The sequence below is a fragment of the Mycobacterium sp. PTI7 genome (assembly GCF_056679845.1).
This window is the reverse complement of sequence record NZ_CM155252.1, coordinates 1,647,993-1,705,663: the sequence shown is the minus strand read 5'-3', so window position 1 is coordinate 1,705,663 and position 57,671 is coordinate 1,647,993. Positions and strand designations below refer to the sequence as shown.

Here is a 57,671-nt window from a genome sequence, read left to right as displayed (position 1 = left end):
GAAGGTGATCCTGGGTCGGAAGGTGGAGCGCCGGCCGCTGTCGGTGCTGGACCGCTAGGCGCGGCCACACCGAGGTCGTCGCGCACCGTCGACAGCGCGAACAGCGCGTAGACCAGTGCCGCCACCCCGGCGGGGAAGACGATCGTGAGGGCGATCTCCAGCGGGGCGTGCCCGAAGAACACCGCGGGCGCCTCGGTGACGTAGTACACCCGACGCTCCGGGGTGACCGGCGCCGACGCGATGTCGAGCGCGCCGTAGCGCCAGAGTGCCAGTGCCGCACCGACTCCCGCGGCGGCTCCGGCGGCGGTCATCGAGCCGATCGACAGGGCGACCACGGCCAGCGGGCCGCGGTGCTCCTGCCCCCGCCACGCCCACACCGCACCGGCCAGTGCCACCACCGACACCAGGCCGACGAGCAGGAACGCTCCGAGGAACAGGTGGTCGGCGCCGTCGCCGACGTAGCCGTGCACGCGCTCGCCCGAGCGGTTGAGTCCGATCGCCGCCGAGATCGGCGGGGCCAGCCCCGCCCACGCGGCGCCGGCGACCGCACCCGCGAGGGTCAGCGCCAGCACGGTTCGCACGGCCGCGCGGCCGTGCGAGGTGCCGGACGTGGCGGGCGGTGCCGACGGGACGACCACCGGTTCGGCGGCGTGGGTCATCGCTTCTCCAGATCCTTGGAGTCCACGGCACCGTGCCGCGAGCACCGTGCCGACCAGCCGTCCGGCCGGACCTGCACGATCATCCGGCGTGCGCACTCGGCGCAGTACCGCGGGGGTTCCAGACCGAGCATCGCCGCGGCCGGCGTGTCGCCGCCCTCGGGCTCGCCGGTGTAGACGTTGTACCTCTGCGCCGTCACGGATGTCACAGCGTGGCGTTGAGGGCCTTGATCGGCATCTGCAGATCCTCGAGGAGTTCGAGGTCCGCCTCGGCGGGGCGGCCGAGCGTCGTCAGGTAGTTGCCGACGATGACGGCGTTGATGCCGCCGAGGATGCCCTGCTTGGCGCCGAGGTCACCGAGGGTGATCTCGCGGCCGCCCGCGAAGCGCAGCATGGTGCGCGGCAGCGCGAGGCGGAAGGCCGCGACGGCCTTGAGCGCCTCCGACGCGGGCAGCACCTCAAGGTCGCCGAACGGCGTGCCCGGGCGCGGGTTGAGGAAGTTCAGCGGCACCTCGTGCGGGTTGAGTTCGGCGAGGTTCGCGGCGAACTCCGCCCGCTGCTCGAGGGTCTCGCCCATGCCGAGGATGCCGCCGCAGCAGACTTCCATGCCGGCCTCGCGGACCATTTCGAGGGTGCCCCAGCGCTCCTCCCAGGAGTGCGTGGTGACGACGTTCGGGAAGTGCGACCGCGCCGTCTCCAGGTTGTGGTTGTAGCGGTGGACGCCCATCGCCACGAGCCGGTCGACCTGCTCCTGGGTGAGCATGCCCAGCGAGCACGCGATCTGGATGTCGACCTCGTTGCGGATCGCCTCGATGCCCGCGGCCACCTGTGCCAGCAGCCGCTCGTCGGGTCCGCGGACGGCAGCGACGATGCAGAACTCGGTGGCACCCGACTTCGCGGTCTGCTTGGCGGCCTCGACCAGGTTGGGGATGTCGAGCCAGGCGCTGCGCACCGGCGACGCGAACAGACCCGACTGCGAGCAGAAGTGGCAGTCCTCGGGGCAGCCGCCGGTCTTGAGGCTGATGATGCCCTCGACCTCGACCTCGGGTCCGCACCACTTCATCCGGACGTCGTGCGCGAGTGCCAGCAGTTCCTCGAGGTGGTCGTCGGCGAGTTGGAGCACCTCGAGCACCTGCTCCTGACCGAGGCCCTCACCCCGCTCGAGCACCTGCTCCCGCGCCATTCCCAGTACGTCCGTCGCCGCTCGCGTCACCCGGCACTCCATCTCTTCGTCCGTCGCCAACATCCCACCTGAACGGTGTTTAGGATACAGGCGTGGAACCGCACCGCCGCTACGGCCGGTCCGAAGTCGTGGACCGTGCTGCGCACCTGCTCGACGAGTACGGCATCGCCGACCTGACGATGCGCCGGCTGGCCCGGGAACTGGGCCTCACGCCCGGCGCCCTCTACTGGCACTTCGCCGACAAGCAGGAACTCCTCGGCGCCGTCGCCGACCGCATCCTCGAGCCGGCCGACCGCCCGGTGGCCGACGCCGCCTGGGACCGTCGCATCCTCGGGATCGGCGCCGCACTGCGCGACGCGCTGCTGTCCTCCACCGACGGTGCGGAACTGGTGTCCGCGACGTTCGCCTCCGGCCGGTCGCAGGCGCTCGTCCGGATCGTCGCGCGGCTGGTCGAGGCCGCGGCCGACGCGGGCTTCGAGACCGTCAACGCCGAGCAGGCCGCACGCACCGTCGTCTACTACGTGCTGGGCTTCACCGCCGACGAGCAGTCCCGCCTGCAGTGGGACGCGGCGGGCGCGCTGAGCGAGTCGCAGTCGGTGTGGGCGTCGAATGCCAACGGCCGCTTTGCGTTCGGGCTGGGCCTGCTGGTCGACGGGATGTCGGCGCAGCGGGGCTCAGGGCCCCAGGACGGTGTCGACGCGAGCGTCACCATCCCAACGACGTAACCGGTCGAAGACGCCCACCAGGTCGTCGCGGCCCAGGACGGCCAGCGCGGCGGGCAGATCCGACGGCGCGAGCCGCCGACACAGCGTCACGTGCGGCGTCCACCGGCCGGGCACCGAGTGCGGGAACGGCCCCGGCGTCAGGTGCGGTGCGCACGCCACCGAGACGCGGTCCTGGAATCCGAGCAGCGCCGCCGACGGCACCACCAGCCGGGCCAGCGTCAGACTGCGCCCACCGAACACCACCGGTGCGCCGAGGCGGCACCCGAGCGGCAGCTCCCCGACGACCTCGCGCAGCAGCGGGTCGACGTCGGGCGAGATGTGATCGGACACCGCGACCGTGACGTGGGGCCGGTTGGACGGCGATCGGTAGTTGGCCTGGCTCGGCAGTCCGGCGTCGGCCAGCGCGGTCCACTCGAGGCGGACCGCCGCATCGGTGGCGTCGTCGACGAGCAGTTCGAGCGAGTGGGCCACTAGAGCAGACTCCGCACCCAACCGGGTTCGAACACCGACGCGCTGAGGTCGGCGAACGCCGCGGGGTCCAGCGCGCCCGCGCCCTCGGGCAGCACCGCGCGCACCGGCGCGATCGTGGCCAGCGCCGTGCGGTTGGACTCCTCGGCCGGTCCGGGCCTGGCCGGGAACGACCCCACCACCACGCCGGCGCAGCGCACGCCGGTGCGGACGAGTGCCTCGACGGTCAGTGCGGTGTGGTTCAGCGTCCCGAGCCCGGCGGCCGCCACCACGACGACCGGGGCCCCCGCGTCCGCGGCGACGTCGCGCAGCGTCACCCCGTCCGCGCCGATCTCGACCAGGACGCCGCCGGCGCCCTCGACGATCACCAGGCGTCCCGGCTCGTCGGCGGCCGAGATCGACTCGCGCAGTTGGGTGCGCGTCGGCAGCGGAGTGCCCGCCAGTTCGGCGGCGGCGACCGGCGCCAGCGGCTTCGGATACCGCCAGCCGCGCACCAGCGTGTCGATGCCGGCCAGGCGGGCCACCTCGGCAAGGTCGTCGTCACCCTCGGTCAGCGTGGGGCCCGATCCGGTCTGCACCGGCTTGCACACGGTCACGGGGATGCCGGCCAGCCGCGCATGGCAGGCCAGTGCGGCGGTGGCGACGGTCTTGCCGACGCCGGTGTCGGTGCCGGTGACGACGACGACGCTCACCGGCGTGCGCCCGCGAGGACCTCGCCGAGCACGCGACCGGCCAGCGCCAGCTCATCGGCGTCCAGCGACGCCCGCGCGGTGAGCCGCAGCCGCGACGTGCCCACGGGCACCGTCGGCGGGCGGAAGCAGCCGACCCGGACGCCCCGATCCAGGCAGGCGGCGGCCGCGGCGAACGCGACGTCCGGCTCACCGAGGATCACCGACACCACCGCCGACCCCGGCACGTCCGGTACGCCACACGCCTCGGCGAGTGCGGCCGCGTGGCGCAGGACGGCGTCGGCGCGGCCCGGTTCGGCCCGCAGCACCGTCAGCGCCGCCCATGCCGCGCCCACGGCGGCGGGCGCCAGGCCGGTGTCGAAGATGAACGGCCGGGCGGTGTCGATCAGGTGGGCGCGGACCGCGGCGGGTCCGAGCACCACGCCGCCCTGGCTGCCGAGCGCCTTGGACAGCGTGGTCGTCATCACGACGTCGGGCGCACCCGCCAGACCCACCTCGTGCAGCAGACCCCGGCCGCCGCTCCCCCGGACGCCGAGACCGTGCGCTTCGTCGACGATCAGGAGCGCGCCGTGGCGCCGGCAGACGTCGTGCACGTCGCGCAGCGGTGCCATCGCCCCGTCGGCGCTGAACACCGAGTCGGTCAGCACGACGGCACGTTCCTCGGTCCGTGCGCCGAGCGCGGCGTCGATTGCGCCGACGTCGCGGTGCGGGGTCACCACCACCCGGGACCGCGACAGCCGGCAGGCGTCGACCAGGGACGCGTGGGTGTGGGCGTCGGACACCACGACCGCACCGGGCCCCGAGAGTGCAACCACCGCACCGAGATTCGCGGTGTATCCGGACGAGAACACCAGTGCCGACTCGGCGCCGACGAAGTCCGCCAGATCCTCCTCGAAGCCCTCGTGCAGTTCGGTGTTGCCCGTCACCAGACGCGAGCCGGTGGCGCCGGCGCCCCACGTGCGCAGCGCCTCGACGCCGCCCTCGAGCACGGCGGGATGGGTCGACAGTCCGAGGTAGTCGTTGGAGGCGAGGTCCAGGTCGACCCCGACGGGCGGCCGGGTGCGCAGCGACCGCCGCAGGCCCGCGGCGCGGCGTCGGACCTCGACGTCCTCGAGCCAGGCGAGCGGGGACGGCGCCGCCGACACGGCGTGCGACGGATGTGGGCGCGTCACCTGGTGCTCCTCCGGCCGAGACCTCTACCTGAACACCGTTCAGGTTAGTGCACGGGCGACCGCCACCATCCCGGCCCCGATCGTGGCCACCTCGTCCGGCGTGCAGACGAACGGCGGCATCGCGTACACCAGGTTCCGGAACGGACGCAGCCACAGCCCGTGGTCCAGCGCCGCTGCGGTCGCGACGCGCATGTCCACGGGCCGGGCCATCTCGACGACGCCGATGGCCCCGAGCACCCGCACGTCGGCCACGTTCGGCAACGCGCCCGCCGGGGCCAGCCCCTCGCGCAGCCCCGACTCGATGTCGCGCACCCGGGACTGCCAGTCCTGGCCGATCAGCAGCTCCACCGACGCCACCGACACCGCGCACGCCAGTGCGTTCGCCATGAACGTCGGACCGTGCATGAGCGCCCCGGCCGCGCTGGTGCTGATGGTCTCTGCGACCTCGCCGGTGCACAGCGTCGCGGCCAGCGTCAGGTAGCCGCCCGTCAGCGCCTTGCCCACGCACATGACGTCGGGCGTCACCCCGGCCAGGTCCGCGGCGAACAGGGCGCCGGTCCGGCCGAACCCCGTGGCGATCTCGTCGAAGATCAGCAGCACGTCGTGGCTCGAGCACGCCGCCCGCAGATCGGCCAGGTACCGCGGGTCGTGGAAGCGCATGCCGCCGGCGCCCTGCACGACGGGCTCGACGATCACCGCGGCGACGTCGTCGGCCCGGTCGGCGAGCTGCCGGGCGAACGCGCGGGCGTACTCCGGGTCGTACTCCGAGGGCACCTGGGGGGCGAACACCTGCGGCGCCAGCACGCCCGCCCACAGCGAGTGCATGCCGCCGTCCGGATCGCACACGCTCATCGGCGTGAACGTGTCGCCGTGGTAGCCACCCCGCCACGTCATCAGCCGGTGGCGTCCCGGCCGGCCGCGGGCGATCTGGTACTGCAGTGCCATCTTGGCGGCGACCTCGACCGCCACCGACCCCGAGTCGCTGAAGAAGACGGTGTCCAGGCCCGCCGGGGTGACCTCCACGAGCAGCTGCGCGAGCCGGGCCGCGGGCTCGTGGGTCAGCCCGCCGAACATCACGTGGTTCAGGGTCGCCAGCTGGTCGGTGATGGCGGCGTCGAGCACCGGGTGGCCGTGCCCGTGGATCGCCGTCCACCACGAACTCATCGCGTCGATGACCTCGACCGGGCCGCCGTCGCGCACGACCGTCACGCCCGTCCCCTTCGCGGCCACCGCGACCACGGGCGGCACCGCCTCGACGCCGATGGTGCTGTACGGATGCCACACGTGGGCGGCGTCGATCGCAGTGATCTGGGCGGGCGTCAACGCGGGCACGGGCTCATCCTTCTCCAGTCGTGGGCGGCGCTGTTCGAGATGAGCGCTCTCGTGCCCGCACGGTAGATTGTCCGACGACCATGCTGACCCTCGCCCCACCCCGGACGGCGCCGCGTACCGATTCCGGGTCCCCCGCCGCTGCCTCGATGGGCACCAGGGCGTCCGGGTTCTACCGTCACGATCTCGACGGCCTGCGCGGCATCGCCATCGCACTGGTCGCGGTGTTCCACGTGTGGTTCGGCCGGGTCTCCGGCGGCGTCGACGTCTTCCTCGCGCTGTCCGGCTTCTTCTTCGGCGGCAGACTGCTGCGCGCGGCCCTCACCCCGACCGCGTCCCTGGCGCCCCTCCCCGAGGTGCGTCGCCTGGTCCGCCGCCTGCTGCCCGCTCTCGTGGTGGTGCTCGCCGCGTCCGCGGTGCTGACGATCCTGGTGCAGCCCGAAACCCGGTGGGAGACGTTCGCCGACCAGAGCCTCGCGAGCCTCGGCTACTACCAGAACTGGGAACTGGCGAACACGGCCTCGGACTACCTGCGCGCCGGCGAGGCGGTCAGCCCGCTGCAGCACATCTGGTCGATGTCGGTGCAGGGCCAGTTCTACATCGCGTTCCTGGCGCTGGTCTTCGGTCTGGCCCTGCTGCTGCGTCGGCTCCTCGGCAGGCACCTGCGGATCGTGCTGATCGTCGTCCTGTCCGCGCTGACCATCGCCTCCTTCGTCTTCGCCATCGGCGCGCACCAGGCCGACCAGGCCACCGCGTACTACAACAGCTTCGCCCGCGCCTGGGAGCTGCTCCTGGGTGCGCTCGCGGGCGCACTGGTGCAGCACGTCCGGTGGCCGATGTGGCTGCGGACCATCGTCTCGGTGATCGCGCTGGCCGCGATCCTGTCGTGCGGCGCGTTCATCGACGGCGTCGCGGAGTTCCCCGGACCGTGGGCGCTGGTGCCGGTCGGGGCGACCATCCTGTTCATCCTCAGCGCCGCCAACCGCGCCGCCGATCCGCACCTCGCCGGCGCCGACGGCCGGATGCCGCTGCCCAATCGCCTCCTCGCCACCGCGCCGTTCGTCTCGCTCGGCGCCATGGCGTACTCGCTGTACCTCTGGCACTGGCCGCTGCTGATCTTCTGGCTCGCCTACAGCGGCCACACCCAGGCCAACCTGCTCGAGGGCGCGGTCGTCCTGCTGCTCTCCGGCGTGCTGGCGTGGCTGACCACACGCTTCGTCGAGGACCCGCTGCGGTTGCGCGCCTCCAGTGCGCAGAAGGTCAAGTCGGCCGTGCCGCTGCGCAGGAGGTTGCGCAGGCCCACCATCGTGCTCGGCTCGATCGTGACCCTGCTGGGCGTGGCCCTGACCGCGACGTCGTTCACCTGGCGCGAGCACATGACCATCCAGCGCGCCAACGGCAAGGAACTCTCCGGGCTGTCGTCGCGCGACTACCCCGGCGCACGGGCCCTGATCAACAACGCCAAGGTGCCCAAGCTGCCGATGCGACCGACGGTCCTCGAGGCCAAGGACGACCTGCCGCAGAGCACCACCGACGGGTGCATCGGCGACTTCGACGACGTCGACGTCATCAGCTGCGCCTACGGCGACGAGTCGGCGAGCCGCACCATCGCGCTGGCCGGCGGCTCGCACGCCGAACACTGGCTCACCGCGCTCGACCTGCTCGGCCGCAAGCACGGCTTCAAGATCGTCACCTACCTGAAGATGGGCTGTCCGCTGACCACCGAGGAGATGCCGCTCGTCATGGGCGACAACCGGAAGTACCCGGCGTGCCACGAGTGGAACGAGAAGGTGATGCCGCGGCTGATCGCCGACCACCCGGACTACGTGTTCACGACGTCGACCCGGCCGTGGAACGTCAAGGACGGCGACGTCATGCCCGGCTCGTACGTCGGCATCTGGCAGGCCCTGTCGGACGCCGGCATCCCGGTGCTCGCGATGCGCGACACACCGTGGAACGTCCGCGACGGCGACCCCTTCTTCCCGGCGGACTGCCTGGCCAAGGGCGGCGACGCCATCTCGTGCGGCATCAAGCGCTCCGAGGTACTGTCCGACCGCAACCCCACTCTGGATTACGTCGCGCAGTTCCCACTGCTGAAGCCGCTCGACATGAGTGACGCGGTGTGCCGTGAGGACCAGTGTCGAGCCGTGGAGGGAAACGTGTTGATCTATCACGACTCTCATCACTTCACCACCACGTACATGCGGACCATGACCCCCGAGCTGGGCCGTCAGATCGCCGCCATCACCGGCTGGTGGTGACGGGTGGTCTCCGCCATCTGGCCGGGCTCGGCCTACCCGCTGGGCGCCACCTACGACGGCGCGGGCACCAACTTCTCGGTGTTCTCCGAGGTCGCCGACCGCGTCGACCTGTGCCTGATCGCCCCCGACGGCACCGAGGAACGGGTCCCGTTCGACGAGTGTGACGGATTCGTCTGGCACTGCTACCTGCCGAGCGTCGCCCCCGGCCAGCGGTACGGCTTCCGCGTGCACGGGCCGTGGGATCCGGCCGCCGGACACCGGTGCGATCCCAGCAAGCTGCTGCTGGACCCGTACGGGAAGTCGTTCCACGGCGAGTTCGAGTTCACCCAGGCCCTGTTCTCCTACGACCTCGCCGCCGACGACCTCGCGACGGGCGGCACGCCGCCGGAGGTCGACTCGCTGGGCCACACCATGACCAGCGTCGTGATCAACCCGTACTTCAACTGGCAGTCCGACCGCGCCCCCAACACGCCGTACCACGAGACCGTCATCTACGAGGCGCACGTCAAGGGGATGACGCAGACCCACCCCGCGATCCCCGAGGAGCAGCGCGGCACCTACGCCGGCCTGGCGCACCCGGTGATCGTCGACCACCTCCGGGCGCTGAACGTCACGGCCATCGAGCTGATGCCGGTGCACCAGTTCCTGCACGATCACCGGCTGGTCGACCTCGGGCTGCGGAACTACTGGGGCTACAACACGTTCGGCTTCTTCGCGCCCCACCACCAGTACGCGTCCAACCAGAGCGCCGGCGGCGCGGTCGCCGAGTTCAAGACCATGGTCCGGTCGTTCCACGAGGCGGGCATCGAGGTGATCCTCGACGTGGTCTACAACCACACCGCCGAGGGCAACCACCTCGGGCCCACCATCAACTTCCGCGGGATCGACAACGCCGCCTACTACCGGCTGCTCGACGGCGACCCCAAGTACTACAAGGACTTCACCGGGACCGGCAACAGCCTCAACGTGCGCCACCCGCACACCCTGCAGCTGATCATGGACTCGCTGCGCTACTGGGTGCTCGAGATGCACGTCGACGGCTTCCGGTTCGACCTCGCCTCGACGCTGGCCCGCGAGTTCTACGACGTCGACCGGCTCTCCGCGTTCTTCGACCTGGTGCAACAGGACCCCGTCATCAGTCAGGTCAAGCTGATCGCCGAGCCCTGGGACCTCGGCGAGGGCGGCTATCAGGTCGGCAATTTTCCGGGTTTGTGGACCGAGTGGAATGGGAAGTATCGCGACACCGTTCGTGACTACTGGCGAGGAGAACCCGCATCCCTTGGCGAATTCGCATCTCGACTCACGGGGTCCTCGGACCTCTATGAGGCGACCGGCCGGCGCCCCAGCGCCAGCATCAACTTCGTCACCGCCCACGACGGTTTCACGCTGGCGGACCTGGTGTCCTACAACGAGAAGCACAACGAGGCCAACGGCGAGGACAACCGGGACGGCGAGAGCCACAACCGGTCGTGGAACTGCGGCGTCGAAGGCCCGACCGACGACCCGGAGATCCTCGCCCTGCGCGCCCGTCAGCAGCGCAACGTGATGGCCACCCTGCTGGTGAGCCAGGGCACGCCGATGATCAGCCACGGCGACGAGTTCGGGCGAACCCAGCACGGCAACAACAACGTGTACTGCCAGGACTCCGAGATCTCCTGGATGGACTGGTCGATGTGCGAGACCAACGCCGACCTCATGACGTTCTCGCGCCGCGTGACCACGCTGCGCAAGGAACACCCCGTGTTCCGGCGGCGCCGCTTCTTCGAGGGCAAACCGCTGGTACGCACCGACGACCAGATCCGCGACATCGCCTGGCTCACCCCGTCCGGCACGGAAATGACGTCGCGCGAATGGGATTCGGGCTTCAAGTTCGTGGCCATGTTCCTCAACGGCGACGCCATCCCCTCACCCGACGCACGCGGCGAACGCGTCGTCGACGACACCTTCCTGCTGTGCTTCAACGCGCACAGCAACCCCGTGGACTTCGTCGCACCCGACGCGGACTACGCGGCAGAATGGACCGGCGCCCTCGACACCGCCGACCCGACCGGAGCCACCGACCTGGTGCTCAAGGCCGGCGAGACGGCGTCCCTGCAGGGCCGGTCCGTCATCGTCCTACGAAAGACGGCTTAACGAACATGTCATCCCCCAGTGGCTCCGCTCCCGCCCGCCGGGTGCCATCCCCCATCCTCTCCACCTACCGCCTGCAGATGCGCGGCGACCAGTTCACCTTCGCCGACGCCCTCGACCTGCTCGACTACCTCGACGACCTCGGCGTCAGCCACCTGTACCTCTCCCCCATCCTGACCGCCGCGACGGGCTCGACGCACGGGTACGACGTCACCGATCCCACGACGGTCTCGGCGGAACTCGGTGGCCCGGAAGGCCTTTCGCGACTCGCCGACGCCGCCCACGCGCGCGGCATGGGCGTGATCGTCGACATCGTGCCCAACCACGTCGGCGTCGACGACCCCACCCAGAACGCCTGGTGGTGGGACCTGCTGACCCACGGCCGCGAGTCGGCGTACGCGTCGTTCTTCGACGTCGACTGGACCCTCGACCCGGACGGGCGGATCGTGCTGCCGGTGCTCGGGTCCGACGGCGACCTCGACGGACTCGAGGTGGACGGCGACGTGTTGCGCCTCGGCGACCGCACCTGGCCCATCGCGCCGGGCACCGGCTCGGGCACCGCCGCCGAGGTGTACGACCGGCAGCACTACCGGCTGATCGGCTGGAAGCACAACGTCTGCGGCTACCGCCGCTTCTTCTCCATCACCTCACTGGCGGGATTGCGCCAGGAGGATCGCGGCGTCTTCGACGCCACGCACACCGAGGTGAAGCGCTGGTTCGACGAGGGCATCGTCGACGGCATCCGCATCGACCACCCCGACGGCCTGTCGAACCCCACGCTGTACCTGCGGTGGCTGCGCGAACTGACCGGACCCGACGCGTGGATCGTCGTCGAGAAGATCCTCGCGGTCACCGAGCCGCTGGATCCGACGCTGCCCGTGCAGGGCACCACCGGGTACGACGCGCTGCGCGAGATCGGCGGCCTGTTCGTGGATCCGACCGGCCGCGACGCCCTCACCGAGCTGGTCGACACCGGCGACACCGACCACTCGGAGATGCCCGAGCAGGCCCGTGCGCTGAAGGTCAAGGCCGTCACCGACACGTTGAGCAGCGAGCTGGCCCGCCTGACCCGCGCCATCGTGGTCGCCGCGGGCGAGGACCACCCGGGCGTGCCCGCCGCGGTCGCAGAACTGCTCAGCCACGTGGGCGTGTACCGGTCGGACTACACGCCGCTGTCGACGGTCCTCTCGGTCGCCGCGGCCGAGAGCGTCGACGCCGCACCCGAACTCGCCGAGGCGCTGTCGATCGTGATCACGGCCGCCGAGACCAGCCCCGAGGTGTCGACCCGGCTCCAGCAGCTGTGCGGCGCGGCGACGGCCAAGTCCATGGAGGACTGCCTGTTCTACCGCGACGCCCGGCTGGTGTCGCTCAACGAGGTGGGTGGCGAACCGGAGTGGTTCGGCGTCTCCAAGGCGGAGTTCCACGATCGCACCGCGGTCCGCGCCCGCTCGTGGCCCGCCGCGATGACGACGCTCACCACCCACGACACCAAGCGCGGCGAGGACGTCCGGGCCCGCATCGGCGTCCTGTCGCAGGTGCCGTCGCTGTGGAGCGAACTGGTCGGGGGGTGGCTGGCCGCCACGCCGCCGCCGGACACCGGCACCGCACTGTTCCTGCTGCAGAACGTCTTCGGCGTCTGGCCCATCACCGGCCACGTCACCCAGGAGCTGCGGGAGCGGCTGCACGCCTACACCGAGAAGGCCATCCGGGAGGCCGCCACCCACACCACCTGGAACGATCCGGACGCCGACTTCGAGGACGCCGTGCACGGCTGGCTCGACGCGGTGCTGGACGGGCCCGTCGCCACCGAGCTGACGTCCCTGGTCGGCCGGCTGGACGTCTACGGTCGGAGTGATGCGCTCGGGCAGAAGCTGATCCACCTGACGGCCCCCGGTGTGCCCGACGTGTACCAGGGCACCGAACTGTGGGAGGACAGCCTCGTCGACCCCGACAACCGCAGGCCGGTCGACTACGCGATGCACCGGCAGGCGCTCAACACGCGCGACCACCAGAAGCTGCGCGTGACCGCCGCGGCCCTGCACCTGCGCCGCGAACGGCCCGACGTGTTCACCTCGGGCGACTACCGGCCGGTGCCCGCCGCGGGCGCCGCACGCGAACACGTCGTGGCGTTCCAGCGCGGCACCGAGGTCCTGGTGGCGGTCAGCAGGTGGACGGCCCGCCTCGCCGAACCCGGCTGGGGCGACACCGCACTGGACCTGCCGGACGGCACCTGGACCGAACGACTCACCGGCCGCAGCCTCCAGGGACGGGTGGCCGCCGCCGACCTGTTCGCCGAGCTGCCCGTCGCACTACTGGAGAAGGACGCGTGACCGACCACGAATTCGCCGTCTGGGCGCCCCGGCCCGACCTCGTCCGACTCGACGTGGACGGCACCGTCCACGACATGACGCGCTCCGACGACGGCTGGTGGCGCGCCACGGTCGACGTCTCCCCCGACGCGCGCTACGGCTTCCTGCTCGACGACGATCCGAAGGTCCTGCCCGACCCGCGCTCGCCGCGCCAGCCCGACGGCGTCCACGAGCGGTCCGCGCTCTGGGACGCGGGGCAGGCCACCTGGACTGACGGCGACTGGGCCGGACGGTCCATCGAGGGCGAGGTCATCTACGAACTCCACCTCGGCACGTTCACCCCCGAGGGCACCCTCGACGCCGCCATCGACCGGCTCGACCACCTGCTCGACCTCGGTGTCGGCGTCGTCGAACTGATGCCGGTCAACGCCTTCGGCGGAACGCACGGCTGGGGCTACGACGGCGTGCTCTGGTACGCCGTGCACGAGCAGTACGGCGGCCCGGACGCGCTGGTGCGGTTCGTCGACGCGTGCCACCGCAAGGGACTCGGCGTGCTGATCGACGCCGTGTTCAACCACCTCGGACCGTCCGGCAACTACCTGCCCATGTTCGGGCCCTACCTGTCGAGCGCCAGCAATCCGTGGGGCGAGGGCATCAACATCGCCGACGACGACTCCGACGAGGTCCGCCGCTACATCATCGACTGTGCGCTGCGGTGGATGCGCGACTTCCACGCCGACGGGCTGCGCCTGGACGCCGTGCACGCGCTGGTGGACACCACCGCGGTGCACATCCTCGAGGAACTCTCGACCGAGACCGACCGGCTGGCCGAGGACGTGGGCCGCCCGCTGTCGCTGATCGCCGAGAGCGACAAGAACGACCCCCGCCTCATCACACCGCGCGACCGCGGCGGCTACGGGATGACCGCGCAGTGGGACGACGACATCCACCACGCCATCCACACCGCCGTGTCGGGTGAACGGCAGGGCTACTACGGCGACTTCGGGTCGCTCGCGACGCTGGCCCAGACCCTGAAGAACGGGTACTTCCACGCGGGCACGTACTCGACGTTCCGGCACCGCCGCCACGGCAGGCCGCTGGACACCGCGACCATCCCCGCCACCCGGCTGCTCGCCTACACGACCACCCACGACCAGGTAGGCAACCGGGCGACCGGGGACCGGCCTTCGCAGAACCTCACCCCGGGGCAGCAGGCGGTCAAGGCCGCCCTGGTGCTCGGTTCCCCCTACACCGCCATGTTGTTCATGGGCGAGGAGTGGGGCTCGTCGAGCCCGTTCCAGTTCTTCAGCAGTCACCCGGAACCGGAACTGGCCCGGGCGACCGCCGAGGGCCGCAAGGCCGAGTTCGCCGCGCACGGCTGGGACGCCGACGAGATCCCGGACCCGCAGGATCCTCAGACGTTCCAGAACTCGAAGCTGAAGTGGGACGAGGTGGGCGACGCCGACCACGGCCGCCTGCTCGACGCCTACCGCCGGCTCATCGCACTGCGACGCGACGAACCCGACATGGCCGACCCATGGCTCGACGACCTGGGCGTCGACTTCGACGAGGACGCCCGCTGGATCGTCATGCGACGAGGCAGCCTGGCCATCGCGTGCAACCTCGGCGAGTCACCGGCCCGGGTGCCCGTCACCGGCGAGGTCGTGTGCGCGTGGGACGAGCCGGACGTGGCCGACGCGACCACGATCCCCGGGCACTCGTTCGCCGTGCTGCGCACCGCGTCGGCCTGACAGTCGAACCGGGCGGTTACGTCAGGTAGCGGTAGGTCGGCGAGCCGGGCTCGAGGAGTTCGGACTGGCAGTCCGACGTCTTCATTCTCGCCAGCAGGCCCTCGAGGTCGGCGGCCGATCCCAGCTGGATGCCGACGAGCGCCTCACCGGTCTCGCGGTTGTTGCGCTTGACGTACTCGAACAGCGTCACGTCGTCGTTGGGGCCGAGCACCTCGTCGAGGAAGCGGCGCAGCGCACCCGGCTCCTGGGGGAAGTCGACCAGGAAGTAGTGCTTGAGGCCGAGGTGCACCAGCGACCGCTCCAGCACCTCGCCGTAGCGCGACACGTCGTTGTTGCCGCCGGACACCAGGCACACGACCACCGACCCCGGTTCGACGTCGGCCTCGATCAGCGCGGCGACCGACAGCGCGCCCGCGGGCTCGGCGATGATGCCCTCGTTCTGATAGAGGTCGAGCATCGCGGTGCACACCGCGCCCTCGTCGACGGTGGTCACCGACACCATGTCGCCCGCGGCGGTGAGCGCGGCGAACGGCAGCGCACCGGTGCGTGCGACCGCCGCGCCGTCGACGAACTGGTCGACGTGCTCGAGCGTCACGGGTTCGCCCTTGGCGAGCGCGGCGACCATCGCGGCGGCGCCGGCCGGTTCCACGCCGAGCACCGACGTGGTCGCCGTCCGCTCCGCGAGGTAGGTGGTGACGCCGCTGAAGCAGCCACCCCCGCCGACGGGGACGATGACGAGGTCGGGCTCCTCGCCCAGCTGCTCGAGGATCTCGACGGCGATGGTGCCCTGACCGGCCATCGTGCGCAGGTCGTCGTACGGCGGCACGAGCGTCGCGCCGGTGCGTGCGACGTCGTCGAGCGCCGCGGCCGCCGCGACGTCGTAGGTGTTGCCGCCGACGATCAGCTCGATGAAGTCGCCGCCGTGATAGCGGATGCGGTCACGCTTCTGCTTGGGCGTCTTCGCCGGCACGTACACCCGGCCGTGCACGCCCATCGAGCGGCACGCGAGCGCGAAGCCCTGCGCGTGGTTGCCCGCCGACGAGCACACCACGCCCGCGGCGAGTTCCTCGGGGCCGAGCTGCATGAGCAGGTTGTAGGCGCCGCGCAGCTTGTAGGAGCGGACCGCCTGCAGGTCCTCGCGCTTGAGGTAGACCCGGGCGCCGGTGAGGGTGGAGAGCCGGTCGCTGAACTGCAGCGGGGTCTTCGCGACCACGTCGACGATCCGCTCGGCGGCCGCATCGATGTCCGCTGCGGACAGGGGTGAGTTCAGCGGCGATCGACGGGGTTCCTGGCTCAGCTCGGCGGACACCGCTCAATGGTGCCACCGCAGAGGTCCGGTACCGAAACCGTGCGACCCTGATCCGGTGTTTCGGGTGGCCGAAACTTCGGTTGCGAGCTACTGTGGAGAACATGACCGCACCAACGAACACACCGGGACGGGTGCTCATCGCGGGCGTCCCGTGGCCGGTCTACAAGCTGGTGGCGCTCGCCGTCGGAATGCTGGTGTTCGTCCTGGTCGGCGTGGCCACCCTCGCCGTCGAGTCCGCCGTCGTCGCCGGTGCCGCCGCGGCCGCCGTGACCTGGCTCGGGCTCGGCCTGTTCCGCTCCGAGCGCTAACGCTCGAGCAGCTCGCGCAGCCTCTCCAGGTCCGCGACCACCGCACGCGCGTCCGCCTCGAAGGCCTCGTCGGTCACCCCCGGCTGACGCCGCAGCGTGAAGACCACCTCGCACCGACCCGGATCCGCCGGGATCACCCGCATCGGGTTGTAGAACTCGTCCCCGCCCGGCAGGGTCACCACGTGGTCGAGCACGCCGAACGCGTTGGTCGGCGCGAAGGCGACGTCCGCGTCACCGAGTGCGGGGTCGGCCAGACCGGCCGCCCATCGCGCCAGATGGCGAGGATCGGACGCGAAGGCGTACACCGCCTCCGGCGCGGCCTCGATCCACACGCCGAGGTGCCGTGACCGTTCCTGCGGGTGCTGGGAATTCATGGGTCCATCTCACGTCGACGGTGGGACCGACCGCAAGACCTGGGTCATGTTGAACTGCCAGCGCTCCACCGCGCGGAAGCCCATCGCCGCGGGCACCCGGTAGGCCGCCACGGACCCCAGCCGCGGGCCGGGATCCAGCGCGTCGGCCCGTTCGTGCGCGGGCCGGGTGCGGTCGCGCTCGGTGATCGTCCACACCGCGGGACAACCGCGCAGGGCGCCGGCCCACTCGGTGATCGGGCGCCGCGACTCGAACAGCGCGCCGCGCTCGACCCCGGTCGCGATCAGGCCGTCGTCGCGCAGCTTGGCGTACGCCGACCGCCTGCCCGCGGTGAGCGCCTCGACGACGTCGGGCGGGGCCGTGACGTCCACGTTGAGGCAGTCGGCGTCCGCTGCCCGGGCGGCGACGAGGTCGGCCACCCGGCTGGAGTCCTGCGCCATCTTGGCGTACGGGCCGCGCTGTGCGACGTAGTTGGGCGTCGCGGCCACCGCCAGTACGACGAGGATCAGGGCGATCCACCGCGGGTCCCGGCCGACGACGGCGACGCACGTGCCGAGCACCAGCGCCAGCCCGGGCACCGTGAACGCGAGATAGTGCGGCTGGTACATCGGATTGCCGACGAGCGAGTAGGCCACCACCACCAGGGTGGGCACCGCGATCCAGGCACCTGCGAGCCGCAGGAGCAGCGCCGAACCCGCGACCGGTCCGCCGCGCGCCCGCCTCCGGACGGCGACGACGGCCAGCACCAGGACCGCGACGATGAACGGCGCGACGAGCGCCCAGGCGTGCAGGGCGGCCGAGACCTGCTCGGGGCTCACGGTCTGCTGCGCGTCGAGTCCGGTGGCCCGGGCGCTGTCCGAGTAGACCGCGGGGAAGTACTGGTCGCCGAGGATCTGTCCGAGCGTGCCCGGATTGATCGGCCAGATCCAGCTGACCTGACCCTGCTGGGACTTGATGACGAGCAGGTACGGCGCCACCGCGGCCGTCGCGGCCACCACGGCGGTCAGCCAGGCCCGGATCACCCGGCCACGCTCGGGCCCACTCCCCCAGACCAGCACCGCGTGCGCCCCGACGACCAACAGGACGAAGACGTTGCCGACGGCCGCCAACGCGACGCCCACCGCGTACACCACCCAGAGCCACCCGCGGTTGCGCCGACAGGCGACCACACATAGCACCGTCAGCCACGTGGCGTCGACCATCGACAGGGCGTAGGACCGTGCCTCCACGCCCGCCCACGTCGTGCGCGGCAGCACCGCGAACACCACTCCCGCGGCCACCGCGACCGAGCGGGTGGACAGTTGCCTGCCCAGCACGACCACGCCGGCTGCGGCGACGCCGACGAACAGCGCGCTCGGGACGCGCGCCCATCCCTCGGTCGCGGGGAAGACGGCGAACCAGGCGTGCATGACGAGGTAGTAGAGACCGTGGACGGCGTCGACGTGGCGGAGCAGGTCCGCCATCTCCGGCAGCGTCCGCGTCGCGGCGGACACCGTGGCCGACTCGTCGAACCACAGCGACGGATTGGGCGCACCCACCACGCTCACCGCGAAGGCGAGGACTCCGATCAGCAGGGCGTCCCAGCGCCCACCCACTGTCGTGGACGTGGTGCGGCGATCGCTGTCGACCGCGACGTTCATGGCGATGTTCCCTCGAGCCGGCGGTCAGAGCACCGTAACAGCCGGCGCCCGCCGCCGCAGAACGGCTGTGCCCGTAGGGCGTTCACCTCGGACGACGGCGAACCCGCCGAGGGGTCAGCTGCCGAGGCACCCCGGGCCGAGCAGCGCCTTCAGGTCGCCCATGAGCGCCGACGACGGCGTGACGCGCAGCCCCTGATCGAGTTCCAGCGTGGTGATGCGTTCCCCGCTGATCAGCCGCAGGTGCACCTGTGACGTTCCCGGATGGTTCGCAAGCACCTGCTTGAGGGCGGTCACCTTCTCCACGGTGCACTGCCGCGTGGGCAGGCTCACGGCCAGCGGTCGGTTGGCCTGCGCACTCGAGAAGTCCGGCACCACCAGGTCGTTGACGATCAGCGACAGCCGGTCGTCTCGGGCGTTCACCTTGGCGCCGATCACGACCACCGCGTCGTCGGCGATGTCGGCGCCGAACGTCGCGTACGTCTGCGGGAAGAACATCACCTCGATGCCACCGGTCAGATCCTCGAGCTGCGCCGACGCCCAGGGCAGACCGTTCTTGTTGACCCGTCGGTTGACCGACGCCAGGATGCCGCCGACGCGGACCTGCGTGTCGGCGGCGACGTCGCCGTCGAGGATCGCCGGGATCTGCGTGTCGACCTGGGTGGCCAGCAGGTGCGCGACGCCGTTGAGCGGGTGGCCGGAGACGTAGAGGCCCAACATCTCCCGCTCGAGGGCGAGTTTGTGCTTGTCCTCCCACTCGTCGTCGGGCACCTTGATCGTGAACACGCTGTCCATCGCGTCCGACGCCGACCCGTCCGCACCGCCGAACAGGTCGAACTGACCCATCGCCTCGGCCTTCTTGGTGCCGAGCACCGAGTCGACCGCGTCGGTGTGGATGAGGAACAGGCCCTTGCGGGAGTGCCCCAGCGAGTCGAAGGCACCGGCCTTGATCAGCGACTCCGTCACCTTCTTGTTGCAGGCGGTGACGTGGATCTTGTTCAGGTAGTCGGAGAAGTCGGTGTACTTGCCCTTCTCGGCGCGCGTGTCGATCAGCGAGGCGACGACGTTGGTGCCCACGTTGCGCACCGCACCCAGCCCGAACCGGATGTCGGTGCCGACGGAGGCGAAGTTGAGCACCGACTCGTTGACGTCGGGAGGCAGCACCGTGATGCCGAGCCTGCGGCAGTCGGCGAGGTAGACCGCCGCCTTGTCCTTGTCGTCGCCCACGGAGGTCAGCAGGCCGGCCATGTACTCGGCCGGGAAGTTGGCCTTGAGGTAGGCGGTCCAGTACGACACCAGGCCGTAGCCCGCCGCGTGCGACTTGTTGAACGCGTAGCCGGCGAACGGAAGGATGGTGTCCCACAGCGCCTTCACGGCCTTCTCGGAGAAGCCGTTGGCGGTCATGCCCTCCTTGAAGCCCTGGTACTCGGCCTCGAGTACCTCGAGCTTCTTCTTGCCCATCGCCTTGCGCAGCGCGTCGGCCTTGCCCATCGAGTAGGAGGCGACCTTCTGGGCGATCAGCATGATCTGCTCTTGGTAGACGATCAGGCCGTACGTCTCGGAGAGGATCTCCTTGAGCGGTTCCTCGAGTTCGGGGTGGATCGGCTTGATCGCCTGCCGGTCGTTCTTGCGGTCGGCGTAGTCGTTGTGGGCGTTCATGCCCATCGGGCCGGGCCGGTACAGCGCGAGCACGGCCACGATGTCGTTGAACTCGGTGGGCTGCATGCGGCGCAGCAGGTCGCGCATCGGGCCGCCGTCGAGCTGGAACACGCCCAGAGTGTCACCGCGGGACAGCAATTCGTAGGCCGCGGGATCGTCGAGCGACAGCGTCTCGAGGTCGAGGTCGATGCCGCGGTTGGCCTTGATGTTCTCGATGCAGTCACCGATGATCGTCAGGTTCCGCAGCCCGAGGAAGTCCATCTTCAGCAGGCCGATGGCCTCGCACGACGGGTAGTCCCAGCCGGTGATGACCGCGCCGTCCTGCGCGCGCCGCCACAGCGGGATCGCCTCGATCAGCGGCTCGGAACTCATGATGACCGCACACGCGTGCACGCCGGCGTTGCGGACCAGACCCTCGAGACCACGCGCGGTCTCGTAGATGGTGCGGACGTCGGAGTCGGTGTCGATGAGGCTGCGGACCTCCGCGGCCTCCTTGTACCGCTCGTGGGTGGGGTCGGTGATGCCCGACAGCGGGATGTCCTTCGCCATGATCGGCGGCGGCAGGGCCTTGGTGATGCGGTCGGCGATGGCGAAGCCGGGCTGCCCGTAGTTGACGCGGGCGGAGTCCTTCAGCGCGGCCTTGGTCTTGATGGTGCCGAACGTGATGACCTGCGCGACGCGGTCACTGCCCCACTTGTTGGCGGCGTAGCGCAGCATCTCGCCGCGGCGACGATCGTCGAAGTCGATGTCGATGTCGGGCGCGGACGGGCGTTCCGGGTTGAGGAACCGCTCGAACAGCAGGCCGTGCGGGATCGGGTCGATGTTGGTGATGCCCATCGAGTAGGCCACCAGCGATCCGGCGGCCGACCCGCGGCCGGGACCCACCCGGATGTCGACCGAGCGGGCGTAGTTGATCAGGTCGGCGACGATGAGGAAGTACGCCGGGAAACCCTTGTCGCAGATGACGTTGATCTCGTAGTCGGCCCGGACGGTGTACTCCTCGGGCACGCCGCCCGGGAACCGCCGCTGGAGGCCCTCGGCGACCTCGTGCCGCAGCCAGGTGCCCTGGTCGTGACCCTCGGGCACCGGGAAGACGGGCATCCGGTCCTTGGGCGCCCACACGTCGTCGTAGGACTGCACGCGCTCGGCGATGAGCAGCGTCGAGTCGCAGGCGCCCGGCACCTCGGCATCCCACAGGGCGCGCATCTCCGACGCCGGCTTGATGTAGTAACCGTCGCCGTCGAACTTGAACCGGGCGGGGTCGGACAGGGTCTTGCCGGTCTGCACGCAGAGCAGCGCCTCGTGGTTGCGCGAGGCTTCCTTGGTGACGTAGTGGCAGTCGTTGGTCGCCAGCGGCGGGATGCCGAGTTCGCGTCCGATCTCGAGCAGCCCCTCCCGGACGCGGCGCTCGATCTCGATGCCGTGGTCCATCAGCTCGAGGAAGAAGTTCTCGGCGCCGAAGATGTCGCGCCACTTGGCGGCGGCCTCGAGCGCCTCGCGCTTCTGGCCCAGCCGCAGCCGGGTCTGCACCTCGCCCGACGGGCAGCCAGTGGTGGCGATGATGCCCGCGGCGTTCTCGGCGATGATCTCGGCGTCCATGCGCGACCACTTGCCGAGCTGGCCCTCGAACGAGGCGAGCGACGACAGCTTGAACAGGTTGCGCAGGCCGGTCGCGTTCTCGGCGACCATCGTCATGTGCGTGTAGGCGCCGCTGCCGGAGACGTCGTCGCTCTTCTGGCTGGGATCGCCCCATTGCACGCGCTTGGTCTCGAACCGCGACGCGGGGGCGATGTAGGCCTCGACGCCGATGATGGGCTTGACGTCCACATCTCTTGCGGCGTTGTAGAACTCGCTGGCCCCGAACATGTTGCCGTGGTCGGTCATGCCGAGTGCCGGCATGTCGAGGCGCTTGGCCTCGGCGAACATGTGCTTGACCTTCGCCGCACCGTCGAGCATGGAGTATTCGGTGTGGTTGTGCAGGTGCACGAAGGATCCGCTCATAGGGTCGTCAGTCTATGGCCGACCTCCGACGGCGCTCGGCGTGTCGCGGTACGTGTCCCCGGAAGTCGCGTCCGCGGCCGGTCCGGTGACCAGTCCGTGTGCGAACAGCGCGCCGAGTTGCCTGGTCACCCTGGTCATGTCGGTCCGCTCGTCGAGGAATCCGGCGCACATCCCGACACCCCACAGCACCGAGTGCAGCATGTCGGCGATCGGGCCGATCCGCGTGTCGGCCACCAACTCGCCGCGATCCACGGCCTCGGTGACGAGGGTCACCAGGTGGGCGCGCAGGGCGCCGCCGCGCTCGAAGCCGAGCGACGGGTTGCGGCTCGCCTCGAGCCGCGCGCTGATCAGGAACGCGACCTGTGACGCGTCGTGGAACTCGGTGTCGTGGATGGCGGTCACCAACGCGGCCAGCGACTCCGCCAGCGTGTCGCACCTCGGGGCGTTGGCAATGCTCTCGGCGACCAGGCCGCCGGCCTCCGCGACGAGCGCGTCGTAGATCTCCTCCCGTGAGGAGAAGTAGTAGTGCAGCGTGGGGCGGCTCAGGTCGGCCTCGACGGCGATCGCCTGGAAGGTGGCCGCCGGGTAGCCGCGCTGGTTGATCACCCGCCGTGCGGCATCCAGGATGCGGCCGCGCGTGACCACCGAATCCGACCCGACCGGCCGACCGCGCCGCCTCGCCGTGCGCGGGCGTTCATCGGTTTGCGACATGGGTCTCGACCTCACCGGCGGGGGTTCGGGTACGCGCCGAGCAAACCGTATGACATAGCTACCCGACCGTCAACTGCAGCACCCCGATGTGCTTACGTGCGCGAATGCCTGCTAGGCGTCGGCAGCGGGAGCGGACGCGGACTTGCCGCGCAACGCACCCAGCGTCATCACCAGCAGGGCCACCCAGATCAGGCCGAAGCCGATCCAGCGCGCCGTCGGCATCGGCTCGTGGCCCACCAGCACGCCCCACGCCATCTGCAGCGCCGGGTTCAGGTAGAACAGCAGACCCACGGTGATGAGCGGCAGTCGCTGCGAGGCCGCCGCGAACAGCAGCAGCGGGATCGCCGTCACCGGACCCGCGAGCACCAGCAGCACGGTGTGGCCGGTGCCGTAGCCGACGAAGTGCCCGTTCCCCAGCACCTCGAGCGCCACCAGGTAGCCGCCGGCAATCGGCAACGCCAGCAAAGTCTCGACCGCGACGCTGACCCGAGGGTCGGCGTCGACGACCTTCTTCACCAGTCCGTACAGCGCGAACGACACCGCCAGGCCGACCGCGATGTACGGGGGCGACCCGACCCCGGTCGTCAGCACCACGACGGCGACGACGGCGATCGCCAGAGCGACCAGTTGCCAGCGGCTGATCCGCTCGCGCAGCACCAGCACGCCGAGCGCGACGGTCACCAGCGGGTTGATGAAGTAGCCGAGCGCGGCGTCGACGACGTGTCCGTGGGTGGCCGCGAAGATGTAGATGCCCCAGTTGCAGGAGACCAGCGCCGACGCCGCGGCGAGCTGCAGCCACGTCCGGACGCTCAGCCTGCGCAGGTCGCCGATCCGGCGTGCGACGAGCAGCACCAGCACCAGACACACTGCGCTCCACACGATCCGGTGGGCGAGCACCTCCAGCGAACCGGAGGGCAGCAGCAGCGGGAAGAACCCCGGACACAGCCCCCACCACGTGAAGGCGCCGACCCCGAAGAACACCCCGGAGCGGTGTCGCGCCCGTTCGAGCTGAGAGGTCACGACTCGTGGCGCAGGGTGTCCAGGGCGTGCTGGAGGTCGGCGGGATACGGGCTGGTGATCTCGACGCGGCGACCGTCCGAGGGATGGGCGAACGCCAGCGACCGGGCGTGCAGCCACTGTCGCTCGAGACCCAGTCGGGCGGCGAGCGTCGGGTCGGCGCCGTAGGTGAGGTCGCCGCAGCACGGGTGGTGCAGTGCCGAGAAGTGCACCCGGATCTGGTGCGTGCGGCCGGTCTCGAGGTGCACGTCCAGCAGGCTGGCGCGGACGAACGCCTCGACGGTGTCGTAGTGCGTGACGCTGTCGCGGCCGCCCTCGGTCACCGCGAACTTCCAGTCGTGGCCCTTGTGGCGTCCGATCGGCGCGTCGATCGTGCCGCTCGACGGGTCCGGATGGCCCTGGACCAGCGCGTGATAGCGCTTGTCGACGGTGCGCTCCTTGAACGCGCGCTTGAGCAGCGTGTACGCACGCTCGGAGAGCGCCACGACCATGACGCCCGACGTCCCGACGTCGAGGCGGTGCACGATGCCCTGCCGCTCGTGGACGCCCGAGGTGGTGATCCGGAAGCCCGCGGCGGCCAGACCGCCGAGCACGGTCGGGCCGGTCCAGCCGACCGACGCGTGCGCCGCGACCCCCGCCGGCTTGTCCACGGCCACGATGTCGTCGTCGGCGTAGAGGATGGTCATGCCCTCGATGTCGACCGCCGGGTTCTCCAGCGGGCCCGCCGGTTCCGGCAGGGTGACCTCGAGCCAGGAGCCGGCGACCAGGCGGTCGGACTTGCCCGCGGGCTGTCCGTCGACCGCGACGCCGCCGTCCTCGGCGATCCCGGCGGCGGCGGTGCGGGACAGGCCGAGCATCCGGGCCAGGCCGGCGTCGACCCTCATGCCCGCCAGCCCCTCGGGGACCGGCATGGAGCGGGTGGTCACTTCTCGGCGTCGTCCGACGCGCGGGGGGTGACGGGCTCATCGGCGACCTCGTCACCCGGGTCATCGGCCGGGTCGTGGGCCACGTCGTCGCCGGACCGGTGCCGGTCGGCGGCGTCGAAGTCGAACCCGAACAGCGACAGCACCACCAGCAGGATCGCCCCGCCCACCACGGCCGGGTCGGCGACGTTGAACACCGGCCACCAGCCGATCGACAGGAAGTCCACGACGTGCCCGCGCAGCGGCCCGGGCGACCGGAAGAACCGGTCGACGAGGTTGCCCAGCGCGCCGCCGAGGATCATCCCCAGCCCCAGCGCCCACCACGGCGAGACCAACCTGCGGCCCATCCACACGATGCCGACGACCACGCCCGCGGCGACCAGCGTCAGCACCCAGGTGTATCCGGTGGCCATCGAGAACGCCGCGCCGGAGTTGCGCACCAGCGTCCACGTGACGGTGTCCCCGATGATCGACACCGGCTGCCCCGGCACCAGCAGCCGCACGGCCAGCACCTTGGTCACGACGTCGAGGGCGAGCACCACGGCCGCGACCGAGAGCAGCAGGCGCATGCGGCGTCGCGGGGACCGCGGGGCGATGGCCCCGTCCGCGGTCACTGGCTCGACCGAGCCCGTTGAATCGTCAGTCACTCCTCCATCATCCCAGCATCTGCGTGGGGAATGATCGGCGCATGAGCGAAGCGTGCGAGCGGATCGGCGACTGGTGACCCGGATCGTCGTGATCACCACCGGCGGGACGATCGCCACCAGCGCGGATGCCGACGGGGTGGCGCGGCCCACGCACGGCGGCGCGGACCTGGTACGGACCCTGGACACCGGCGTCGACGTCGAGGTCGTCGACCTGCTGGCGGTCGACAGCTCCGAGCTGGGACCGGACGAGTGGGCGCGGATCGCCGCCGCGACCGGGGCGGCGTTCGACGCCGGTGCGACGGGCGTCGTGATCACCCACGGCACCGACACCATGGAGGAGACGGCGCTGTGGCTCGACCTGTCGGGGCCGGTGGCGGGCCCGGTGGTCCTCACCGGCGCGATGCTCAGCGCCGACGCGCCCGACTCCGACGGCCCGGCCAACCTGCGCGACGCGGTCGCCCTGGCCGGTGACCCCGGCGCGTCGGCCCCGGGCGTGGCGGTGTGTCTGGCCGGCACGGTGTGGCAGCCGCTCGGGTTGACCAAGACCTCGTCCGGGTTCGTGGGCGAGGTCATCGGGGCGGTGACGGCCGCGGGCGTCACGGTCACCGGGCAGGCCAGACGACCGCGGCTCGGTCGGGCGCTGAAGCCGTCGGCCCGCGTCGACGTGGTCGCCACCTACGCCGGCAGTGACGCCGTCGCCATCGACGCCCACGTCGCCGCCGGTGCCCGCGGCATCGTGCTGGAGGCCATGGGGTCGGGCAACGCGGGGCCGGCGGTCGTCGACGGCGTGCGCCGCGCGCACGAGGCGGGCGTCGCCGTCGTCGTGTCGACGCGGGTTCCCGGCGGGCGGGTCTCGGCGCGGTACGGTCCCGGCCGGGCGTTGGCCGACGTGGGCGCCGTCCCCGCGCCGACGCTGCGGCCCGCGCAGGCCCGGGTGCTGCTGATGGCGACGATCGCGGCGGGCGCCGACGTCGCGACCGTCTTCGCCGAGTGGGGGTAGCGGGCCGGAGCCCGGGCCCTGACGCTCGAACTAGGGGTCCCGGGGCTCGTCGCCCGTCATCCGGCGGACGTAGTCCGGCCAGTCCAGACTGTCGACCGGGTTCGCCCGGGTCACCTCGGGCGACCCGATGGGCACGGTGTGCGCGGGCCCGGCACCGGAACCCCGGGTCTCGAACCGGATGGTCATCACGCCGTGTCCCGCGCCCTGCACCCAGCCGTGCCCGTACGACGTGTGCGTGACGTCGTCCCCGATCCGCCACTCCGCGGCCGCGGGCGTCGCCGGATCGACCTCGGCAGGCGGCGGCACGCCGGCCGCGGTCTCCAGCGTCTGCTCCAGGTCGGGAAACAGGGACTCCTGCTGCACGTCGGACAGACCCGAGAAGCCCACCCCGAGCAGCCGGATCGGACCGATCTCGACGGGATCGAGCAGCAGTCGGCGGGCGGCGGTGATCAGCGTGGTCGCGTCGGTGGTGGCGTAGGGCAGCGTGGCCGACCGGGTCAGCGTGCCCATGTCCGACTTCTTCATCTTGACCGTGACGGTGCGCGCGCCGCGACCGTCCTTCTCCAGCCGGGCGTGGGCGTGCTCCCCGATGGGGCCCACGGCGTCGCGGACCTGGGCCAGGGTGGTCAGGTCGACGGCGAACGTCGACTCGGCGCTGATCTGCTTCGAACTGGCCCGCTCGGCGACCGGGCGATCGTCGATGCCGCGGGCCAACCGGTGCAGCGCGGGCCCGACCGTGGCTCCGAGGACGTCGGCGGCCTCGGCGTGCGTCAGGGCGGCCAACGCGCCGATGGTGTCGATGCCCAGCCGGTGCAGTCGCTCCTCGGCCACCGGACCGATGCCCCACAACCGGCGTACCGGGAGGCCGGCCAGCAGGGACACCTCCCGGTCGCGGTCGACGACCCGGATGCCGTCGGGCTTGGCGAGATCCGAGGCGATCTTGGCGATCTGCTTGCCCGACCCCGCCCCCACCGACGCCACCAGGCCGGTCTCGGAGCGCACCCGCGCCCGCAGGTGTTCGCAGAAGCGCTCGACGTCGGCGGCCGAGGCGCCGGCCAATTCGACGGGTTCGCCGAACGCCTCGTCGAACGAGAGTTGTTCGAGCACCGGCACCATCGCACGCACCGTGTCCAGCACCCGGTTGCTGGCGACGCCGTAGACCACGCCGCGCGGCGGCAGGACCACCGCCGCCGCGCCGACGAGCCGACGGGCCTGGTGCATCGGCATCGCGGACTTCGCCCCGAAGCGGCGCGCCTCGTAGCTGGCGCCGGCGACCACGCCGCGGCCGCCCAGACCGCCGACGAGCACCGGCCGGCCACGCAGCGTGGGACGCGTCAACTGCTCGACGGACGCGAAGAACGCGTCCATGTCGAAGTGCAGGACCCAGCGTCCGTCCATCATCGCGATGCTAGTTGGCGTCCGGGGGCTAGCCTGACGTCCATGGACCACGACGTCCCGATAGGCGACGGGTCGATCCGCCTCGGACAGTTCCTCAAGCTCGCGTCGCTGCTCGACAGCGGTTCGGATGCCAAGGCCGCCATCGCCGACGGGCTCGTCACCGTCAACGGCGAGGTCGAGGTGCGGCGCGGCCGCCAGCTCCACCCCGGCGACACCGTGACGATCAACGGCGCGACGGCACGGGTCACCCAGGGCTGACCCGCCGACATAGCATGTCCGCGTGGACAACACGCTCGCATACATCGACCAGGGCTCGTTCCTCGCGTTGCGCGCCCTCGGCCGGGGTCCGCTGATCCAGTTCACCTGGGTGTACGACCGGCCGGTCGACGTCGACGGGTTGCGCCGCTTCCACGCCAACCTCGGGCACGGCCTGCTCGGCCGCCGCATCGAACGATCACCGCTGCCGTTCGGACGGGACCGGTGGGTGGCCGCGCCGGGGCCCGACACGCTCGAGATCGGCACCAGCGACCGCGCCCGCGAGGACGTGTGGGTGTGGGCCGACGAACGGGTCCGCCTGCCGATCGACCCGCAGACCGGGCCGTCGTGGCATCTGGGCGTGCAGCCCCTCACCGACGGTGGCGCGGCGGTGACCCTCGTGGTGTCGCATTCGATCGGCGATGCGATGGCGATCAACCTGGCGGTCATGGACGCGGCGCGCGGCCTGCGCCGCGACCTCGGCTACCCGCCGCCGGGCTCCCGGCCCCGCGGCCGCTCGATGCTCGAGGACGGCCGCCAGACGCTGCGCGACGTGCCCGAGATGGCCCGCGCGGTGGCGTCGGCCGTCCGCGTCGCACGTTCGGAGCGCGACGGTCTCGCCACGTCGGTCAAGTCCGGGTCCAAGCAGCGCTCGCGACGGGCGCCGGTGCAGGTGGTCGTGCCCAACGCGACGGTCTTCTTCGACGCGGCGCAGTGGGACGAGCGCGCGAAGAGCCTGAACGGCACCAGCAATTCGCTGTTCGCGGCGGTGGGCGCGCGCCTCGGCCGACTCCTCGGGCGCGTCGACGACGACGGTCTGGTCAGGTTGTCGCTGCCCGTCAGCGAACGCGGCCCCGACGACACCCGGGCCAACGCGCTCACCGAGGCGTCGGTCACCGTCGACCCCGAGAAGGTGGTCACCGACCTGACCGATCTGCGCCGCGACGTCAAGGCGGCCCTGACCGCGCTCGGCGTCGCCCCGAACGAACTCCTCGGCCCGCTGGCCCTGGTCCCCCTCACGCCGGCCGTGCTCGTGCGCCGCCTCGAGGGCATGGTGCAGCAGGTCGGCAGTCCCATCGGCTGCTCGAACCTCGGCGAGTTCTCCGCCGAGGTGAACCGCCCCGACGGCACCGACGCGGACCGGTTCGCGGCCCGGCTGATCGAGCCCAAGGTCACCACCGACGTGCTCGACCGGATGGGCGGCCTGCTGTTCCTGGGCTGCGCCCGCATCGGCGGCCGCGTCTCGGTGACCGTCGCGAGCTGGGTGCCCGGCGGCCCCAACACCCGTGCGGCGATCCAGGATTCGGTGCGCCGCACGCTCGACGACCTCGGGTTGGTCGGCGCCGTCGAGTGACGGGTGCCGACTCGATCACGGCTGGTGCTTCCGAAGTTTGATGCGGTAACCCCCTCCCACGGTTCCGTCGAGTTGACCGTCCCGGTTGCGTACTACGCCACCCTGCATATCGGCTTCTGAACGATCCCGGGGGCGCACTGCGATCGACGGGTCGAGAAGGATGATGAAGCTGGTCGCGAGAACTTCATGCGCTATTAGGTTCCGGAGTTCGTCGAACCAGCCCTCCGGCAACGCCGGAACCCCTAGCTCTAGGTCAATACGATCGCTCACCTCTAGACCGCCTTGCCGACGGAACTCTTGAATCTCACGAACCATGTCACGCGCCCAGCCCTCGGCCTCGAGTTCCGGAGTGACCGTCCCGTCCAGCACCACCAGGCCGGCATCAGAAGGCAGCGCTGCGGTGGACTCCGGCTCAACGGCAACCAATTTTGAAAAATATTCACCGGGCTGCAGCACAGTCGTTCCGACGGTCATGGTGCCTCTATGCCCGTCAAACTGTCCCTCACCCGCCTTCATCCTTTTAATCACTTCCTGCACTTGCTTGCCCAGCCGAGGCCCGGCGATCCTCGCGTTCACGGAGTGCTCAAAACGTCCATATCGGCGTACATCTTCGGTCAGGTCGACCTCCTTGACATTGACCTCATCCTTGATCAACCGTCTGAACTCGTCCCAATCCTGCTCTGACTGTCTCAACATCGACGGATTTTCAAGCGCCACTGTCAGTTTGGGCAAAGGCAGCCGCACTCGCAGCTTCTTCGCTTTACGCAGTGACGACCCGGCCGAGCAGACTTCGCGTACCTGGTCCATGGCGGCGACCAGATCCAAGTCTGCGGGCACGACACCAGGTTCCGGCCAGTCGGTCAGGTGTACCGACCTTTCGCCCGTGACGCCCCGCCAGATCACCTCGGCGATCAATGGCAGTAAAGGCGCCGCAAGCCTGCCGGTCACCTCCAGGACGGTGTGCAGGGTGTCGATCGCGTCGGCGTCCTCCTCCCAGAACCGCGAACGCGACCGGCGCACGTACCAGTTTGTAAGCGCATCGGTGAATTGCCGCAGCTGATCGCAGGCGCCGGAGATGTCGCACACGTCGAGCGACGCCGTGAGGTCGTCGCGCAGCACGGCGAGTTTAGCCAGCACGTACCTGTCCAGGACGTGTGGCGAGTTGGTCCGCCAGGTGCCCTTCTCCGGGGCGTACAGCGTCAGGAACGTGTAAGCATTCCAGAAGGGGAGCATCACCTGACGGACCCCGTCGCGGATGCCCTGCTCGGTGACGACCAGGTTGCCGCCGCGCAGGATCGGCGACGCCATCAGAAACCAGCGCATCGCGTCGGATCCGTCGCGGTCGAACACCTCGCTGACGTCGGGGTAATTGCGCAGCGACTTGCTCATCTTCTGACCGTCATTGCCCAGCACGATGCCGTGGGCGACGCACGTCTCGAACGCGGGCCGGTCGAACAATGCGGTGGCCAAAACGTGCAGGGTGTAGAACCAACCGCGCGTCTGACCGATGTATTCAACGATGAAATCCCCTGGGAAATGTGCTTTCTCGTTCCCCGATCCGTCGAACCAGTCCCGGTTCTCGAACGGGTAGTGCACCTGGGCGTACGGCATCGACCCGGAGTCGAACCACACGTCCAGCACGTCCTCGATGCGGCGCATCGTCGACCGGCCCGTCGGGTCGTCGGGGTTGGGCCGGGTCAGCTCGTCGATGAAGGGCCGGTGCAGGTTGTCCGGCCGCACCCCGAAGTCGCGCTCGAGTTCGTCGAGGCTGCCGTACACGTCGATGCGGGGGTACTCCGGATCGTCCGACGTCCACACCGGAATCGGCGTGCCCCAGTAGCGGTTTCGGGAGATCGACCAGTCCCTGGCGTTCGACAGCCACTTGCCGAACTGGCCGTCCTTGACGTGTTCGGGGTACCAGGTGATCTGCTGGTTCAGTTCGACCATGCGGTCGCGGAACGCGGTGACCTGGACGAACCAGGACGACACGGCGCGGTAGATCAGCGGGTTCCGGCAGCGCCAGCAGTGCGGGTAGGAGTGGTCGTAGGTCTCGTGCCGCAGCAGCACCGGCGCGTTGACCGCGGCGGGGCCGGTGCCGTTCTTGAGGTCACGGATGATGTCGGGGTTCGCCTCGAACACCTGCAGGCCGGCGTAGTCCGGGACCGTCCGGTCGAACCGGCCCTTGGCGTCGACCGGGGTGACGGCCACGATGCCGGCGAGGTCGGCGGTCGCCTTGTCGTCCTCGCCGTAGGCCGGCGCCATGTGCACGATGCCCGTGCCGTCCTCGGTGGTGACGAAGTCGCCGGGCAGCACCTGGAAGGAGTTGCGCGCCTCGTCGGAGTCGACGAAGTACGCGAACGGCGGCAGGTACCGCAGGCCCACCAGGTCCCGGCCGGGATGGGTCGCGAGGACGGTCGGCTCGTCGCCCAGTTCGCGGGCGTAGGACGCCAGCCGCGACTGCGCCAGCACGAATCTGCGGCCGTCGGCCTCGACCACCACGTAGTCGATCTCGGGGTTGACGGCGACCGCCTGGTTCGACGGCAGGGTCCAGGGCGTGGTGGTCCAGATCAGCAGGTGGGCCCCGTCGAGGTCGTGGGCCGCCGCCGTGCCGTCGCCGACGATCCGGAAGCCGACCGTCAGCGCCGGATCCTGCCTGCTCTGGTAGACGTCGTCGTCCATGCGCAGCTCGTGGCTGGACAGCGGGGTCTCGTCGTTCCAGCAGTAGGGCAGCACCCGGTTGCCCTGGTAGGCCAGGCCCTTGTCCCACAGCTGCTTGAACGCCCAGATCGCCGACTCCATGAACCCGAGGTCGAGCGTCTTGTAGTCGTCGTCGAAGTCCACCCAGCGCGCCTGCCGGGTGACGTAGGCGCGCCACTCCTCGGTGTACCGGAGCACCGACGCCCGGCAGGCGTCGTTGAACTTCTCGATGCCCATCTCGTCGATCTGGCTCTTGTCGGTGATGCCGAGCTGCCGCTGCACCTCGAGTTCGGCGGGCAGCCCGTGGGTGTCCCACCCGAAGCGGCGTTCCACCTTGTGCCCGCGCATGGTCTGGTAGCGCGGCACGATGTCCTTGACGTAGCCCGTCAGGAGGTGTCCGTAGTGCGGCAGGCCGTTCGCGAACGGCGGTCCGTCGTAGAAGACGAACTCCTTGGCGCCGTCGCGCCGGTCGATGCTGGCGCGGAACGTGCCGTCGCGGTCCCAGTAGTCGAGGACCTCGAGTTCGAGGTCGGGAAAGCTCGGCGAGCCGCTCGTCGGCTTGGGGTAGGCGCTCATGGCGTCTCGGGTCTCCTGTGCCAGGTCATCGGCACGGGGACGACGTCGCGCAGTTGCGCGAACACCGCGGTACCACCCCGCTTGCGCACCGGGGTGCGCCTCTCTGGTGTGGGGCTGTGACGGGCCCACCCGTTCGGTTCTACTGGGCGCGCTCGCGCGTGCCGTTCTTCCGAAGGCTCCCCGGTGATGGCCGGATCAGCGCCGCACCCAGGATTCTAGGACGGTCAGTACGCCATGGCGAGTTCGGCGCCCGCGACGATGGGTGCCGAGGCCTCCGAGGTGAGTTCGATCAGCGCGTACGGGAACTGCTCGGCGATCTCCTCGACCGTGTAGGCCTCGAAGCTGCGGGCGTCGTACCACCAGTCGAGCACCATGACGCCGCCCCGGCGGTAGGCGTGCAGTTCGAGCGCGTGACCGAGACCGGCGGAGCCGGCGTCGCCCTTGTCGAGGGCGAACAGCACGTCGGCGACCGCGTCGGCGGAACCGTGCGCGCCGTGTACGACCTGGTAGAGCGTCAGCGCGGCCACGGCACGGTGGACGCCGGACAGCATCTCGGTGGCGGTCAGGTCGGCCGGTCCGGCGCAGGCCAGCGCGACCGGGTGGACCGCTGCGCCGTGACCTGCGACGTCGACGGTGACGGCACCGTCGCCGACGGTGCGCTGCAGCGCCCGGCCGAGCGCCGCGAGCAAAATTTCCTCGGCCGTCAGACCGAGCGCGGAACCGGCGCCGTCGAGCTCCATCGTCACGACGTCGGTCAGCGGGGCGGAGTGCACGGCGAGGTCGTCGCGCACGGGCCGTCCATCGGCGTCGTAATCGGTCAGCTGCATGTTTGCGCGGATCATGTCGATCACGGTACAGCCTCATTCCCAGAAATGGGATACCTCTCTCAGAACTGTGACGACCATGTCAATAAGGAGCAATCAGTCCGGGTTTTGGCCCGCAGTGCCCAAATGCGGGATGTCCAGCTATGGTGTATCGATGCCACGCACAGACGAGAACGGCAGGCAGCTCAAGGCCCTGCTCGACTACCTGCTCGACGGTGACGTCGAGGCGAAGGCGATCTACGACGCGCTGGGTACCTCTAGCAGCACGTACTACCGGCGGATCAAGGAAGCCGACTACCCCAACGCCGAGGAGCTGCGCCAGGTGTCGGACCGCTTCGCCCTCAGCTACCCCGACCTGCAGGTCCGGTTCGGCCTGATGAGCCGCGAAGAGGTCTGGAGCTACCTCGAGTCCGCACCGGTGACGGTGGCCACCGCGACCGAGACAGTTACCGAACAACGCACGATTCGGCGGCCCAAGCTGTCCGAAATGTCTCCGCGGCAGGACGCGCCACCGCTTTAGCAGTAGTATTTGCTGAATCAATTCCGCGCTCAAAGGCGACACGTCATGGCCCTGGCAGTACTCATCGTCATCACGATGCTGTGCATCGCGTGGAGTCTGTGGATCCGGCGGCTGACCTGGTCGTGCCGGTGGGAGGTCGCCGCCACGCTCAACATCGCACTGCAGGGCGCCACCGTGCTGCTGATGTCGCCGCTCGCGTCCGAGACCCTGGGCCACTGGCTGCACTCGCTGACCGGCAAGTGGAACCTCGAGGACTACATCGGCCACGACCTCTACATCGTCGCGGCGTCGGCCATCGTCTACAACGCACTCGGACGCCTCCAGGACGACCACGCGCTGCACGCCACCTTCAAGCAGTACGTCGAGCGGCCGGCCACGCTGTGCATCCCGCTACTCCTGGCCACCTTCACGCTGGGCAACGGGGCGGCGATCTACCGGCCCGACTTCTTCGAGGTCCCGACGGACTTCTGGCTGACCGCCTACTGGGTGCTGCTGTGCGGGACGCTCATCTACCTGCTCGGCTACGGGTCGCGGGCGCTGATGATCCTGCGCAAGGACCCCCGCTCGCGGCGCGTCGCCAACATCTACCTCTTCGCGTCGTTCTGCGGGATCCTGGCCTGCGTCGTGCGCATCGTGACGTCGTTCGTGCCCGCGCTGCAGGCGATCGAGAACGGCACCCTGGTCTGGCTGTTCGCCTGCATGTGCGGCGCGGTGTTCGCGCTCACCTCGGCACACTCCTGGCGCGTCAAGACGAAGTGGTTCTCGACCGCCGACCGCTGACCGCTCCACCACCGACGCGGCGAATGAATTCGTTGCTCGGCACCTCATACCGATCTTTCGTATCCGAACGGCGGCAAATGAGGAAAAAGGTACTGAACCAACGTGTTCGGTGACCCACCGACGGGCATCGTCGCCGGTCGGAGACGTATTCGCAATGGCGCGACGGGCTAACTTACTGTGCAGTAGCCGTTTTCGCTATGCTGCGCATCGCGTGGTTTGATTCCTTAAGCTCGAACCATCCCATCCACATCCGAAGCAGAGGGGGTCCGCCATGCTCGACTCGTCGATTCCCGCGATCCTTCGCGAACGAGCCAGCCTGCAACCCAACGACCCTGCGTTCACGTTCATCGACTACGACCGTGACTGGGAGGGCGTCGAGGAGACGCTGACGTGGGGGCAACTGCAGCAGCGGGTGGTCGCGCTCGCCGCCGAGATCCGCGAGCACGCTCAGATCGGCGACCGCGTCGTCATCCTTGCGCCGCAGAGCATGTCCTACGTGCTCGGGTTCCTCGCCTCGTTCGAGGCCAACGTCGTCGCCGTACCGCTGTCCACGCCGATGGTGGGCGCACACGACGAGCGCGTCGCCGCCGTCGTGCGCGACGCCCGTCCGACGGTGCTGCTCACCACCGCGGACACCGTCGCCGCCGTCACGCCGTACGCCACGCCGCAGGACGACCAGCCCGCGCCCGCGGTGATCGTGGTCGACGAACTCGACCTGAGCGTTCGCCGCCGGTCCACGTCGCGCCGCGAGACCCCGCCGGCGACCGCATACCTGCAGTACACGTCCGGCTCGACCCGCATCCCGGCCGGCGTCATGGTCTCGCAGCGCAATCTGTTCGCGAACTTCGAGCAGCAGGTGGCGGCACTGCTCAGCGAGTACGGCAAGGTCGCGCCCGTCGGCACCACCACGGTGTCCTGGCTGCCCTTCTACCACGACATGGGCCTCATCCTCGGAATCTGCGCTCCCATCATGGGCGGCTGGCAGTCGGTGCTGATGAGCCCCATCGCCTTCCTGCAGCGGCCGGCGCGCTGGGTGCAGCAGCTGGCCAAGCGCAGCCGCGCGCTCACCGCGGGTCCCAACTTCGCGCTCGACCTGGCGGCGGCCCGCACCACCGACGAGGACCTCGCGGGACTCGACCTCGGCGACGTGCTCGCGATCATCTGCGGAGCCGAACGCGTGCAACCGGTTTCGGTCAAGCGGTTCACGTCGCGGTTCGCGAAGTTCAACTTCCAGGGCCGGGTGGTCCGACCCTCCTTCGGGCTGGCCGAGGCCACCCTGTTCGTCGCCACCGACGACCCCGCGGTGCCCCCGGTGGTCGTCACGTTCGACACCGAGAAGCTCACCGCCGGAATGGCGAAGCGCAGCACCACCGGGACCGGCCTGATCAGCTACGGCGTTCCACAGTCGCCGCAGATCCGCATCGTCGACCCGGAGAGTCGCCACGAGGCGCCCGCCGCCACCATCGGCGAGATCTGGGTGCGCGGCGAGAACGTGTGCGCCGGGTACTGGAACAAGCCCGAGGAGACCGAGCACACCTTCGGCGGCGTGCTGGCGGCCGACCCGGAGTCCGACGAGAAGTGGTTGCGCACCGGCGATCTGGGGTTCATCGACGACGGTGAGCTGTTCATCATCGGCCGCATCAAGGACCTGCTGATCGTCCGCGGCCGCAACCACTACCCCGACGACATCGAGGCCACCGTGGGCGCGGTCTCGGGTGGCCGCGTCGCGGCCATCTCGGTCACCGACGACACGACCGAGCAGCTGGTCGCGATCGTGGAGATGAAGGAGCGTGCCACCCCCGAGGAGACCCGGGAGCGGCTCGCCAGCGTGAAGAGCGACATCACCGCGGCGATCTCGACCGCACACGGCATCAGCGCCGCCGACCTGGTTCTCGTTGCGCGCGGGTCGATCCCGATCACCACCAGCGGCAAGATCCGCAGGCAGGCGTGTGTCGAACAGTATCGGCAGGGACGCTTCGTCCGTCTGGACTCGTGACGGCTCGTGACCGCCCGAGGATCAGCGGATCTCCTTCCACTCCTTGCTCGTCGACTTCCGGAACAGGAACACCGTCAGCGAGTTCGTGAACCAGCTCCACAGCAGCCGGGGCCAGCCCACCGCGTGCGCACGGCGACCGGTGTGAAAGACCTTGAGCGAGCCCACGAATCGCGTCTGACCGCGTTTGGACAGGCGCCGGAACAGGTCCATGTCCTCGGCCGCGGCGAGCCGCTCGTCGAATCCGCCGACGGCACGGAACGCGTCGGCGGTGATCATCTGGAACTCTCCACCGGAGGCGCCGATGCCGAACACGTTGTTCTGCAACAGGAATTGATAACCCAGCATCCGGAAGACGTAGCGGTCGAAGCGGGTCGCGGCGTCGGCGAACACGCCGTACCTGACCGTCATCGCGACCAGTCGCGGGCGGCGGCGGAACTCGTCGTGCGCCACGCGGAAGAAGTCGTCGATGTCGGGGATCACGACGTCCGCGTCGACGAAGACCAGGTAGTCCCCCTTGGCCGCGGCGGCTCCCATATTGCGGGCCATCGCGATGGTCTGCCGCTCCGGCCGGTCGTAGACGATGACGTCGTCCGCGTACGCACGGCACAGCTCGATGGTGCCGTCGTGGCTGTTGCCGTCGGACACCAGGATCTCGTGCTCACCGGAGTACTCGGCCAGGCACCGGAGCGTCTTCTCGATGGTCTTCGACTCGTTGAGCGTCGGGATGACGAACGAGATCATGTCAGGTACCTCACGCAGTCAATCCTCCAGGAGATCGGTGGGCACCCTCGCCGCGACGGAATGCGTCGCCCGAAAGTCGAACGGCGCAGCGGGAAGTCATCCTACCGGCGCGACCACGGTATCGTGATCCCGTGATCGAGGTGGAGGGCGTCGGCAAGTCGTTCGGCCCGTTGCCGGCCCTGCGGGACGTGAGCTTCTCCGTTCCGACGGGCTCCATCTGCGGTCTGCTGGGGCACAACGGCGCCGGCAAGACCACGATGGTGAAGATCCTCTCGACCCTGCTCGAACCGTCCACCGGCCGGGCGATCGTCGCGGGTCACGACGTGGTCGCCGCCCCCGACGAGGTGCGCGCGAGCATCGGCGTCACCGGTCAGGACGCCGCACTCGACCCGGCGCTGACCGGCCGCGAGAACCTCATCCTGTTCGGCCGCCTGCGCGGCATGCGGCGCAAGCAGGCCCGTGGCCGCGCCGACGAACTCATCGAGCGCTTCGACCTCGGGTACGCCGCCGACCGCGGCGTCGGCACATACTCGGGCGGCATGCGGCGCCGCATCGACATCGCCGTCTCGCTCGTCGTCCCGCCCACGGTGCTGTTCCTCGACGAACCGACCACCGGACTCGATCCGCGCAGCCGCCGCGACGTGTGGTCGCTGGTCTCCGACCTCGCCGCCCAGGACGTCACCGTGCTGCTCACCACGCAGTACCTCGAGGAGGCCGACGTCCTCAGCGACTCGATCGTCATCCTCGACGCCGGCCGGGTGATCGCCTCCGGCACCGCCGATGCGCTCAAGCGGCGCATGGGCTTCAGCTACTGCGAGGTCACGCCCCTGCATCCCGAGGACCTGGCCCGCGTCGCCGCGGTGCTCGGCGTGTACGAGGGGGCCGAGGTCGACGCCGACAACAACACCGTCTCGGTGCCGGCGCCCAACGGTGTGTCGACGCTCGGCGAGGTGTTCCGCAAGCTCGAGGAACTCGACGTCGAGTTGATGGACATCTCGCTGCGCAAGCCGTCGCTGGACGAAGTGTTCCTGCACCTCACCGGTCCCACGCTGACGGTATGACCGGAGTCGTCGCCCTCACCGAACGGTTGATCCACCGCGGTGTCCGCAACCTCGACATCGTCTTCGCGGTGCTCGCCCCCATCCTGACCTTCGTCGGCTTCGTGGTCGCGCTACGCGAGGTGATCGACACCGGCGGCATCAGCTACTCCCAGTACGTCCTGCCCGCGGTCGTGGTGCAGGCCATGCTTTTCGGGGCGCTGAACACCACCGACATCGCGGCCACCGAGCGGGCCACGGAGTTCGGCGTGCGGCTGCGGACCCTGCCGATCTCCATCTATGCGCCGCTGGTGGCGCGCATGTCCTACTGCCTGATCCGCGGGCTGCTGGCGCTCGCGGCCGCGGTCGGCGTCGCCTACGCATTCGGCTTCCGGATGGAGGGCGGCTTCCTCCTCGGCGTCGCGTTCGTCGTGCTGTCGTTGACGCTGACGCTCGCGCTGTCGTTCGGCGCCGACGCGATCGGCGCACGCGCGAAGCGCTCGGACACGTCGAGCCAGCTGCTCCTTATTCCGCAGCTGCTGCTGGTCCTGCTGTCGACGGGGATGGCGCCGGTCGCGTCGTTCCCCGGCTGGGTGCAGCCGTTCGTGCAGTACCAACCGATCTCGCAGATCACCGAGACGCTGCGCAACTTCGCCAGCGGGCAGGTCGAGGCACCCAACCTCGCGATCACCCTGGCGTGGTGCGTCGCGCTCGTCGTGGGTCTCGGCGTGCTGGCCCTGCGGTCCCAGCGGGTGCCGCGATGACGACCCCCATCTCGTCGACCATCGAGCCGTCGCGCTTTCCGCTGCTCTCCGAGAGCGCCGTCTTCGCGGGCCGGTTGCTCACCAAGTGGCGACGCAGCCCGCTGATCCCCCTGCAGTCGCTGCTCTTCCCCACGATCCTGCTGTTCGTCTACTACATGCTGGTGAGCACGTCGATGGCGCGGCTCACCGGCAGCAACAACCTCGACGTCGTCGTGGCGATGTGCGCGCTCGCCGGCGGCATGTCGGGCTCGCTGGCCGCGGCACTGTCCATCCCGGACGAACGCGACAACGGGCTGCTGAGCCGCTTCTGGATGATGCCGGTGCACCGTGCCAGCGCCCTGCTAGGCACCCTGGCGGCAGAAGCGGCCCGCACGCTCGTCGCCACCGTCGTGATCACGTTCGTGGGAGTCCTGCTGGGCCTGCGGTTCGAGGGCGGCCCCTGGGCTGCGGTGCTCTTCGTGCTGATCCCGGTGTGCTGGGTGACTGTCTACGCGACGCTGGTCGTCGTCGTGGCCCTCGAGTTCCAGAGCAGGACCATCCTGACGTGGTTCAGCACGTTCTCCCTCGGGGCCGTCTTCGGCAGTACCGCCGTCGCGCCCCGCGAGGTCTTCCCGGACTTCATCTATCCGATCGTCCAGTATCAGCCGATGTCGCCCACGATCGAGTCGATGAAGGCGCTGGCGCGCGACGGGTTTGCGGTGCAGCCCTTGGCGTGGACTTTTGCGTGGGTGATTGCGGTGGGCGCATTGGTCGGCTTGTTGGCCATGCGGAGTTATCGCAAGGCCGCGCAGTCCGGCTGAATTGAATTGCGCACGGCGAGCATCCCGATGTTCCTGGTAATGCGCTGAAGCATTCGGCTGGACACAGTAAATTGATCCCCGTATCGACGAAATTCAAGATCGTTTTCTTACACGGGGGTGTTCGCAATTCCACGTACCAAGAAATGCCTGGTGACAATTCCGGCATTTGGTTCCGATTCCCTTACTCATGCCGTCATTCCGGACGTTTTGGCTGAATCGGAACTCGTCGATCTCCTGGTCGTCGACAACGGCGGGAACTATCACCAGCTCGCCGACGAATGGGTCATCCGGCCGGGGCGCAACATCGGGTGGGCGGCGGCGTCCAACCTCGGCTTCCGGGTCGCCTTCAGCCACGGCTACGGCAGCGGCGTCACCCTCAACAACGACACGCGGCTGTCGACGGGGTTCTTCGCAGGCCTGCTCGATCCCCGGCTGCCCGACGACGCGGGGATCGTCGGCCCGACCTACGACAGCTGGTGGGCCACCCAGGCCTCTGACTTCACCGGTCCCGCGGACCGCTACGTGCCCGCGGACAACTACCGCGAGGTCGCCATGGTGGACGGCACCGCCCTGCTGGTCACCGAGGCCGCCTGGGAGGTCGTGGGGGGCCTGGACGAGCGGTCGTTCGGCAAGTTCGCCTGGGGCGCGGACATCGATCTCGCCATCCGGATGCGCAACGCCGGCTTCGGCGTCTACGTGACCGAGCGCTCGTTCCTCAACCACGCGGACAAGGTCAGCGCCAGCGAGGCGTTCGGCAAGCACCGCTACGTGATGCGGGCCAACCGCGACAAGCTGAAGGCGATGAAGCGCCTGCACGGCCGCGGGACGTTCCGGGCGCTCAAGAAGGCCGTCCCGGTCCGCAAGCCGCTGCCCACGCCGCAGACCGCCTCAGCGGTCTGAGTCGCCGCCCGACGGGGTGCGCCACGCGGTCGTGACCGCGGTCGCGTTGCGCACCGCCAGGGAGTAGACGTCGGTGTCGGCGTCCGGCACGTCGTCGTCGGGATCCTCGTCGGGGAACGGACGGGGTTCCTGCAGGCTCGCGTCGTACGCGTCCTTCGCCTTCTTGTCGGCGATCAGCTGCCGCGGGGTCTTCGAGGGCCACCAGTTCTTGTCGCCCATCAGCACGGCCACGGCGGGCACGGTGATCGTGCGGACGATGAACGTGTCGAGCAGCAGGCCGACGCCGATGACGAAGCCCAACTGCACCACGGTGGCCAGGCTGGACACGGTCAGCGCGAGCATCGACGCGGCGAAGATGAGGCCCGCCGAGGTGATCACACCGCCGGTGGCGCCGACGGTCTTGATCACCGCTGACGGGACGCCGTATTTCGCCTCGTCGCGAATTCTCGAGATCAACAGCAGGTTGTAGTCCGCACCCACCGCGACCAGCACCAGGAACGCCATTCCGGCGACGCTCCAATAGATGTCCTGGCCCAGGATGAATTGGAAGAAGATGACGCCGATGCCCATCGCCGAGACGAACGACAGCACCACCGACAGCACCAGGTAGATCGGCGCCACGATGGCCCGCAGGATCAGCGCCAAGATCAGGAACACCACCACCAGCGTCATGATGATGATGTAGCGGAGATCGGCGTTGTAGAAGTTGCGGATGTCGTTGTTGAACGACGAGAAGCCGACCATGTCGATCTGCGCGTCGGCCAGCGTGGTGTTGGGCCTGGCGCTGTTGGCGGCGTCCAGGATGTCGTCCACCTGGTCCATCGCCTCGACGCCGAACGGGTTGAGCGCGGTCTGCACCAGGTACCGGACGGTGTGGCCGTCCTCGGAGACGAACAGCTGGGCGGCCTTCTTGAACTCGGCCTGGTCGAGGATCTGCGGCGGGATGTAGAAGCCCGACATCGACGGGTCGGACGCGTCGCGCTTCATGGCCAGCAGGAAGCTGGACGCCTGGTCGAGGCCGCCGCCGATGTTGCGGGTCTGGTCGACCAGCAGCTGCACGCCGTCGGCCAGCTGCTTGCTCGAGTCGGCGAGCTTGTTGACGTTGTCGCGCAGGTCCCCGAGCTTGCGGTCCAGATCGCTCTCGTTCTCGATGCCCAGCGACTTCAGGCCGCCGAGCGCGCGCTCGAGGTTCGACCCGACCTTGCGGAGCAGGTTGTCGACGCGGTCGGTGCCCTTGGTCTCCTTGAGGCCGCGGCTGAGCGCCTCGAGGTAGGTGATGTCGGCCTCGTTGTAGCCGTCGACGCGGCGCTGCAGTTCGGCGCGTGACGACACGCACGCGGGGTCGATGTTGCACGCCATGCTGCCGTTGAGCACCACGAGCATCGACTTGGACGAGCGGTAGGCGTCGGTGACCTGCTGCAGGCTGCCGCCCAGCGAGTCGCCCACCGAGCGCATGTTCGCGACGAGGGCGGCCTGCTGCTCGAGTTCGTCGAACGTCACGTCGTCGCCCATGGCCTCCTTGATCGCGATGAGGCCGCTGACCACCTCGCGGATCGATCCCATGGAGCCGAGCACCTGGACGCGGATCTGGTCGTTCACGTCCGCCAGCTGGCGGGCGCCACCGGACAGCAGGTTGAGGTTGCTGTCGTTGGTGGCGATCAGCCCGGACGCGTCGGCGAGCTTCGAGCCGACCTCGCCGGCCTGGTAGGTGGACTTCGCCTCGTTGAGCATCTCGCCGGTCGGGCGGGTGATGCCGCGGACCATGTCGATGCCCGGCACCTGGCTGATGCGCAGCGCCATCTGCTCGAGGTCCGCCAGCGCCTTCGGAGACCGCAGGTCCTCGTTGGGCGCGTGCACCATGATGAACTGCTGCATCGTGGTGCTCACCGGGAAGTGCGCGGTCAACGCGTCGTAGCCCTTGTTGCTCTCGGCGTCGTCCGGGAGGTTGCGGCGGTCGTCGTAGTTGTAGTGGATCAGCGAGGCGCAGCCGGCAAGTCCGAGCAGGATCACCAGGCTGGCGACGAGGTGCGACTTGGGCCTGCGCACGATGTGCACGGCAGTCTTCCGCCAGAACCGGCCCGTGATGTCCTTGCGCGGCTTGATCCAGCCGCGTCTGCCGGCGAGCACCATCAGCGAGGGCAGGATTGTCAGCGCACCGGCCACCGCGATCATGATGGTCGCCGCGAGCGACGGACCGACCGTCAGGAACACCCCGAGCGTGGTGAACGACAGTCCCATGAACGTCAGGGCCACCGTCAGGGCCGACCCGGTGATCACCTCGCCGATCGTGGCGAGGGAGGTCACGACAGCCTCGTCGGAGGCCATCCCCTTGCGGATGCACTCCTGGTACCTGCTGAACAGGAACACCGCGTAGTCGACGCCGGCGCCCATCATCATGCCGGTCATCAGGACGATGGTCTGCGGTCCCAGCGGCACGCCCAGTTCGCCCATGCCGGCGACGACCTGCTGCGCCACGCCCATCGAGATGCCGATGGTGATCAGCGGCATCACCATCGCGACCAGGTTGCGGTACACCAGGATCAAGATCGTGAAGATCGTGACGACGGTGGAGATCTCGATGATCAGCTGGTCTTCGGCGCCGATCTTGTTGAGGTCGGCGAACGTCGCGGACGCGCCGACCACGTTGACCGTCAACGAGGATCCGGCGGTCGCCTCGTTGACGGTCTTCAGGGCGTTGTCGTAGGCCGCCTGTCCCGGACCGGTGCCCATGTTGCCGACCAGACCGACGGGCAGCGTCCACGCCTTGCCGTCCTTGCTGGTCATCGCCTCCCGGAGTTCGGGGATGCTGACGAAGTCCTGCGTGGAGTTGACGTTCGCCTTGTCGGCGCGCAAGCGGTCGACCAGCTTGCGGTAGACCTCTTCGTCCGCGGGCGTGAGCTTGTCGGAGTTCTCGTTGGTGAGCACGACGATCACGAGGTTGCCGCCGTCGGCCTCGTTGAACGCCTTCTTCATCAGCTCGCCCGACGCCAGGACCGGTGAGCCCTTGGGGATCAGGTCGGGCGGATTCTTCTGCGCCACCGTGAAGAGCGGGTCGATCAGCAGGAAGAGCGCCGCGAGTAGGACGATCCAGGAGGCGATGATCGTGAGGGGACGCCGAACCACGAATCGCCCCAGCGATTCGAACGCCCCATGTACAGAGGCGCCACGGACATCGGCGCGGCTGAACACCATGTGAGGTTACACCGACCAGCAATCACCCCACCTCCGTTGCGTTGTCACCGGCGGTGACCGACAGCAACGCATTCGACGCCCGCGTACTGTAATCAACCGTGCTCACGCTCGAATTCGGAAAGTTGCTCGATTGCAACGCTTTTTCATACCTTCGGACGAATTCGCCCCGTGCCTGACGCAGTGCAGCCCAAGACGTTCGTGATCGCCGTACACGGCACGCGTGGTGACGTGGAGCCGTGCGCGGCGGCGGGACTCGAACTGGTCCGCCGCGGCCACGAGGTACGACTCGCGGTACCACCGAATTTGGTGCGGTTCGTCGACGACGTGGGCCTGGGTCCGGCCGCCGTCTACGGCGTCGACTCGCAGAAGCAACTCGAGGCCGACATCTTCAAGGACTGGTGGAAGCTGCAGAACCCGATGACGGTGTTGCAGCGCAGCCGCGACTACGTCACCGAGGGCTGGGCCGAGATGAGCACGACGCTGTCTAAACTCGCTCGGGGCGCCGACCTGATCCTGACGGGCACGACCTACCAGGAGGTCGCGGCCAACGTCGCGGAGGCCGCGGCGCTGCCGCTGGCCGCGCTGCACTACTTCCCGTGCCGCGAGAACGCGCAGGTGCTCCCCGTGCCACTCCCCCGGCCCGTGCTCCACACGGGCTGGTCGGCCGTCGAGTGGGCGCACTGGAAGGTGTTGAGCCAGGCCGAGAACAGGCAGCGCGACGCGCTGGGTCTGCCGAAGGCGAAGGTGCGTGCCATCCGCCGCATCGTCGAGGGCGGCGCCTTGGAGATTCAGGCCTACGACGAGGTGTTCTTCCCCGGTCTCGCCGAGGAGTGGCACGGGGTCCGTCCGCTGGTCGGGTCGCTGTCGCTGGAGTTGCCCACCCCGGGCGACGACGACCTGCTCGCCTGGATGGCCGGGGGCACGCCCCCGATCTACTTCGGCTTCGGCAGCATGCCGGTCGAGGATCCCGCCGCCGCGATCGAGATGATCGCCGCCGTGTGCGCCGAACTCGGTGAGCGGGCGGTGATCAGCACCGGCGTGTGGGACGTGTCCGGCACGCCGGTCGACGACCACGTCCGTCTCGTCGGTGCCGTCAACCATTCGAAGGTGTTCCCGGCCTGCCGGGCCGTCGTGCACCACGGCGGCGCGGGCACGGTGGCCGCCAGCGTGCGCTCGGGCGTACCGACCGTCGTGCTGTGGGTGTCGGCCGACCAGCCGGTGTGGGCGGGCAAGGTCAACCGGCTGAAAGTGGGCGTGGCGCGGCGCTTCTCGAGCACCGACGCCCGCTCCCTGACCACGGCGCTGCGCACGGCCCTGAGCCCCGAGTACCGGGAGCGGGCGCGGGAGGCGGCCACGCGGATGACGTCACCGGCGCGCGCGGCTGCCAGGACGGCCGACCTGCTCGAGGCGGCGGCCGACCGGGGCCGGGTCCCGGCCTAGATGATGGTGGCCTTGAGTTCGAACTCGGCCAGCGCCTGACGGACCTGCTCCCCCAGCCATTCCCGCGTGTTGGGGGCACCCACCTGGTACCCGACGACGCCGATCGAGATGGTGTTCACCACCCGGCCCGCCGCCAGCACGAGTTGGCCGCCGGCGCGCTCGACGGCGTCGCGGGAGACGTTCTGGTCGACCGGCCGGAACAGGACGTGGCCGGCCTCGGTGCCGTCCGGCCGCGCCATCTCCGGCGGCACGACGCCGAGGTTGGAGCAGGACACCGGCAGGTCGCCGAACAGGACGTCCGCGGTGCGCCGCACCGCCCGCTTCGGGACGAAGGGCGTGATCGGCAGGAGCGCGTGGGTCTCGTCGGGGACGTCGCGCACCTCGGCGAACGCCGCCCGCACCGCCGCCCGCGTCGGCTCGAGATCGGTTGTGACCCCGGACGGGTCGAGGATCGCGGTCGCGATCTTCATCGCGTTACCGCGCCGGTCCTCGTCGCCACCCCGGTCGCTGATCGCGATCAGGGCCGTCACCGATCCGTCGTCGCGCACCCGGCCCAGTCGCCGGCCCAGCAGCGCCCCGAAGGCCGGGAGCAGGTTGTACGCCGAGCCCCCGAGTCGGGTGGCCCGCTCGTCCCAGTCCGCCACGTCGACGATGGCCGACACCGCGGGCAGGACGACGGTGCCGCCGTGACCGGTCGTCGACGACGGTCGGGTGGCGCCCGACGACGAGATCTCGCCGCGGCGCCGGTAGGCGAACCTGACCGCGTGGGCCACCGTGCGGCCGAATTCGGGGAGGTCCGCCACCGTCTGACGGGCGTCGGAACGGGCGCGCTGCCAACGGGTTCGCGTGCCGGGCCGGTCGTAGCCGAAGTCACGGCGCTCCCCGCGCACCGCGTCCGCCATGGTGCGCAGCGACGCTCCGCCGTCGAGCAGGCAGTGCGACATCACCAGGGTCACCGCCGTGGAACCGTCACTCATCGGCAACATTCCGAGGTGCCAGCCCGGACCCCGAACGGGATCGACCGGCAACTGCGACCGCTCGTCGATCCAGTCGCCCAGTTCGCCCGGCGGCCTGGTGTCGGCGACGTCGAGCGGTCCGGCAGGACCGGTCGCCGACACCCAGCGATGCCTGCCGAACGGGAGCACCGACGGCTCGATCAGGCGGCCGGCGAGTCCGTGGCCGAAGTTCGCGTGGAAGCGCTCGATGCCCGCCCGGTCCACGGCACGGCCGTACACCCAGACGTACTGTGCCAGTTGGGCTCGACCCGTCGCCTCCCAGGAGAGGAACGTCGCCTGGTCGATGTAGGCCAGGCGATCGTCGGTCGTCACACCACGTCTCCGGTGAGCCCGAACTCCTCGAGCGTCGCCGTCACGCGTTCGCGCAGCCGGGCCTTCGTGTTCTCCGCGCCGGGCTGGTAGCCGACGAACGTCAGCGTGACCTTGCCGTCGAGACGCGCACCGACCACGGTCAGCAGCCCCTGTCGCTCCTCGAGCACCCGCCGGGACACGTGCTGGTCGACCCCGCGCAGCATCACCTGGTCGGCGACGGTCCCGCCGGGGCGGGCCACGTCGAGGGGCAGGTCGCCGAGGTTGGAGCAGGACACCGGCTGAGCGGTGAAACCGAACGCCAGGTCGGCGGACTGGCGCACCGCGACCTTCGGGACGAACGGCGTCAGCGCGAGCAACTCGAACGTCTCGTCGGGGGTTTCGCGCATGACACGCAACGCCTCCCGGATCGCGGTGCGCGTCTCCGACAGGTCCTTGGTGACGTACGTCGGGTCCACCCGCACGTAGGCCAGGGTCACGGCGTTGGCGCGGGTGTCGGTGAGCGTGCGGTCGTTGATCGGGACGATCAGTCCGACGGTTCCGTCGTCGCCCAGTTCGCGGCCCTGCTGCACCGCCATCCGCGCCGACACGCCGGCCAGCATCGAGTGGCTGTTGCCGCCGAGTTCGGCTGCGCGGGCGTCCCAGTCGGCGAGCGACACGAACGCCGACACGACCGGGACCACGACGGTGCCGTCGTCGCGGACGCGCGGTGGCTTCGTGGCGGGCTGGGCCTTCGCGGCCTGCTCCCTGCGCCTGCGGTTGAGGAACTTCGCGGCGGTGACGAGCGTGCGACCGAGTTCGGGGAGGTCGCCGACCGTCTGGCGGAGATCGCCGAGCACCGCCTGGCGCGTCGAACGCGACTGTGGCGGCGGATATCCCAGGTCGCGTCGATTGCCGTGTACGGCGTCGAACACACTGAGCAGCGCCGCGCCACCGTCACCGATGCAGTGCGACCCCACCAGGCTGACGGCCGTCCCACCGTCGGTGAGGGGCAGGATCCCCATGTGCCAGGCGGGACCGTGCTCCGGGTCGATGTGGCGCTGGGAGTGCTCGTCGATCCAGTCGCTCAGTTCGGCCCGCGGGCGTGGCTCGGCGATCACCTCGAGCGGCGCGGCCGGGCCGAGCGACGCCACCCACCGGTGCCGGCCGAACGGCAGCGGCGACGGCTCGATCAGCCTGCCCGCCAGGCCGTAGCCGAATTCGCGGTGGAACCGCCGCAGCTGCTCCACGTCGACCGGTCCGTCGTACACCCACACCATCTGCATCGCGGCGGCCTGACCCGTGGCCCGCAGGCCGAGGAACAGCGCCTGGTCGACGAACTCGAGCAGATGGTCGGCACCGGGCCGGGTCTGCGCAGCACCCATGGTCAGCCCTTGGCCACCCGTGCGAGCGCCTCGCGGTCGCGCTCGTGGGCACCCTTGCGGTGCAACGCATCCGCGATGTCGGCGTGGCCACGGTGGCGCACGGGCACGGCGCCGTCGGCGACGGCCAGGTAGGCGGCGGTCATCGCCGCGACGTAGCGGTCGATCGACTCGCGGGCGATCGGGTTGTCGGGGAACGCCACCGTCACCGAGGTCTCGTGCTCACCACGGTTGACCCACAGGCCGATCTGGTAGGCCGACCGTGCGTCGCTGAACACCCGACCGTTCATGCGCTCCCACTCCGCGATGATGCTGGCGGACAGCGGCGGCAGGCCGGCGTCGAGGAACGACACCATCGGCACGCCGGGGTCCGGCTTGCGCAGTCCCATGGACTCGTCGGCGAGTTCGACGACGCGGTCGTAGGGCACGTTCGCCAGCGGCATGCGTCCGTCGAAGGAGTCCTGCGCGGCCTTGGCGGTCGCACCGAACGACTCGGGTTGCACGGCCACCGAGATCGGCACGACGCCGGTGAACCAGCCCGTGGTCTGGAACTCCATCTGCGAGGTGCGCGTGGTGGTCGGGGTGATGACGTGGTAGTCGGTCGACCCGGTCAGCGCGTGCTGTGCCAGTGCGGCGCAGGCGAACACGCCACCGATGAAGCGGGCGCCGGCCGCGGTGCACGCCGCCTCGAAGCGCTCGGACTGCGCCTTGTCCATCAACCGGACCGTGACCAGGTCACCGGTCTTCGACCAGGGCGGGTCGCCGAGCGGGAACGGGAAGTGCGGCATCGTGCCGTCGTTGCGCTCCGCGAACCGCACCCATTCCTGGACCTCGGGCGACTCGAGCGTCAGCGACGAGAGGAACTCGTGCTGGCGCACGCAGTAGTCGTCGTAGCTGCCGGCGGGCGGCAGCGGGATCGGTGCCGCACCGTTGGCCAGCGCCGCGTACATCATGTGGATCTCGATCAGCACGATGCCCATGAACATGGCGTCGGTGTGCACGTGATCGATGCTGATGTAGAAGGTGAAGTGGTCGGCACGCTGAATGATGCCGAACGAGAAGCAGTCCCACTGCAGCGGGCTGGCGGTGCTCAGCACGTGCTCACGCCACTGCGACTCGTTCATCTCACCGTGCTTGGTGGGCACGAACGCGATGTCGCGGGGGTTGGCCACGGTGTGCCGGACCACCTCGTCGCCGTCCGCCGCCATCTCGAACCAGCTGTGGTACGTGTCGTGCCGGCGGAGGTAGGCGTTGATCACGTGGGTCATCGCGCGGACGTCGCACTGGCCCTGCATGTCCCAGGCCGGGATGTTCAGCCGGGCCATGTCGGTGCCGCCCTCGACGTGACTGAGGTAGCCCCGGACGTGCTGGGCCTGCTGGTAACTGACCGGCACCGGGCTGATCGGGGCCTTGGCCACCTTCGCGCGGCTGGCCGGCGACGGGTGCCATGACACGACGTCGCCCGACGTTCCGACCCAGTCGTGGATCGCCTTGATAGCAACCATTTATTCGTCCCTCGCTCGCCGTACGTGGGTGAGCGACGTCATCGGCGCTTGAAGGAAGGTCATGACGACACCGCAGTCGTCTCGCTGTCGAGGTTCATCTCGCCGGCGATCGTCTCGCTGAGACGCTCGGCCAGCGCGCGCACGGTCGTGACGTCCGTCGACCCGATCCGCACACCGGTCTCGGATTCCAGCCGGGTACGCAGTTCGAGCGTGCCCAGGGAATCGAGGCCGTATTCCGACAGTGGTCGGTCGGCGTCGACCGATCGTCGGAGGATGAGGCTCATCTCCTCGGAGATGAGGCGCCGCACGCGGGCCGGCCAGTCCTCGCGCGGCATCAGGCGCAGTTCCTCGAGGAACTCGCTGGACCCGGACCGGTCGCCGCCGATCGAGGCGAATGCCTCGGCGAACGGCGTGGTCTGGGCGAACGCGGTCAGCCAGGCGGCGCCGGCGACCGGCGCGTACCCGCTGTACACCCGGGTGTGGCGCATCAACGTGTCGAACGCGAAGGCGCCGTCGGCCGGGTCGATCGCCATGCCGTCGGTGGTGGCCATGGCCTGGCCGGCACCGATCTCGGCCCACGCGCCCCAGGCGACCACCTGGGCCGGCTGGTTGCGGGCACGCCGCCAGCGGGCGAACGAGTCGAGCCAGCTGTTGGCCGCCGCGTACGCACCCTGACCGGGCGATCCGACCATCGCGGCCGCCGAGGAGAACAGGCAGAACCAGTCCAGCGGAGCCGACGCGGTGGCCTCGTGCAACCGCCACGCGCCCAACGCCTTCGGCGCCCAGTCGCGATCGATCAGCTCGTCGGTGATGTTGCCCAGCGTCGCGTCCTCGATGACGGCGGCAGCGTGCAGCACACCACGCAGCGGCATGCCGGTCGCGGTCGCGGCCGCGACGAGCCGGGCCGCGGTTTCCGCGGTCGACACGTCGCCGAGTTCGACCTCGACCTCGGTGCCGGTGCGGCGGATCCGCTCGATGGCGCGCAGGGTGTCCGGCTTGGGCGCGGACCGGCCGTTGAGCACGATGCGCCCACAGCCCGCGGCGGCCATCTGCTCGGCCAGGAACAGGCCCAGTCCGCCGAGTCCGCCGGTGACGACGTAGGCGCCGTCGGAGCGGAACGCGGGCGCCTCGTCGGCGGGCACCACGGCGGCGTACTGCCCCACCCGCGGCACGTCGAGCACCAGCTTGCCGGTGTGCTCGGCCGCACCCATGGCGCGAATGGCGTTGGCGCCGTTGGCCAGCGGGTAGTGCGTGGTCTGCGGCGGCGGCAGGACGCCGTCGGCGATCTGCTGGTAGACCACCTCGAGCAGGCTGCGCAGCGTGTCAGGGTTGACCAGCATCAGCAGGGCCAGGTCGACGGCGTAGAAGGACAGGTTCCGCCGGAACGGGAACAGGCCCATCTTGGTGTCGCCGTAGATGTCGCGCTTGCCGATCTCGACGAACCGGCCGCCGAAGGTCAGCAGCTCCAGGCCCGCCTGCTGCGCGGCACCGGGCAGCGAGTTGAGCACGACGTCGACGCCGTACCCGTCGGTGTCCCGACGGATCTGGTCGGCGAAGTCGACCGTGCGCGAGTCGTAGACGTGCTTGACGCCCATGTCGCCGAGCATCGCGCGACGATCGGGACTGCCCGCGGTGGCGTAGATCTCGGCACCGGCGGCCTGGGCGATCGCCACGGCGGCCTGTCCCACGCCGCCGGTCGCGGAGTGGATCAGGACCTTGTCGCCCTTGCCGATCCTCGCCAGGTTGTGCAGCGAGTACCAGGCGGTCGCATGCGCGCTCGGCACGGCCGCGGCGGTGGCGTCGGGCAGGTCGTCCGGGATGCGGACGGCGAGGTTGGCGTCGCACGTGACGAACGTGCACCACGCGCCGGTCGCGGAGATGCCGGCGACGCGGTCACCGATCTCGTGGCCGGTGACGCCGGCGCCCACCGCCGTCACCACGCCCGCGAAGTCGGCGCCGAGCTGCGGCAGCCGGCCCTCGAAGGACGGGTAGCGGCCGTAGGCCACCAGGACGTCGGCGAAGTTGAGGTTCGACGCCGAGACGGCGACCTCGATCTGTCCGGGTCCCGGCGCGGTGCGCTGGTAGGCGACGAGTTCGGCGGACTGCAGGTCTCCCGGCGTGCGGATCTGCAGGCGCATGCCGTCGCGCTCGGGGTGCACGACGGTGGTGTGCCGTTCCTCGGCCTGCAGCGGCGTGACGTTGAGCCGCGCCGTGTAGTACTGGCCCTCGCGCCAGGCCGTCTCGTCCTCGTCGGAGTTCGAGAGCAGCTCAGCGCCGACCAGTTCGGCACCCGTGGCGTCGTCGACGTCGATCTGGGTGGGCTTGATCGACGGGTACTCCATGCCGATCACGCGCACCAGCCCGCGCAGGCCGCCCTGGGCCAGGTTGGGCTGTTCGCCGGAGAGCACGGCCTGCGCGTCCCGGGTGAGGACGTAGAGCCGGGGTGCCTCGCCGGGGACGTCGGGCAGGATCCGGGCGACGCGGACCAGGTGCCGCACGTGCTCGGCGCCCTGGCTCACGGGGTCGCCCGCGTCGGCGGGCGACTCGACCAGGACGACGCCGGTGTGGTGGCGCGCCACCAGCACCTCGCGGACCGCGTCCTCGGTGGCCGCGTGGTCGCCGTCGGCGGGCCAGATCAGCGTGGCCACGTCGACCTCGCCGGCCTTGAGGACGTCGGCGAGTTCGGTCGTGAACGGGTCGGCGTCGCTGGTCGCGATCACCAGCCAGTTGCCGGCGCGGACGACGTCGGCGACGGGGGTGTCCTGGCGGCGCCAGTCGATGGTGAGCAGGCGCTCGTTGAGGCGCTTGTCGCGCTGCCCCTCCTCGGAGACGCCGGTGCCCAGGCGCAGCCCGGTGACCGTCAGCAGCACCGCGCCCTTGTCGTCGAGGACGTCGATGTCGGCCTCGACCTGCGTGGGCTGCGTGCTGGTCAGCCGCACGTAGCAGTAGTGCGCGTTGCGGGTCGACGAGTACGCGCGCAGTTCGCGGACCCCGAGCGGCAGCATCAGGGCGCCGCTGGTGTCGGAGAACAGGTCCGGGTGCGCGCCGACCGCCTGGAAGCAGGCGTCGAGCAGTGCGGGGTGGGCGATGAACGCGCCCTGCTGGGATCGGATCGAGCCGGGCAGCGCGACCTCGGCGAGCACCGACGTCGTCGACCCCTCCGCGGTATGGGCGGCGGTCAGGCCGCCGAACGCGGTGCCGTAGCCGATGCCGCGGGCGGCGTAGAAGTCGCGCAGCGCCGGGCCCTCGATCGCCGAGGGGTGCGCCGCGAGCAGCTCGGCGACGTCGTAGGCGGCCGGGGCGTCGACGGCGTCGGCGGCCTGGAGCACGGCGGAGGCGCGCTGGAGTTCCTCGCCCTCGGTGTGGGTCTTCACGACGAACTCGACGACGCCGGTGGGCGTCACGGACGCGACGGCGGACAGCGACGTCTGATCCTCGAGCAGCAGCAGCTGGTCGAACGTCACGTCACGCACGGACGCCCCGTCGCCCAGGACCTGGCGTGCGGCCGCGAGGGCGATCTCGCAGTAGGCGGCGCCGGGCAGCGCCGCGACGTCGTGGACGCGGTGGTCGTCGAGCCACGGCTGGGCGTCGGTGCCGACCTCGGACTGCCAGACGTGCCGTTCGGGCGTCTCCGGCAGCCGGACGTGCGCACCGAGCAGCGGGTGCACGGCGACGGTGGCGGAGTTGTGCCCCTGCTCGTCGCGGGTCAGCATCAGGTGCGGGTGGGTCCACGTCGGCAGCGGTGCCTCGACGAGGTCGCCGTCGGGCCACGGCACCGAGTAGTCGATGGCCGCGCCGGCGCGGTGCAGGTCGGCGACGAACTCGCGCAGACCGTGGGGCAGCTTCTGCTCGCGCCGCACGCTCGCCAGCGCGGCGAGCGTGACGTCGAGGCCCCGGCCGTTCTGGTCGACCGCGTGGGTGAGCACGGGGTGGGGTGACAGCTCCCCGAACACCCGGAAGCCGTCTTCGAGGGCGGCCTGGACGGCGGCGGCGAAGCGCACCGCGTGCCGCAGGTTGTCCGACCAGTAGTACGCGTCGAAGTCGGCCGGGTCGCGGGGGTCGTACAGCGTGGCCGAGTAGTACGGGACCGTCGGCTCCATCGGCTCGATGTCCTCGAGCGCCTCGATCAGGTCGTCGAGGATCGGGTCGACCTGCGGGGAGTGCGAGGCGACGTCGACGGCGACCTCGCGGGCCATCACGCCGCGGGCGTCCCACTCGGCGACGAGCGTGCGGATGGACTCCTTCGCACCACCGACGACCGCGGACTGCGGGGACGCAACCACCGACAGCACGACGTCGGTGACGCCGTGGGCGGCGAGTTCGGAGAGCACCTGCTGCGCGGGCAACTCGACCGACGCCATCGCCCCGGAGCCCGAGACGGTCTCCATGAGCTTCGAGCGGCGGCAGATCACCTTGACGCCGTCGACGAGCGACAGGGCGCCCGAGACGACGGCCGCGGCGGCCTCGCCCATCGAGTGTCCGATGACGGCGCCCGGCGTCACGCCGTAGGACGACATGGCGGCGGCCAGCGCCACCTGGACGGCGAAGATGGTCGGCTGGACGCGGCCGATGCCGGTCACGACCTCCGGGGCAGACATGGCGTCCGTGACCGAGAAGCCGGACTCGGCGGCGATGAGGGGTTCGATCTCGGCGACGGCCGCGGCGAACGCCGGCTCGGTCGCGAGCAGTTCGGCGCCCATGGCGGCCCACTGCGACCCCTGGCCGGAGAACACCCAGACGGGTCCGCGCTCACCCGCGGCGACGGCGGGCTCGTAGGGGTCGTCGCCGTCGGCGACGTTCCGCAGCGCGGTGAGCAGCTCGGCGCGGTCCCCCGCGATCAGGACGGTGCGCACCGGGCGGTGTGCCCGCCGACGCGCCAGCGTGTAGGCCAGGTCGGCGAGTGCGGTGTCCGAGCCCTCCGGCTGAGCCTCGACCCAGTCGGCGAGCCGGCCGGCGGTGCGGCGCAGCTCGTCGGCCGAGGTGGCGGAGATCGGGAACAGGCGGGTGCCCGTCGCCGCGTCCGGGCGGGCGGTCTGCTCGACGGTCCGGGTGGACTGGGCCTGGGGTGCGGCCTCGAGGACGGCGTGCACGTTGGTGCCGGACAGTCCGTAGGACGACACGGCGGCGCGGAGCGGGTGGTCGCCCTCGATGGGCCACGGCGCGTTGTCCTGCGGCACGAAGAGGCTGGTCTCGACGGCGGCCATCTCGGCAGGCATCTCGGTGAAGTGCAGGTTCTTGGGCACCGTCGCGTGCTGCAGCGAGAGCACGGCCTTGATCAGGCCGATCGCGCCGGACGCGGACTGGCCGTGACCGAAGTTGGTCTTCGCCGAGCCGAGCGCGCACGGACCCGCGGTGCCGTAGACCTCCGCGAGGCTGGCGTACTCGATCGGGTCGCCCACCGGGGTGCCCGTGCCGTGCGCCTCGACCATGCCGATGGTGGCGGGGTCGACGTCGCCCGCGGCGAGTGCCGCGCGGTAGACCGTGGCCTGTGCGGTGCGCGACGGGACCGCGATGTTGACGGTGTGCCCGTCCTGGTTGGCGGCGGTGCCCCGGATGACGGCGAGCACGCGGTCGCCGGCGGCGAGGGCGTCGTCGAGGCGCTTGAGCAGGACCACTGCCGAGCCCTCGCCGCTGACGAAGCCGTCGGCGTTCACGTCGAACGCGTGGCAGCGACCGGTCGGCGACAGCATGCCCTGCGCCGAGCCGGACGACATCTTGCGCGGCTCGAACATCATCGACACGCCGCCGGCCAGCGCCAGGTCGCTCTCGCCGTCGTTCAGGCTGCGGCACGCCATGTGCACGGCGAGCAGGCTCGACGAGCAGGCGGAGTCCACGGTGAAGGCGGGGCCGTGCACGCCGAGGTGGTAGGCGATGCGGCCGGACGCCAGGCTGAAGTTGTTGCCGGTGAAGCCGTAGGGGCCCTCGACGGCGTTCGCGTCGGCCGCCAGCAGCTGGTAGTCGGCGTGGGTCATGCCGACGAAGACACCGGTCAGCGACTCGGCCAGCGTTGCCGGGTCGATGCCGGCGTGCTCGATGGCCTCCCAGGACGTCTCGAGCAGCAAGCGGTGCTGCGGGTCGATCGCGGTGGCCTCGCGCTCGCTGATGTTGAAGAAGTCGGCGTCGAAGCCGCCGACGTCGGACAGGAACGCGCCCCACTTGGAGACGGAGCGTCCGGGTACGCCTGGCTCGGGGTCGTAGTACTCCTCGGCGTCCCAGCGGTCCAGGGGCACCTTGGTGACGGTGTCATCGCCACGCAGGAGGGCTTCCCACATGCCGGCCGGCGAGTCGATTCCTCCAGGCAGTCGGCATGCCATGCCGACCACGGCGACTGGAGAGACCGGAGTGTCAACCACGAAATTCAACCTCTTCTACGACAGACTTCAGGACCCCGACGAGATGCAGCGTGCGTCAATGGCGTCAAAGGTGGATTCGCCGCATATGCGCCCCGCTACCTCTTTTCTCCTCGACATTCGTCTGCAGCCACCTGAACATCACGCGAACAACCTGCCATCCAGTGGGCACCTCGGCAAATCTACTTCAGCGCATCGGTGCAAACCTTTGCTCGGCGGAAAGATTACACCCCGCCGTACCATTTCGTCTCCCCCACCGCTATCAGGCCCCTGAGCTGCGCAAATGCCGAAAATTAACGATCTTGTTCAAAACTGGCGACCGCGTCAATGCCTATGTGAGAATTCGCTTAGATCCTTTCTAGCAAACTGTATAGGTGTGCAATACGGGGGCGTCCAACCCAATGATTTGCGCTTTGGCGACTTCCATGCATCTGTCACGTTCGGGTTTGCGACTTACGCGCATCGCCACAGAAGTGCGCAGGTAGAACCAATCCGGCAAAAGGTATTCATTTGCCGGTGGCTACCGAATGCCGGGCCGGCTGGAACGGGGCTGTGAGTCCCTGCGAGGACCACCGGCAACTGTGGCCTCGGTAACGTGATGCGTCGCTCTGGCCGCTCTGGCAACACATCGGGTCATTGGTCGGTTTTGAACCGGCAAACCGTACTCCGTCAACGGCTTGGCGTGGAAACGAGTGCGGCGCAATGACGTCGGACGGCTACCGTACGTAGCCGCGCCATTTCAGGAACGTTGCCGTGACCTCAGACCGCGGTTCGCGCGAGGTTCCGGAACGGCTCTCCGAAGGGCGCGATCGGTGCGTAGCCGTGCTTGCGGGCACGCGCGACTCCGTGCCGAATCAGTGCCGCCGTGGCGACGAAACCGGCCTGGTCGCCCACCACCATCGGGGTCAGCAGGCGGTTGTGGACGAAGCCGAATGCGAGCCCCGTCGCAGGGTCGGCCCACCCGAGGGAACCGCCGAGACCGACGTGTCCGAACCCCGGCAGGATCCCGCCCAGGGGCAGTCCGTGGTATCCGAGATGGAAGGACATCGGGATGAACAGGCTGCCGTCCGGGTGCAGGCTGCGCCGACCGGTCAGTTGAGCGACCAATTCGCTTGAGAGAAAACGTTTTCCGGCCACCTCGCCCGAGTTCGCGATCGCGCCGTACATCTTCGCCAGCGACCGCGCGGTGGCGACGCCGTTGGCGGCGGGCAGTTCCGTGTCGAGCAGTGGGATGTCGCGCTGAACCATCGCCTTCATCCCCGGGAAGTAGAGCGATCCGAACCCGCCGGACACCGGGAGACCCGCGAGATGCGGGGCGACGAAGTTGAACACCGGATTCTGCATCGCGCTCTGCGGACCGATGATCCGTGCGGGGTGCGTGGGCGCCCCCGCGGGTGGCCTGCCGAGGTGGATGCCGTCGGTGTCGAGCGGCTCGGCCAGTTCGGTGCGGAACAGGTCGCGCATGCCGCGACCGGTCACCGCGCGCGCCAGCCCGGACATCAACCAGCCGTAGGTGATCGCGTGGTACGCGGGTCGGCCGCGCAGCAGTCCCATCGGGGCCGCGGCCATCCGCTCCTCCATCAGGAGGTGGTCCATCAG

The 57,671-nt window shown here is 70.0% G+C and carries 43 protein-coding genes (3 of these 43 running past the window's edge); 18 read left to right on the top strand and 25 right to left on the bottom strand.

The window, feature by feature from the left end:
- A protein-coding gene (locus tag AC1MEY_RS08260) for a lipase family protein (RefSeq protein WP_480230188.1) crosses the window boundary here: on the top strand, positions 1–58 show its end. It extends 1,295 nt beyond the left edge of the window; the window shows 58 of its 1,353 coding nt (coding positions 1,296–1,353); the start codon falls outside the window, past its left edge; it ends in the stop codon at positions 56–58.
- On the opposite strand, the gene AC1MEY_RS08255 is transcribed toward AC1MEY_RS08260, so the two are convergent.
- The 3 genes from AC1MEY_RS08255 to bioB form a co-directional block, all read right to left on the bottom strand.
- Positions 1–659, bottom strand: partial view of a DUF2567 domain-containing protein gene (locus AC1MEY_RS08255; protein ID WP_480230187.1) — the 5' portion only. 7 nt of this gene lie to the left of the window's left edge; only the first 659 of its 666 coding nucleotides appear in the window; its start codon is at positions 657–659; its stop codon lies beyond the left edge, outside the window. The genes AC1MEY_RS08260 and AC1MEY_RS08255 overlap by 65 nt on opposite strands.
- The gene (gene bsaP / locus AC1MEY_RS08250; protein ID WP_480231363.1) at positions 656–790 is read right to left on the bottom strand and encodes a biotin synthase auxiliary protein BsaP; all 135 of its coding nucleotides are present in this window, start codon (positions 788–790) and stop codon (positions 656–658) included. Before bsaP ends, AC1MEY_RS08255 begins: the two co-directional genes overlap by 4 nt.
- 71 nt (positions 791–861) lie before the next feature.
- A complete protein-coding gene (gene bioB, locus AC1MEY_RS08245; RefSeq protein WP_480231362.1) occupies positions 862–1,881 on the bottom strand; it encodes a biotin synthase BioB in 1,020 nt (339 codons plus the stop codon).
- A 50-nt stretch (positions 1,882–1,931) separates the two neighbouring features.
- On the opposite strand from bioB, the gene AC1MEY_RS08240 reads away from it, so the two are divergent.
- Complete coding sequence (locus AC1MEY_RS08240) at positions 1,932–2,564, top strand: TetR family transcriptional regulator (RefSeq protein WP_480230186.1); 633 nt, start codon at positions 1,932–1,934, stop codon at positions 2,562–2,564.
- Here the strand turns inward: AC1MEY_RS08240 and AC1MEY_RS08235 are convergent.
- From AC1MEY_RS08235 to AC1MEY_RS08220, 4 genes are all read right to left on the bottom strand, one after another.
- Positions 2,514–3,035, bottom strand: a complete 522-nt coding sequence (locus AC1MEY_RS08235; RefSeq protein ID WP_480230185.1) for a 2'-5' RNA ligase family protein — start codon at positions 3,033–3,035, stop codon at positions 2,514–2,516. The two genes, AC1MEY_RS08240 and AC1MEY_RS08235, sit on opposite strands and share 51 nt — an antisense overlap.
- On the bottom strand, positions 3,035–3,724 hold the full coding sequence (gene bioD, locus AC1MEY_RS08230) for a dethiobiotin synthase (RefSeq protein WP_480230184.1): 690 nt from the start codon (positions 3,722–3,724) through the stop codon (positions 3,035–3,037). Before bioD ends, AC1MEY_RS08235 begins: the two co-directional genes overlap by 1 nt.
- The gene (locus AC1MEY_RS08225) at positions 3,721–4,866 is read right to left on the bottom strand and encodes an 8-amino-7-oxononanoate synthase (protein ID WP_480231361.1); all 1,146 of its coding nucleotides are present in this window, start codon (positions 4,864–4,866) and stop codon (positions 3,721–3,723) included. Before AC1MEY_RS08225 ends, bioD begins: the two co-directional genes overlap by 4 nt.
- A gap of 66 nt (positions 4,867–4,932) precedes the next feature.
- On the bottom strand, positions 4,933–6,225 hold the full coding sequence (locus tag AC1MEY_RS08220) for an adenosylmethionine--8-amino-7-oxononanoate transaminase (RefSeq protein ID WP_480230183.1): 1,293 nt from the start codon (positions 6,223–6,225) through the stop codon (positions 4,933–4,935).
- A gap of 80 nt (positions 6,226–6,305) precedes the next feature.
- On the opposite strand from AC1MEY_RS08220, the gene AC1MEY_RS08215 reads away from it, so the two are divergent.
- Genes AC1MEY_RS08215 through treZ form a run of 4 tightly spaced genes read left to right on the top strand, consistent with a single transcriptional unit; the run spans position 6,306 to position 14,673 of the window.
- Positions 6,306–8,483 carry an acyltransferase family protein gene (locus AC1MEY_RS08215; protein ID WP_480230182.1) on the top strand — a complete coding sequence of 726 codons (2,178 nt, stop codon included), beginning with the start codon at positions 6,306–6,308 and terminating at the stop codon, positions 8,481–8,483.
- A gap of 3 nt (positions 8,484–8,486) precedes the next feature.
- Positions 8,487–10,616: a glycogen debranching protein GlgX gene (gene glgX, locus AC1MEY_RS08210; RefSeq protein WP_480230181.1), complete on the top strand. Its 2,130-nt coding sequence runs from the start codon at positions 8,487–8,489 to the stop codon at positions 10,614–10,616.
- Positions 10,617–10,621: 5 nt separating this feature from the next.
- Positions 10,622–12,943 carry a malto-oligosyltrehalose synthase gene (gene treY / locus AC1MEY_RS08205; RefSeq protein WP_480230180.1) on the top strand — a complete coding sequence of 774 codons (2,322 nt, stop codon included), beginning with the start codon at positions 10,622–10,624 and terminating at the stop codon, positions 12,941–12,943.
- Positions 12,940–14,673, top strand: coding sequence for a malto-oligosyltrehalose trehalohydrolase (gene treZ, locus AC1MEY_RS08200; protein ID WP_480230179.1), 1,734 nt, complete (start codon positions 12,940–12,942; stop codon positions 14,671–14,673). Before treY ends, treZ begins: the two co-directional genes overlap by 4 nt.
- A 16-nt stretch (positions 14,674–14,689) precedes the next feature.
- On the opposite strand, the gene ilvA is transcribed toward treZ, so the two are convergent.
- Positions 14,690–15,982, bottom strand: a complete 1,293-nt coding sequence (ilvA, locus tag AC1MEY_RS08195) for a threonine ammonia-lyase IlvA (protein WP_480230178.1) — start codon at positions 15,980–15,982, stop codon at positions 14,690–14,692.
- 101 nt (positions 15,983–16,083) lie between these two features.
- Here ilvA and AC1MEY_RS08190 point away from each other — a divergent pair, with 101 nt between their 5' ends.
- On the top strand, positions 16,084–16,290 hold the full coding sequence (locus AC1MEY_RS08190; protein ID WP_480230177.1) for a hypothetical protein: 207 nt from the start codon (positions 16,084–16,086) through the stop codon (positions 16,288–16,290).
- On the opposite strand, the gene AC1MEY_RS08185 is transcribed toward AC1MEY_RS08190, so the two are convergent.
- From AC1MEY_RS08185 to lspA, 7 genes are all read right to left on the bottom strand, one after another.
- Positions 16,287–16,664, bottom strand: a complete 378-nt coding sequence (locus AC1MEY_RS08185) for an SRPBCC family protein (RefSeq protein WP_480230176.1) — start codon at positions 16,662–16,664, stop codon at positions 16,287–16,289. The two genes, AC1MEY_RS08190 and AC1MEY_RS08185, sit on opposite strands and share 4 nt — an antisense overlap.
- Positions 16,665–16,673: 9 nt before the next feature.
- Positions 16,674–18,302: a glycosyltransferase family 39 protein gene (locus tag AC1MEY_RS08180; RefSeq protein WP_480230175.1), complete on the bottom strand. Its 1,629-nt coding sequence runs from the start codon at positions 18,300–18,302 to the stop codon at positions 16,674–16,676.
- A 114-nt stretch (positions 18,303–18,416) separates the two neighbouring features.
- Entirely contained in the window at positions 18,417–21,959 is a 3,543-nt protein-coding gene (dnaE, locus tag AC1MEY_RS08175; protein ID WP_480230174.1) for a DNA polymerase III subunit alpha, read from the bottom strand.
- A 12-nt stretch (positions 21,960–21,971) separates the two neighbouring features.
- The gene (locus AC1MEY_RS08170) at positions 21,972–22,670 is read right to left on the bottom strand and encodes a TetR/AcrR family transcriptional regulator (protein ID WP_480230173.1); all 699 of its coding nucleotides are present in this window, start codon (positions 22,668–22,670) and stop codon (positions 21,972–21,974) included.
- Positions 22,671–22,781: 111 nt separating this feature from the next.
- Positions 22,782–23,690: an EamA family transporter RarD gene (rarD, locus tag AC1MEY_RS08165; RefSeq protein ID WP_480230172.1), complete on the bottom strand. Its 909-nt coding sequence runs from the start codon at positions 23,688–23,690 to the stop codon at positions 22,782–22,784.
- A complete protein-coding gene (locus tag AC1MEY_RS08160) occupies positions 23,687–24,613 on the bottom strand; it encodes an RluA family pseudouridine synthase (protein WP_480230171.1) in 927 nt (308 codons plus the stop codon). The genes rarD and AC1MEY_RS08160 overlap by 4 nt, the downstream gene beginning before the upstream one ends.
- On the bottom strand, positions 24,610–25,257 hold the full coding sequence (gene lspA / locus AC1MEY_RS08155; RefSeq protein ID WP_480230170.1) for a signal peptidase II: 648 nt from the start codon (positions 25,255–25,257) through the stop codon (positions 24,610–24,612). The genes AC1MEY_RS08160 and lspA overlap by 4 nt, the downstream gene beginning before the upstream one ends.
- A 73-nt stretch (positions 25,258–25,330) precedes the next feature.
- Here lspA and AC1MEY_RS08150 point away from each other — a divergent pair, with 73 nt between their 5' ends.
- Entirely contained in the window at positions 25,331–26,257 is a 927-nt protein-coding gene (locus AC1MEY_RS08150) for an asparaginase (protein WP_480230169.1), read from the top strand.
- Between the two features lie 30 nt (positions 26,258–26,287).
- On the opposite strand, the gene AC1MEY_RS08145 is transcribed toward AC1MEY_RS08150, so the two are convergent.
- Positions 26,288–27,655, bottom strand: a complete 1,368-nt coding sequence (locus AC1MEY_RS08145; RefSeq protein WP_480230168.1) for a DNA polymerase IV — start codon at positions 27,653–27,655, stop codon at positions 26,288–26,290.
- Positions 27,656–27,697: 42 nt separating this feature from the next.
- Here AC1MEY_RS08145 and AC1MEY_RS08140 point away from each other — a divergent pair, with 42 nt between their 5' ends.
- Positions 27,698–27,913, top strand: a complete 216-nt coding sequence (locus tag AC1MEY_RS08140; RefSeq protein ID WP_480230167.1) for an RNA-binding S4 domain-containing protein — start codon at positions 27,698–27,700, stop codon at positions 27,911–27,913.
- A gap of 22 nt (positions 27,914–27,935) precedes the next feature.
- Positions 27,936–29,264: a hypothetical protein gene (locus AC1MEY_RS08135; RefSeq protein ID WP_480230166.1), complete on the top strand. Its 1,329-nt coding sequence runs from the start codon at positions 27,936–27,938 to the stop codon at positions 29,262–29,264.
- 15 nt (positions 29,265–29,279) lie between these two features.
- Here the strand turns inward: AC1MEY_RS08135 and ileS are convergent, their stop codons facing one another.
- Together ileS and AC1MEY_RS08125 are read right to left on the bottom strand one after the other, a co-directional pair.
- Entirely contained in the window at positions 29,280–32,537 is a 3,258-nt protein-coding gene (ileS, locus tag AC1MEY_RS08130) for an isoleucine--tRNA ligase (RefSeq protein ID WP_480230165.1), read from the bottom strand.
- A 224-nt stretch (positions 32,538–32,761) separates the two neighbouring features.
- The gene (locus tag AC1MEY_RS08125) at positions 32,762–33,379 is read right to left on the bottom strand and encodes a condensation domain-containing protein (RefSeq protein WP_480230164.1); all 618 of its coding nucleotides are present in this window, start codon (positions 33,377–33,379) and stop codon (positions 32,762–32,764) included.
- A gap of 136 nt (positions 33,380–33,515) precedes the next feature.
- Here AC1MEY_RS08125 and AC1MEY_RS08120 point away from each other — a divergent pair, with 136 nt between their 5' ends.
- From AC1MEY_RS08120 to AC1MEY_RS08110, 3 genes are all read left to right on the top strand, one after another.
- Positions 33,516–33,881 (top strand): XRE family transcriptional regulator, encoded by a 366-nt coding sequence (locus AC1MEY_RS08120; protein WP_480230163.1) that lies wholly within the window; start codon positions 33,516–33,518, stop codon positions 33,879–33,881.
- Between the two features lie 45 nt (positions 33,882–33,926).
- Positions 33,927–34,661, top strand: a complete 735-nt coding sequence (locus AC1MEY_RS08115; protein WP_480230162.1) for a hypothetical protein — start codon at positions 33,927–33,929, stop codon at positions 34,659–34,661.
- Between the two features lie 271 nt (positions 34,662–34,932).
- Positions 34,933–36,657 carry an AMP-binding protein gene (locus AC1MEY_RS08110; protein WP_480230161.1) on the top strand — a complete coding sequence of 575 codons (1,725 nt, stop codon included), beginning with the start codon at positions 34,933–34,935 and terminating at the stop codon, positions 36,655–36,657.
- Positions 36,658–36,678: 21 nt separating this feature from the next.
- Here AC1MEY_RS08110 and AC1MEY_RS08105 read toward each other — a convergent pair whose 3' ends face one another.
- Complete coding sequence (locus tag AC1MEY_RS08105) at positions 36,679–37,398, bottom strand: glycosyltransferase (protein WP_480230160.1); 720 nt, start codon at positions 37,396–37,398, stop codon at positions 36,679–36,681.
- A 131-nt stretch (positions 37,399–37,529) separates the two neighbouring features.
- Here AC1MEY_RS08105 and AC1MEY_RS08100 point away from each other — a divergent pair, with 131 nt between their 5' ends.
- The 4 genes from AC1MEY_RS08100 (at position 37,530) to AC1MEY_RS08085 (ending at position 40,899) form a co-directional block, all read left to right on the top strand.
- Positions 37,530–38,459: an ATP-binding cassette domain-containing protein gene (locus AC1MEY_RS08100; RefSeq protein WP_480230159.1), complete on the top strand. Its 930-nt coding sequence runs from the start codon at positions 37,530–37,532 to the stop codon at positions 38,457–38,459.
- Positions 38,456–39,199: an ABC transporter permease gene (locus AC1MEY_RS08095; RefSeq protein WP_480230158.1), complete on the top strand. Its 744-nt coding sequence runs from the start codon at positions 38,456–38,458 to the stop codon at positions 39,197–39,199. The genes AC1MEY_RS08100 and AC1MEY_RS08095 overlap by 4 nt, the downstream gene beginning before the upstream one ends.
- Entirely contained in the window at positions 39,196–39,999 is an 804-nt protein-coding gene (locus AC1MEY_RS08090; protein WP_480230157.1) for an ABC transporter permease, read from the top strand. The genes AC1MEY_RS08095 and AC1MEY_RS08090 overlap by 4 nt, the downstream gene beginning before the upstream one ends.
- 207 nt (positions 40,000–40,206) lie before the next feature.
- Positions 40,207–40,899, top strand: a complete 693-nt coding sequence (locus AC1MEY_RS08085; protein WP_480230156.1) for a glycosyltransferase family protein — start codon at positions 40,207–40,209, stop codon at positions 40,897–40,899.
- Here the strand turns inward: AC1MEY_RS08085 and AC1MEY_RS08080 are convergent.
- Positions 40,888–44,022, bottom strand: coding sequence for an MMPL/RND family transporter (locus tag AC1MEY_RS08080; RefSeq protein WP_480230155.1), 3,135 nt, complete (start codon positions 44,020–44,022; stop codon positions 40,888–40,890). The two genes, AC1MEY_RS08085 and AC1MEY_RS08080, sit on opposite strands and share 12 nt — an antisense overlap.
- Positions 44,023–44,259: 237 nt before the next feature.
- On the opposite strand from AC1MEY_RS08080, the gene AC1MEY_RS08075 reads away from it, so the two are divergent.
- On the top strand, positions 44,260–45,531 hold the full coding sequence (locus AC1MEY_RS08075) for a glycosyltransferase (RefSeq protein ID WP_480230154.1): 1,272 nt from the start codon (positions 44,260–44,262) through the stop codon (positions 45,529–45,531).
- On the opposite strand, the gene AC1MEY_RS08070 is transcribed toward AC1MEY_RS08075, so the two are convergent.
- From AC1MEY_RS08070 to lipL, 5 genes are all read right to left on the bottom strand, one after another.
- Positions 45,528–46,859, bottom strand: a complete 1,332-nt coding sequence (locus AC1MEY_RS08070) for a hypothetical protein (RefSeq protein ID WP_480230153.1) — start codon at positions 46,857–46,859, stop codon at positions 45,528–45,530. The genes AC1MEY_RS08075 and AC1MEY_RS08070 overlap by 4 nt on opposite strands.
- The gene (locus AC1MEY_RS08065; RefSeq protein ID WP_480230152.1) at positions 46,856–48,220 is read right to left on the bottom strand and encodes a hypothetical protein; all 1,365 of its coding nucleotides are present in this window, start codon (positions 48,218–48,220) and stop codon (positions 46,856–46,858) included. The genes AC1MEY_RS08070 and AC1MEY_RS08065 overlap by 4 nt, the downstream gene beginning before the upstream one ends.
- Positions 48,221–48,222: 2 nt before the next feature.
- Entirely contained in the window at positions 48,223–49,722 is a 1,500-nt protein-coding gene (locus AC1MEY_RS08060) for a condensation domain-containing protein (RefSeq protein WP_480230151.1), read from the bottom strand.
- 59 nt (positions 49,723–49,781) lie between these two features.
- On the bottom strand, positions 49,782–56,036 hold the full coding sequence (gene pks2 / locus AC1MEY_RS08055) for a sulfolipid-1 biosynthesis phthioceranic/hydroxyphthioceranic acid synthase (protein ID WP_480231360.1): 6,255 nt from the start codon (positions 56,034–56,036) through the stop codon (positions 49,782–49,784).
- A 795-nt stretch (positions 56,037–56,831) separates the two neighbouring features.
- Positions 56,832–57,671: the 3' portion of an esterase/beta-lactamase LipL gene (lipL, locus tag AC1MEY_RS08050; RefSeq protein WP_480230150.1), read on the bottom strand. It continues 444 nt past the right edge of the window; only the last 840 of its 1,284 coding nucleotides appear in the window; its start codon lies off the right edge, out of view — the gene reads right to left on this strand; its stop codon occupies positions 56,832–56,834.

Coding starts and splice junctions, on each gene's coding strand:
- bsaP (WP_480231363.1), bottom strand. CDS start 790: ATGCTCGGTCTGGAACCCCCGCGGTACTGCGCCGAGTGCGCACGCCGG.
- bioB (WP_480231362.1), bottom strand. CDS start 1,881: ATGGAGTGCCGGGTGACGCGAGCGGCGACGGACGTACTGGGAATGGCG.
- AC1MEY_RS08215 (WP_480230182.1), top strand. CDS start 6,306: ATGCTGACCCTCGCCCCACCCCGGACGGCGCCGCGTACCGATTCCGGG.
- treY (WP_480230180.1), top strand. CDS start 10,622: ATGTCATCCCCCAGTGGCTCCGCTCCCGCCCGCCGGGTGCCATCCCCC.
- AC1MEY_RS08190 (WP_480230177.1), top strand. CDS start 16,084: ATGACCGCACCAACGAACACACCGGGACGGGTGCTCATCGCGGGCGTC.
- AC1MEY_RS08185 (WP_480230176.1), bottom strand. CDS start 16,664: ATGAATTCCCAGCACCCGCAGGAACGGTCACGGCACCTCGGCGTGTGG.
- AC1MEY_RS08180 (WP_480230175.1), bottom strand. CDS start 18,302: ATGAACGTCGCGGTCGACAGCGATCGCCGCACCACGTCCACGACAGTG.
- dnaE (WP_480230174.1), bottom strand. CDS start 21,959: ATGAGCGGATCCTTCGTGCACCTGCACAACCACACCGAATACTCCATG.
- AC1MEY_RS08170 (WP_480230173.1), bottom strand. CDS start 22,670: ATGTCGCAAACCGATGAACGCCCGCGCACGGCGAGGCGGCGCGGTCGG.
- AC1MEY_RS08145 (WP_480230168.1), bottom strand. CDS start 27,655: ATGGACGGACGCTGGGTCCTGCACTTCGACATGGACGCGTTCTTCGCG.
- AC1MEY_RS08140 (WP_480230167.1), top strand. CDS start 27,698: ATGGACCACGACGTCCCGATAGGCGACGGGTCGATCCGCCTCGGACAG.
- ileS (WP_480230165.1), bottom strand. CDS start 32,537: ATGAGCGCCTACCCCAAGCCGACGAGCGGCTCGCCGAGCTTTCCCGAC.
- AC1MEY_RS08125 (WP_480230164.1), bottom strand. CDS start 33,379: ATGATCCGCGCAAACATGCAGCTGACCGATTACGACGCCGATGGACGG.
- AC1MEY_RS08120 (WP_480230163.1), top strand. CDS start 33,516: ATGCCACGCACAGACGAGAACGGCAGGCAGCTCAAGGCCCTGCTCGAC.
- AC1MEY_RS08115 (WP_480230162.1), top strand. CDS start 33,927: ATGGCCCTGGCAGTACTCATCGTCATCACGATGCTGTGCATCGCGTGG.
- AC1MEY_RS08110 (WP_480230161.1), top strand. CDS start 34,933: ATGCTCGACTCGTCGATTCCCGCGATCCTTCGCGAACGAGCCAGCCTG.
- AC1MEY_RS08105 (WP_480230160.1), bottom strand. CDS start 37,398: ATGATCTCGTTCGTCATCCCGACGCTCAACGAGTCGAAGACCATCGAG.
- AC1MEY_RS08095 (WP_480230158.1), top strand. CDS start 38,456: ATGACCGGAGTCGTCGCCCTCACCGAACGGTTGATCCACCGCGGTGTC.
- AC1MEY_RS08090 (WP_480230157.1), top strand. CDS start 39,196: ATGACGACCCCCATCTCGTCGACCATCGAGCCGTCGCGCTTTCCGCTG.
- AC1MEY_RS08065 (WP_480230152.1), bottom strand. CDS start 48,220: ATGGGTGCTGCGCAGACCCGGCCCGGTGCCGACCATCTGCTCGAGTTC.
- AC1MEY_RS08060 (WP_480230151.1), bottom strand. CDS start 49,722: ATGGTTGCTATCAAGGCGATCCACGACTGGGTCGGAACGTCGGGCGAC.
- pks2 (WP_480231360.1), bottom strand. CDS start 56,036: ATGGCATGCCGACTGCCTGGAGGAATCGACTCGCCGGCCGGCATGTGG.